Raw genomic sequence first — 57,671 nt, forward strand, 5'->3', positions numbered from 1 at the left:
ACACCGGGAGCGCCGGACTGATGGGGCACGCTCGGGGCGGTCTGCTGGGGACCGGAGAGAGCGGCGGGCGCCGGGGCGCCGGGTGCGGCGGGCGCCGGGGCGCCGGGTGCGGCGGGCGCCGGGGCGCCGGGTGCCTGGGCGCCGGGTGCCTGGGCGGCCGGCGGTGCAGCGGACTGGGCTGCCGGGAACCCTGCGGGGCCCTGCGGGGCCGGAACACCGGCGCCTTGAGCCGCGGCCCGCTCGGCAGCCGCCTTACCGGCCCCGAAACCGGGCTTGGCGGGGACCGACCCGGCCGGGACCGCTCCGGAGGACGCGGCAGCGTTCGCGGGGGTCGGTCCGGCGGAGCCCGGAGAGCCGAAGGCCGTGTTGGCAGCAATGCCGTTGCCGGCGGCCGGCCCCGGAGTGGGGGGGGGGGGGGGGGGGGGGGGGGGGGGGGGGGGGGGGGGGGGGGGGGGGGGGCGGGCGGGCGGGGGGCGGGGGGCGGGGGGGCGGGCGGGGGGGCGGGGGCGGGGGGGGGGGGGGTCGGCGCGGGGGCCCCCGGTGCGCCTACGGCGGTGTGGCCAGAAGCGGGTGGGCGGGGGGCCGCCCCCGGTGGGGCGCCGCGGCCGCCCGCGGCTCCGGGGGTGGTGGTGTTGCCGGACACGCCGACGGGTCCCTGGGTGCCGAAGCCTGGTGGGACCGAGCCGGGGGCGGCCGCCTCTGCCGGACCCTGCGCGGCGAAACCAGGCGTCGACCGGGCCGCGGGCGGGAACGGCGAGGCGGAGCCCGGTGTGCTCCCGGGGTGCGCGCCGGAAGCGCCGGTGTGGTCGCCCGTGCGCGGGGCCGGCGCGCGGAAGGTGACGGTGCCCTCGTCAGGGATGAGGCCCGCAGGACCGGACGCGCCGGACGGCGTTCCGGCCGCACCGGCTCCCCCGTTGCCGTCCGCTCCCCCGCTGCCCGCCGTCGGCCGGCGGAAGACGAAGGTGCCGCCGGAGACCACGTCCCCGCTGCCGTCCTCCGGATCGGCGGGCGGGATCGTCGCCGTGCCGTCCGTGCTCGTCGACCGGCCCTCGGGCTGGGCCGGGGCCGGCGACGGGACCCTCGGGTCGGGAGCCTGCGGGCCGCCGCCCCAGGAGACGCGGCGGTCCTGGTCGCCGCCGAAGCCGGACTGGTGGGCGCGGTCGGCGCCCCACACGGAGGCCGGCTCGGAACGGCCGTCGTACGGGTCCGCCGGCGCCGGGTCCTCGTCGAAGAAGTGCGGGCCGGTCTCCTCCACGGAGGCCGGGGGCGCGCCGGACGGGGGCGTGAGCGGGCGGCCGTCGGACGGCGCCGGTCGGCTGGTGCCCGGTACCCAGGCGGAACCGTTCCAGTACCGGACGTATCCAGGGATGGACGGGTCCGGGTAATACCCTTCGCGGGGCCTGTCGTCGCCGGGTGCCGGGGTTGGGGCGCTCATGTCCGTCGTCCCGTATCTGCTCGGGGGTGGGATGGGAGCCTCCACATCTATCAGACCGGCGCAACCCCCACCGCCAGTCCCGTCGGACCCGCCCCTTTCCGGGCAACCTCGTGCACGCTCTTCACACGTTCGGAACTGTCAGCCCCCCCCGAGCCGCACTGCGCCCCGGCGCCCCCTGCGGAAAACGTCGCGAAAAAGTTCTCAGAATCCGCGTAATGGTTCCGGCCCGGCCCCCTCTCCACTCGTACGGGCCCACCGCGGGCCCGTACGAGATCCGTATCGAGAGGAGAACCGACATGCAGCACACCGTGGTGGAGCGCGAGCTGGAGCTCAAGCTCATCCTGTCGCCGGAGCGCAGCATCCCGGTCCCGGCCCGGCTCGGCTACCGCAGCGACGACCCCTTCGCCGTCCACGTCGCCTTTCACATCAACTCCGAGCACCCGGTCAACTGGACGTTCGCCCGCGAGCTGCTGGTGGAGGGCGTGTTCCGGCCGTGCGGGCACGGGGACGTGCGGGTGTGGCCGACGAAGGCGGACGGACGCAGCCTCGTGCTGATGGCGCTGAGTTCACCGGGCGGCGACGCCCTCCTGGAGGCGCCCGCGGCCCAGGTGTCGGCCTGGCTGGAGCGGACGCTGCGGGCGGTGCCCCCGGGGACCGAGGGCGAGCAACTGGGCCTCGACGACGCCCTGGCCGACCTGCTCGCCCCCACCCCCGCGGACGACCTGTGGCTGCGCGACCCGTGGCCCGGCGACGAGTCGAAGGACGGAGGTGAGTGAGCACCCGTCCCCCGGGAGGCTCAGAACAGCTTGCCCGGGTTGAGGATGTCCAGCGGGTCGAAGGCCGCCTTGACCGCCCGCTGCATCTCCACGCCCACCGGGCCGAGTTCGCGCGCGAGCCACTCCTTCTTCAGCACGCCCACGCCGTGCTCGCCGGTGATGGTGCCGCCGAGTTCCAGGCCGAGGCCCATGATCTCGTCGAAGGACTCGCGGGCGCGGCGGCACTCGTCGGGGTCCTGCGCGTCGAAGCAGACGGTGGGGTGGGTGTTGCCGTCGCCGGCGTGGGCGACGACCCCGATCGTCAACCGGTGCTTGTCCGCGATGCGTTCGACGCCTTCGAGCATCTCGGCGAGCCGGGAGCGGGGCACGCACACGTCGTCGATCATCGTGGTGCCCTTGACGGCCTCCAGGGCGACGAGCGACGACCGCCGGGCCTGGAGCAGCAGTTCGGACTCGGCGAAGTCGTCGGCGGGGACCACCTGGGTGGCGCCGGCCGCCTCGCACAGCGCGCCCACGGCGGCGAGGTCGGCGGCCGGGTCGGGGGTGTCGAAGGCGGCCAGGAGGAGGGCTTCGGTGGTGTCCGGCAGGCCCATGTGGGCGAGTTCGTTGACGGCGCGGACCGTCGTACGGTCCATCAGTTCGAGGAGGGACGGGACGTGCCCTCCCGCCATGATCCGGCACACCGCGTCGCAGGCGGCGGCGCCGGACGCGAACTCGGCCGCCAGCACCAGCTGCTGCGGCGGCTGCGGCTTCAGCGCCAGGATCGCCCGCACGACGATCCCCAGCGAGCCCTCGGAGCCGACGAACAGCCGGGTCAGGTCGTACCCGGCGACGCCCTTCGCCGTGCGGCGGCCGGTGGACATCAGCCGGCCGTCGGCCAGGACGACGTCCAGGCCGAGGACGTACTCGGCCGTCACCCCGTACTTCACACAGCACAGGCCGCCCGAGGCGGTGCCGATGTTCCCGCCGATCGTGCACATCTCCCAGCTGGAGGGGTCGGGCGGGTAGTACAGGCCGTGTTCGCCGACCGCGCGGGAGAGCGTCGCGTTGACGACGCCCGGTTCGACGACGGCGATCCGGTCGACCGGGTTGATCTCGAGGATGCGGTCCATCTTCGTCAGGGAGAGGACGATGCAGCCGTCGGAGGCGTTGGCGCCGCCGGACAGGCCGGTGCGGGCGCCCTGCGGGACGACCGGGACGCGCAGCTCGCTCGCCGTGCGCATGACGTGCTGGACCTCCTCGACCGTGCGCGGCAGCACGACGACGGCCGGGGCGCCGGCGGGGCAGAAGCTCGCCATGTCGTTGGCGTAGGAGACCGTGACGTCCGGGTCGGTGAGGACGGCCTCGGCGGGCAGGCCGGTCAGCAGCCGGTCGAGGAGGTCGCCCGTCACCACGGACGCGTCGTTGTGTCGTGCTTCCGAACGGCTCATGATCACAGGTTCGCACCCGGGGCCATCGGTGTGAACCCCGTCCGCCGGGCGCTTCGGCTGACGTCATACGGTCGTCGTACTGACGCACAGTGAACGCCATGGAGAAGGTCTCTTGGTTCCGTCGGCGGCGACTGCTCGTCGGCTCGCTCGTGGGGTGTCTCGTGCTGGGCGGCGGGGTGCTGATGCCCTGGCCGGGCGGGGAGCCGGCCGTGCGGCGGGCGCCCGCGCCGGCGCCGGGGGCGCAGGCGGGGACGGCGGTCCGGGCGGGGACGGCGGCCGGGCTGTCCGACCTGGCGGCGCTGATCGAGCAGCGGGAGAGCCGGGTGCGGACGCATCCGAAGGACGCCCGGTCCTGGGCGGTGCTCGGCACGGCCTACGTCGAACAGGGCCGGCGCACCGCCGACGCGGCGCTCCTCTATCCCAGGGCCGAGCAGGCGCTGCGGACCTCGCTGACCGCGCGGCCCCGGGGCAACGCCGAGGCCCTGGAGGGTCTGGCCGCGCTGGCCAACGCACGCCGCGACTTCCCCACGGCCCTGGCCTGGGGCGAGGCCGCGCGCAAGGCGGCGCCGACGCGCTGGACGACGTATGCGCAGCTCATCGACGCCTACACCGGGCTCGGCGACTACAAGAAGGCCCGCACGGCGCTCGACAAGCTGACGGCGCTGCACTCCGGTCCCGCGGTGCGGGCGCGGGCGGCGGGCGTCTACTGGGACCGGGGCTGGCGGGAGGACGCGCAGGCCGCGCTGGCCGACGCGGCGGCCGGTGCCTCCGCGCCCGCCGAGCAGGCGGCCTGGCTGGAGCGGGCCGGGCAGCTCGCCTGGGAGCGCGGCGAGCGGGAGGACGCGCTGCGGCACTTCGAGGAGGCGGTCCGGATCGACCCCGACCAGCGGGCCGCGCAGGCCGGGCAGGGGCGGGCGCTGGCGGCGCTGGGGCGGACGTCGGAGGCGCTGAGCGCGTACCGGGCGGCGCTCGCCCGGCAGCCGCTGCCGGGTTACGCGCTGGAGCTGGGCGAGCTGTACGAGTCGCTGGGGCTCACGCAGGCGGCGCACGTGCAGTACGACCTGCTGCGGGCGCGGGTCCGGCAGGAGACGGCGGGCGGGGCCGACGGGGCGCTGGTGCTGGGCCGGTTCGAGGCGGACCACGGCGATCCGGCGTCGGCGGTACGGCGGCTGCGGGCCGAGTGGCGGCGACAGCCGGGGATCGCGGTCGCGGACGCGCTGGGCTGGGCGCTGCACCGGGCCGACGACGACAAGGAGGCCCTGAAGTTCGGCATGATCGCCACCGACCGGATGCACGGGGGCGCGGTGCGCAGCGCGCCGTACATGTACCACCGGGCCATGATCGAGCGGAGGCTGGGGCAGGACGGGCCGGCCCGCAGACACCTTCAGGAGGCGTTGCAGATCAACCCGTACTTCTCCCCGCTGCTCGTTCCGGTGGCCCGGGTCGCCCTGGCAGATTTGGGCGCCGAACCGGCCCCGGCGAAACCGCCCCGGTGACCCCTTGACGAGCTGCCTGCAGGGGCCGCCGCCCCGCCCTACAGGTTGCCCCGCTTGGCCTGCTCTCGTTCGATCGCCTCGAACAGGGCCTTGAAGTTGCCCTTGCCGAAGCCCATCGAGCCGTGCCGTTCGATGATCTCGAAGAAGACGGTCGGCCTGTCCTGGACCGGCTTGGTGAAGATCTGCAGCAGATAGCCGTCCTCGTCGCGGTCGACGAGGATCTTCAGCTCGCGCAGGGTCCCGACGGGGACGCGGGTGTCGCCGGCCCACTCGCCGAGGGTGTCGTAGTAGGAGTCCGGGGTGTCGAGGAACTGGACGCCGGCCGCGCGCATCGTCCGTACCGTCTGCACGATGTCGCCGGTGTTGAGCGCGATGTGCTGGACGCCCGCGCCGCCGTAGAACTCCAGGTACTCGTCGATCTGGGACTTCTTCTTCGCGATCGCCGGCTCGTTGATGGGGAACTTGACCTTGAGGGTGCCGTCGGCGACGACCTTCGACATCAGCGCGCTGTACTCGGTGGCGATGTCGTCGCCCACGAACTCCTTCATGTTCGTGAAGCCCATGACCTTGTTGTAGAAGCCGACCCAGTCGTTCATCCGGCCGAGTTCGACGTTGCCGACGCAGTGGTCGATGGCCTGGAAGGTGCGCTGGGCGGGCGGTGCGACGATCGGGTCGGCGGCGACGAAGCCGGGGAGGTAGGGGCCGTCGTAGCCGGAGCGGTCGACGAGGGTGTGGCGGGTCTCGCCGTAGGTGGCGATCGCGGCCAGCACGACCGTGCCGTGCTCGTCCTTCAGCTCGTACGGCTCGGCGATCGAGCGGGCGCCGTGCTCGACGGCGTAGGCGTACGCGGCGCGGGCGTCCGGGACCTCGATGGCGAGGTCGACGACGCCGTCGCCGTGCTCGGCGACATGCCGGTCGAGGAAGTGGCCCCAGGTGGTGGCGGGCTTGATGACGGAGGTCAGGACGAAGCGGGCCGAGCCGTTCGTGAGCACGTACGAGGCGGTCTCGCGGCTGCCCGTCTCCGGTCCGGAGTAGGCGACCAGCGTCATGCCGAAGGCGGTGGAGTAGTAGTGCGCCGCCTGCTTGGCGTTGCCCACGGCGAAGACGACCGCGTCCATTCCCTTGACCGGGAAGGGATCGGCCTGCCGGGCGGTGTCGGGAGTGTGGTGTGTGGTCTGCGTCATACCGAAAGCGTCGCGCCGGGCGGCAAGGTGCGCAACAGTTCGCATCATCGCTGGACAATGTGTTCAGTCGGACGCCCGTATCCGCGGGTGTTGTGTACAGGCTGACCATCGTGGAGGCGGGCGGGCATGGGGATCGATCAGCTGGACGGCCGGATCATCGTGCTGCTGGCCCGGGAGCCGCGGCTGGGGGTGCTGGAGATGTCCCGGCGGCTGGGGGTGGCCCGCGGGACGGTGCAGGCGCGGCTCGACCGGCTTCAGTCGAATGGAGTCATCCGGGGATTCGGCCCGGAGGTCGATCCGGCGGCCCTCGGCTACCCGGTCACCGCCTTCGCCACGCTGCAGATCCGGCAGGGGCAAGGGGCCGACGTGCGGGCGCACTTGGCAGGCGTCCCGGAGGTGCTGGAGCTGCACACCACCACCGGCAGCGGGGACATGCTGTGCCGGCTGGTGGCCCGTTCCAACGCCGATCTCCAGCGGGTGATCGACCTGGTCGTCGGTTTTGATGGCATTGTCCGGGCCGCCACCGCGATCGTCATGGAGAACCCCGTTCCGCTGCGGGTCATCCCGCTGGTGGAGCAGGCGGCAGGCCTGCGGACAGGGAGATGACCTGGCCGGCATGGGGTGGTGAGGGCGTGTGAGCTTCTGGGAGTACCTGGTCAACCGTCACCAGCAGCTGCTCACCGACGCCTGCCAACACGCCGGCGTCGTCTTCCAGTGCATGGTGGTGGCGACCCTGCTGGGTGTGCTGATCGGGGTCCTCGCCCACCGCAGTGAATGGGGCGGCAACCTCGCCACCACCGCCACCTCCACCATCCTCACCATCCCGTCGCTCGCCATGATCGGTCTGCTGATCCCGATGGTGGGGCTGGGCGTGCCGCCGACGGTGATCGCGCTGACGCTGTACGGGCTGCTGCCGATCGTGCGCAACGCCATCGTCGGGCTGCGCGGGGTCGATCCGTCCCTGGTGGACGCGGCCAAGGGCATCGGGATGTCCCGGCTGACGCGGCTGGCGCGGGTCGAGCTGCCGCTGGCCTGGCCGCCGATCCTGACCGGGATCCGGGTCTCCACGCAGATGCTGATGGGCATCGCCGCCATCGCCGCGTATGCCTCCGGGCCCGGTCTCGGCAACGAGATCTTCCGTGGCATCGCCTCGCTGGGCAGCAAGAACGCGCTCAACCAGGTGCTCGCGGGCACGCTCGGGATCATCGTCCTGGCCCTGCTGTTCGACGCCGCGTACGTCCTGATCGGACGGCTGACGATTCCCAGGGGGATCCGTGTCTGACTCGCCCGACGGCTCCCGCCCCGCCTCCCCCGCTTCCTCGTCGGCCTCTTCTCACGCCTCCCCTCGCACCTCCTCTCACGCCTCCTCTCACGGGGCGTCGATCGAGCTGGAGAACCTCACCAAGCGCTACAGCGGCAATCCGAACCCCGCCGTCGACAACGTCACCATGGAGATCAAGGCGGGCGAGACCGTCGTCTTCGTGGGGCCGTCCGGCTGCGGGAAGTCGACGACGCTGAAGATGATCAACCGGCTGATCGAGCCGAGCGGCGGACGGATCCGGATCGACGGCGAGGACGTCACCGACATCGACCCGGTGAAGCTGCGCCGCAAGGTGGGGTACGCGATCCAGTCGTCCGGGCTCTTCCCGCACATGACGGTCGCGCAGAACATCTCGCTCGTGCCGCGGATGATCGGCTGGCCGAAGGCGCGGATCCGGGGCCGGGTGGAGGAGATGCTCGACCTGGTCGGCCTCGACCCCGGCGAGTTCCACGGCCGCTACCCGCGCCAGCTGTCCGGAGGGCAGCAGCAACGGGTGGGCGTGGCAAGGGCGTTGGCGGCCGACCCGCCGGTGCTGCTGATGGACGAGCCGTTCGGCGCCGTCGACCCGATCACCCGCGACCACCTCCAGGACGAGCTGATCCGGCTCCAGCACGAGCTGCACAAGACGATCGTGTTCGTCACCCACGACTTCGACGAGGCGATCAAGCTCGGCGACCGGATCGCGGTGCTGCGCGAGCGCTCGCACATCGCCCAGTTCGACACCCCGGAGGCGATCCTCACCAACCCGGCGGACGACTTCGTGTCCGGGTTCGTCGGGGCGGGGGCGGCCCTGAAGCGGCTCGACCTCAGCCGCGTCCGGGACGTGGAGATCACCGGCTACCCGACGGTGACCGTCGACGACCCGCTCCAGACCATTTTCAACAAGCTCCGGGTCAACGGCACGAACGAGATCCTGCTGCTGGACAGGCGGGGCCGGCCCTACAAGTGGCTGCGCCGCGGGGACCTGATGCGGGCCAGGGGCTCACTGGCCCGGGCGGGCACCCTGGTCCACGACACGGTGACCCGGGACGCCACCCTGCGCGACGCGCTGGAGGCGGTGCTGACCGGCAGCACCGGGCGGGTCGCGGTCACCGGGCGGCGCGGCGAGTACACCGGGGTCGTCGACATGGAGACACTGATGAACTCCGTCCACGAACTGCTGGAGGCCGACCGACTGGAGGCCCTGGAGGCACAGCACGACCTGGAGGAGGCCCGGGCCGCGCAGACGCACGCGGAACAGGAGGGCCCGGGCAGGGAGGCGGAGGCGTGAGCGCCCCCGAGCTCGACGACCGGCCGGAGGAACCGACGGAGGACCAGGCGCAGGACCAGGCGCAGGAACAAGCGGAGGCGGAGGCGCAGGCGGAGGCGCAGGCGGAGGGGCAGGCGGAGGCGGAGGCGGAGGCGCAGGCGGAGGGGCAGGCGCAGGCGCAGGCGGAGTCACCGTCCCCGCCGCCCGCTCCCCCGCGGCGACACCTCACCTGGCAGAAGCTGACCTTCCTACCCGCCTTCCTGGTCGCCCTGCTGCTGGCGACCTGGCTGTGGTTCCAGCAGGCGGACCTGGACCCGATCTCCAAGAACGCGCTGTCGAACGGGCAGGTGTCCAAGGCCCTGTGGCAGCACGTCCAACTCACGGTGATCTCCACCTTCTTCGTGCTGATCATCGCGATCCCGCTGGGCGTCCTGCTCACCCGGCGGCGGCTGCGCAAGGCGACCCCCGTCGCGCTGGCCCTCGCCAACATGGGGCAGGCGACCCCCGCGATCGGCCTGCTGGCGCTGCTGGTGATCTGGCTGGGCATCGGCCGCAGGGCCGCCCTGATCGGCATCATCGCCTACGCCATCCTGCCCGTGCTCTCCAACACCGTGGCGGGGCTGAAGGCGAACGACCCGACGCTGTTGGAGGCGGCCCGCGGGATCGGCATGTCCCCCACCGGGGTGCTGTCCCGGGTGGAGCTGCCGCTGGCGGTCCCGCTCATCCTGGCCGGCGTCCGCACGGCGCTCGTGCTGAACGTCGGCACGGCGACCCTGGCGACCTTCGGCGGGGGCGGCGGCCTGGGCGTCCTGATCACGGCCGGCATCACCAACCAGCGCATGCCGGTGCTGGTGCTGGGCTCCATCCTCACCGTGGCGCTGGCGCTGCTGGTCGACTGGCTGGCCTCGCTGGCCGAGGTGATGCTGCGGCCACGCGGTCTGGAGGTGGGCACGTGAGACGCCTGTGCCAGAGAGCCGCCCGAACACTGGCGCCGGTCCTTGCGCTGGCGGTGCTCTCCGGGTGCGGGCTGAGCAGCGGCTCGCCGATGGTCGACGACGTCTCGCCCGGGTCGATCGGACAGGGCGCGCCGCTGGACGGCGCCCATCTCACGGTGACGTCCAAGTCGTTCACCGAGAACCTCATCCTCGGCGCGATGATCGGCATCGCCTTCCAGGCGGCCGGCGCGGACGTACTGGACCGCACCGGCATCCAGGGCTCGATCGGCAGCCGTGAGGCGGTCCGCAAGGGCGACGCCGACGCCATGTACGAGTACACGGGCACCGCGTGGATCACGTACATGGGCAACATCGAGCCCATCACCGACCCGCAGGCGCAGTGGCGGGCGGTCCATGACGCCGACCTGGGGAACGGGCTGACCTGGCTGCCGCCGTCCCGGCTGGACAACACCTACGCGCTGGCCATGAACCAGGCAAATCACAAGAAGTACGGCACGAACACGCTGTCGGACGTGGCCGCGCTGTCGAAGTCGGAGCCGAGTGCCGTGACGCTGTGCGTGGAGGGCGAGTTCGCCAACCGGGCGGACGGGCTGCCGGGCATGGAGAAGGCGTACGGCATGAACATCGCGGCGTCCCGGATCACCCAGATGGACACCGGGATCATCTACACGCAGGCGGCGAAGGGGAGTTGCGCCTACGGGGAGGTGTACACGACCGACGGCCGCATCAGGTCGATGAACCTGGTGGTGATGGACGACGACAAGGACTTCTTCCCCAACTACAACGCGGCCCCCGTGATCAACTCCAAGGCGCTGAAGAAGTGGCCGGCGATCGCGGGCCTGCTGAACCCGATCACGAGGAAACTCGACAACACGGTGGCGCAGGAGCTGAACGCCAAGGTGGACGTCGACGGGGAGGATCCGCACCAGGTCGCCCTGGACTGGATGAAGGACCAGGGATTCGTGAAGTGACCAGGGGTTCGTGAAGTGACCAGGGGTTCAGTTGATCAGGGGGGTCAGTTGATCAGGGGGGGGTCAGTTGATCAGGGGGGTCAGCAGCTCGGTACCGAGCCCTTCCCGTTCTCCAGGGCGACCAGCGCGCCCACCGCGCCCTTGAGGGTGGTGACCGGGATCAGCCGCAGACCCTTGGGCAGCTCGGCCTTCGCGTCGCCGCACTCGTCCTTCGGCACGAGGAACACGGTCGCCCCGTCGCGCCGGGCGGCCTGCGTCTTCAGGGCGACGCCACCGACCGCGCCGACCTTGCCGTCGGCGTCGATGGTCCCCGTCCCGGCGATCGTGCGGCCGCCCGTGAGGTCGCCGCCGCTGCCGTCGCCGTCGAGCTTGTCGACGATGCCGAGCGAGAACAGCAGCCCCGCGCTCGGGCCGCCCACGTCGGCCAGCTTCAGCGTGACCTTGAGGCCGTCGCCGGTGCGGTGCAGGTACGACAGCGCGGCCTCGGTCGCGGCGTCCTGGGACTGCCGCATCTGCTCGGTGTTGTGCCGCTCGATCTCCTTGGTGCTCTCCCCGCTGGGGTAGACCGAGTCGCGCGGCATGATCGCCTGGTCGGTACGGAACCAGCCGTCGATCACATCGGAGAGCGTGACGTCCGTGTCGGGGCTGGTCGCCTCGATCGTCGTCATCCGCAGTTGCCCCTTCGTCTCCCGGGTGGGCGCGCCGGAGATCGTGATGACCGGGTCGCCCTTGTTCTCACCGAGGACGTTCGCCGTCATGCCCGGCTGCGCCACCGAGAACGGCAACGGCGCGAACGCCGCCGTGGCGAACAGCGCCACGAGCGGCAGAGCACAGACGACGAGGGCCTGGGGACGTGAGAGACGAGAGAGCACGAGGTCAATGTAACGGTCACCCCCAGCCCCCCACCCCCCAGCCTGCGGGCAGTCGTGCCGCTGGGGCGATGGGGGTCCCCCCGCTCGAGCGAAACCGAGAGGGGGGAGGGTGGGCGCAGGCGGCACCCGGCAAGCGCCGGCCGGCGCGGCGTCAGGAGCCGCAGGGCTCAGCGCAACGCCTCCGCCACCTCCCGCGCAGCGTCCATCACCCGCGGCCCCACCCGCTCCGGCACCGCGTCCGCCAGCATCACCACACCCACGCTGCCCTCGACCCCCGTCACTCCGAGCAACGGCGCCGCGGCCCCGCTCGCCCCCGCCTCCAGCTCGCCGTGCGTCAGGGTGTACCCCGGTTCGTCCGGTCGCCGCTGGCGCGCGGCCAGGATCGCCCGGCCCGCGGCGCCCCGGTCCAGCGGATGCCGGAACCCGGCCCGGTAGGCCACGTGGTAGTCCGTCCAGGTCGGCTCGACGACGGCGACGGCGAGCGCCTCCGTCCCGTCCACCAGTGTCAGATGCGCGGTCGCCCCTATGTCCTCGGCCAGCGACCGCAGCGCGGGCAACGCGGCCTCCCGCACCAGCGGATGCACCTGGCGGCCGAGCCTCAGCACGCCGAGTCCGACGCGGGCTCGCCCGCCCAGGTCACGCCGTACGAGTGCGTGCTGCTCCAGGGTGGCGAGCAACCGGTACACAACGGTCCGGTTCACGCCCAGTTTGTTGGAAAGCTCGGTGACGGTCAGCCCGTGGTCGGTATCGGCCAGCAGCTTGAGAACCTTCAGTCCTCGATCGAGCGTCTGGGAGGTCTCCGCGGTCACGACGCCCACTCCTTAAGTGGTGAGGTCGGCAGGCCCCCGTCGCGGCGAAAATGCGTCACCGAGTCCCGTCAGTGACGCGCTTGAGAGGCCGCCGATCGACAGATGGGCCCGGCGTGTCCGGGCCCAGTCGCTTCACGGCTGCGCTCCGCGGCGGCGCTGCCACGGGGCGTGTGCGTAGCGGGACAGTAGCGAAGCAGGTTCGCTGAGCGGAAGGCTCCGTCCAGAATCCGGTCATTGGCCGGTATGGACTACCTCCATTTATCCCGATACGTACGGAGCGTGACGACACACCGCGCGCCCCTCCAAACTCGCGGAGAACGCAAGCCGCGCGGAGAACGCAGGACTCACAGAGCACGCAAGATCTCACAGAGCACGCAAGATCTCACAGAGCACGCAAGACCTCACAGGGCACGGAGGTCACTTCATCCGCGTGGCCCACTCCTGCACCTTGGCGATCCGCTGCCGCAGCTGCCCCGCCGTCGCCTCCGCGCTCGGTGGCCCGCCGCACACGCGCCGCAGCTCGGTGTGGATCACACCGTGCGGCTTGCCGCTCTGATGGACGTACGCGCCGACCATCGTGTTGAGCTGCTTGCGCAGCTCCATCATCTCCTTGTGCGAGACGACCGGCCGCCGCTCGGCGGGCAGTTCGAGCAGGTCGGCCTCGGTGTCCGGCTTCTTCCTGCTGTGCGCGATCTGCTTGGCCTGCCGCTTCTGGAGCAGCAGCTGCACCTGGTCGGGTTCGAGGAGCCCCGGAATGCCGAGGTAGTCCTGCTCCTCCTCGCTTCCCGGGTGGGCCTGCATGCCGAACTCGGCGCCGTTGTACATCACCCGGTCGAAGACGGCCTCGGACTCCAGCGCCTCGAAGGCGAACTGCTCCTGTTCTCCGGTGTCCTCGTCCTGCTCCTTGTTCGCCTCGTCCATCTCCTTCTCGGACTCGGCGTACGGATCCTCCTCGCCCTCCTTCTTGGGCTTGTCGAGGGCGTGGTCGCGCTCGACCTCCATCTCGTTGGCGAAGGTGAGGAGGTCGGGCACGGTCGGCAGGAACACGGACGCGGTCTCGCCGCGCCGCCGGGACCGCACGAAACGTCCGACGGCCTGGGCGAAGAAAAGGGGCGTGGAGATGGTGGTGGCGTACACCCCCACCGCCAGCCGCGGCACGTCGACGCCTTCCGACACCATCCGCACCGCGACCATCCACCGGTCGTTGCTCGCGCTGAACTCGTCGATGCGGTTGGACGCACCGCTGTCGTCGGACAGGACGACAGTCGCCTTCGTGCCCGTGATCTCCCGGATCAGCTTGGCGTAGGCGCGGGCGGCGTCCTGGTCGGAGGCGATGACGAGCGCACCGGCGTCCGGGATGGCCTTCCTGACCTCGGTGAGCCGCTGGTCGGCGGCGCGCAGCACGCTCGGCATCCACTCGCCGCGCGGATCGAGCGCCGTACGCCAGGCCTGACTGATCGCGTCCTTGGTCATCGGCTCGCCGAGCCGCGCGGCGATCTCGTCGCCGGCTTTCGTCCGCCAGCGCATGTTGCCGCTGTAGGAGAGGAAGATGACCGGCCGCACGACGTTGTCGGCGAGCGCCGACCCATAACCGTAGGTGTAGTCGGCGGCGGACCGCCGGATCCCGTCGTTCCCCTCCTCGTACGTCACGAAGGGGATGGGGTTGGTGTCGGACCGGAACGGCGTGCCGGTGAGCGCGAGGCGACGGGTGGCCGGCTCGAACGCCTCCAGACACGCCTCACCCCACGACTTGGAGTCACCGGCGTGGTGGATCTCGTCGAGGATGACGAGGGTCTTGCGCTGTTCGGACCGGTTCCGGTGGAGCATCGGCCGTACGCCGACGCCCGCGTAGGTCACGGCGACCCCGTGGTAATCCCTGCTGAGCGGGCCGGCGCTGTACTCCGGGTCCAGCCGGATGCCTATCCTCGCGGCCGCTTCCGCCCACTGCTTCTTCAGGTGCTCGGTCGGCGCGACCACCGTCACCTGCTGCACGACGTGATGGTGCAGCAGCCAGGAGGCGAGGGTCAGCGCGAACGTCGTCTTGCCGGCGCCGGGGGTGGCAACGGCGAGGAAGTCGCGCGGCTGCTCCTGGATGTACTTCTCCATCGCCCCCTGCTGCCAGGCACGCAGCTTGCTGGCGGTGCCCCATGGCGCACGACCGGGAAAGGCGGGCGACAGGTGGTGGGAGTGGGAGGAGGACGCGGAGGTGGCGGCGGTGGTAGTCACGGTCTCCGGGTTCGTGGGTCGGGCTGCTGAGCCGTGCGGGAAGAAGGACTCGGCTACGTATGACAACCGGGCCACCCTACCGGCGGCCCGGCGGTGTCCAGGTGCGAACGAGGCCGGGTCGGCGGTGGGTGGGATTCACGTCACAGCGCCCGCAGCCGCCGCGCGATGACCGCGACCTCGGACTCCGCACCGGACGCCACGTCGATGACCAGGTCGTACGCCGCATCCTGGTCGCAGTCGGCGAGATCCACGCCGTGCAGCGCGAGGAAGGTCACGGCCGCCAGCCACGCGGCACGCTTGTTGCCGTCGATGAGGGGGTGGTTGGCGGCGATCGCGTGCAGGAGGGCGGCGGCCTGCTCGTGGACGTCGTCGTAGGCAGCCGTGCCGAACATCCGGGCGCGGGGCCGGTGCACGGCGGATGCGAGCAGACCGGGCGCCCGCGCCTCGGGGGCCCGCCCGCCGAACGCGATCCGCGCGATGTCCGTCACCTCGGCGACGGTGAGGTGACGAGTCGGGTGAGTGGGGTCAGTGGGGTGGTGGCTCATTCCCCAAGCCTCCGCAACAGGTCGGCGTGGGCTCCGGCGAGCCGCTCGGCCGCGCCCCGCACCCGCGCCTCCTCCGCACGCAGCCCCGCCCGTACGGCGTCCAGCGCGATGTCCTCCGGCCTACGACCGGTGGCGTCCGCGAGGTCGTCCAGGGCGTGGCTGAGATCCGGGGGGAGGGTGAGGGGCTGCATAGGCAGGGAGGTTAGGAGAAGGACGGTTCAACGGCCACGGGATTTCCGGGTTTCGGGGATCAGGGGTCCCGGGGTTCTGGGTCCCGGGGTTTACCGTCGTCGCTCGCGCAGCCGGGTGGTCACCCATGCCCCGAACAGCGCCACGGCCGCCATCGGCAGGAAGACTGCGACGAAGGCGGCCGGATGCGAGGCTCCACCGACGGTCGCGTCGGTCGCCGCATGGGCCACGGTCCCGCTCCCGCCGCCGAGCGCCGCGAACGCCGCACCCCCCGCAGCCAGCAACAGCGCATTGGACAGACCATCGGCGATCTGCAGCCCGGCGGAGTTGGCCCCCGCCTCCTCGGGGGCCGAGAGCTGGAGCAGCAGCACACTGGTGGAGGAGATGACGAGCCCCATCCCGAAACACCCGAACGCCCAGGCGACGGCCACGGTCCAGGCGGGCACGGAGTGGACCAGCACACTGGGCGCGGCAGCGATCGCGCCGGCCGCCAGCACCATCCCGAGCGCCATCAACCGCTCCCGATACGGCTCCACCCGCGACCGCGACTGCACCCACGACCCCAGCGCCCAAGTAGCGCCCCCGGCGGCGAGCGAGAACCCGGCAAGGGTGGGACTCAGCCCCCGTTCGGTCACCAGCATCAACGGCACGAAGGACTCGGCGGCGATGAACGAGCCGGCGGCGAGCCCGCGCAGCAGCATCACGGACGGCAGCCCCCGGGCCGCCCGCCACGTCCCGCGCGGCAACAGCCCGAGCACGGCGGGCACGAGCAACGCGACTCCGACCGCCCCCGGCAACAACGAGACCGGACGCAGATCCTGAGCGGCGTACTGAAGCAGCCCGGCCCCGAGGGAGATGGCGAGAGCCAGCCGGATCCGCCGCCGATCGAAGGAAGCCGCGGGGACGCCCTCCACGGGCCCACCTGCCCGCCGCCGTATCTGCGGCAGGGCGAGCCCGAGCGGGAGGACGACAAGGATCGGTATCCCGAGGAAGACCCACCGCCACCCGAACTGCTCGGTCACCGTGCCCGCGGCCAGCGGTCCCACGACGGACGGCACGACCCAGCAGGCGGCGAACGCGGCCATGATCGCCGGCCGCAGCCGCTCCGGATAGGCCCGCCCCACGACGACGTACAGAGCGACGATGACCAGCCCGCCCCCGAGCCCCTGCACGGCCCGCCCGAGGATGAACACCCACATGTTCCCGGCGCTCCCGGACAGCACCAACCCCGCCGCGAAAGCCGTGATCCCACTGCTCAACGCCCCGAGCGGCCCCCGCCGGTCCGACCACTGCCCCGCGAACACCATCCCGAACAGGCTGGTGGTGAAGTACCCGGAGAACGCGAACGCGTACAACGACACCCCGTCGAGCTCCCGCGCGGCCACGGGCATGGCGGTCCCCACAGCGGTCGCCTCAAAGGCGATGAGCAGCACGACGGAGACGATCCCGACGCTGAGGGCCCGATAGGAACGCCCGAGAACGCTCTCCTCGACAGGGTCGTATGCGACTGCGACACGGGTGTCGCGAGGTTCCAGGGCGGTCATGGTCGCCAGCGTAAGGTCCACGACCGACGTTGACCCCTGTCGGAAGACGGGACACGACCGGGCCATTGGTCCTACGCCCACGCCCCCGTCTCCCCCGTTTCATGAACGGCGTATGGCAGTCCCGTTGCAGCCCCAGCGATCCCCTTGAGCCCCTCTCCACCCCGCCCGTACGGTCTGCATACCGAGTTCGGAACGGAGTTCGAAACCTCCACCCCGACCTGGCCGTGTGCCCGAGTGGCTTAGGGACTCGCCTGCAAAGCGAGTTACGCGGGTTCGATTCCCGCCACGGCCTCTGACCGGCCCGACCAGACGAAACGAAAGGGCGGCACCCTCGACGGGTGCCGCCCTTTTGCGCGTCCGTCTCAGCACGCCCCACGCGTGAGAAGGTCGACCATGCGGGTATCCATCGACACCCGTCCCGGCGGGACCGCGTGTCAGGCGCACAGGCCGCCGCCCGCCTCGTCCTCGAACACCCCCGGCCAGTACCGTCGGCCGTCGTCCGTGGGGATGCCGGGGGCCGGGGTCGGGTCGCAGGCGACCGGGTCGACCGCGGCCAGGGTGCGTGACATCGCCTCGGCCAGCTGGTCGTAGGCCTCGGTCAGGTCGTGCACCGCGTCCAGGGCCCGCTCGCGCCGTATCAGCCAGAGGGTGAACGCCAGGGTCGAGATGTCCGCGTTGAGCGGGCGCAGGCCGAGGTCCGGCTCGCTCCAGCTCAGCACCGCGCCCGTGACGCCGTCGACGACCAGACTGGTGTCCTCCAGGAGACGGCCCAGGCGGATCAGGCGGTCGGCGTTCGCCGGGAGGTGTGCCCCGGTGCGGCCGCTGTCGTCCTCCGCGCCGTACTCGGCGAGGGTCTGCAGCGGCATGTCCGTCTCCAGCGAGAACCAGACGACCTCCTCCGGCAGGCCCACCTCGCGCAGGAAGCGGCGGGTCGGGGCGTGCGTGAGCGCCTTCGGGAAGTCGACGTCCTCGAAGCGGACGATCTCGCCGGAGCCGAACTCCTCGTCCAGCAGGCGGACCGGCAGGTCCAGGGCCAGGCCGGACCTGGTGCCCGGGCCGGCCACCAGCGCGAGCGGGCGGATCACCGCGGCCAGCTTCCAGAAGAGGCCCGGCTCCTCGCTCGTGCCGCCCGTCCGCTGCGCGCCCGCCTCGAACACCGCCAGCAGCTGGCGGGACGCCTCCGCCACCGCCTTCGGGCCGAGCCGGCCCGCGTAGGAGGCGAACTGGCCGCGCAGGGCCGCCAGTTCGTCCACCGCCGTCGCGCAGCGCACCAGCTTCTCCAGGGAGGGTGCCAGCGGGCGGGTGTCCATCAGGTCGAGGCGGTCGTGCAGGAAGTACGTGGTGGAGATCTCGCCTGTCATCCCGTCGAGCAGGACCGACTCCCTCTCCCGGCCGTCGGCTCCCAGGATTCCGCCTATCACCAGCCGGTCGCGCAGCTGTGCCGCGAGGCGGCCGCCGGGGTCGTCCGTGGAGTCCGCGACCGTGCGCAGCCCGTCCGTGCGCAGCGCCTCGAACGTCAGCAGGCCGCCGTCGCCCGGGACGCCCGGCAGGCCGGGGCCGGTGAGCCAGCGGCGCGTCGGTGCGTGCGTGACGTACGGGTCGAGCTGGTCCTCGGTGAAGGTGATCGTCGTTGTGGCGGTGGTGGTCCTGGTCGTGCCCATCGGGTCCCCCGTGCGGAAAGTTGCGTGCGCCGTCCCACTGCTCCGCAGCCTACGCGGCACCACTGACAACGGCCCTGACCAGCGACAGCACCCAACTCACCCGCCACCGGCCCGCACTGTCGGACGTCAGAGCACCCTCGCGCGTTCCCGTCCCGCCACGATCGCCCCGACCGTCCGCTCCTACGTGAGGTACACGCCGCCGAGGACCACGACCACCGCCGCCAGTACGAACAGCAGGATCCAGCCGAGCAGCTTGCCCACGCTCGGCGGTGGCTCGTACTGGCGGGGCTCCGGCTCGGGCTCGCTCATCGGTCCGTCACCACCGCAGCCTGGGGCCTTATCGGCAGCCGGTTGACCGGGCGGCCGGTGGCCGCGCGGACGGCGGAGGCGATCGCCGCGGGCGAGGTCACCACCGGGACCGCGCTGGCCGCCTTCGCCCCGAAGGGGGCGACCACATCGCGTTCCTCGACCAGTTTGACGATCCGGATGTCCGGCGCGTCCAGGGCCGTGGGCAGCGCGTAGCCGGTGAGGTCGGGGTGGCGGATCAGGCCGCGCGGGGTGCGCAGGTTCTCGGTGAGCGCGATGCCGACGCCCTGCGTCACGCCCGCCTCGATACGGGCGGCGAGCTGCGCCGGGTTCAGGATTCGGCCGACGTCCTGGGCGATCGCGAGTTCCACGACCCGGACCGAGCCGAGCTCGATGTCGACGTCCACGACCGCGCGGATCGCGCAGAACGCGAGGCCGACGAAGGCGTCGCCCTGGCCCGCCGCGTCCAGCGGCTCGGTCGGGTGCGGCCGGCACTGGGCCGTCGCCCACAGCTCCTTGCCGTGCAGTTCCTCCGTGACGGTCGTCGACAGGACGCCGTCGTACGAGGTGATCTTGCCGTCGGTGATCTGGAGCAGTTCCGTGGACATGCCGAACTTGTGCGCCAGGGGCTGCAGGAGCTGGGTGCGGACCATCTTCGCCGCGCGTTCCACCGCGCCGCCGGACACCCAGGTGTGGCGGCCCCGGCAGCCCGCGCCCGCGGGGGGCTGGTCGGTGTCCACGGGGGCCACGTGCACCTCGTCGATGCCGAGCGTCTCCTGGACGATCTGGCGGGCCAGCGTCGTGAAGCCCTGGCCGGTCTCCACCGCCGCGCACAGGACCGTCGCGACGCCGTCCTGGACCTTCACGGTCGCCGTGGAGACCTCGTCGGCGCCCTCCGCGCCCAGCATGTGCACCATGCCCAGGCCGTAGCCCACGCCCCGGCGCACCGCGCCCGGTTCGCCCGCGCCCTCGGGGCCGCCGGGCAGCAGCCACTCCTCCTCGGGCGTGTCCTTGGGGAGCTCCGGGAGGGGGAACTCCTGGACGGCCTGGAGGAGTTCGGCGACGGGGGCCGGGCAGGTCACCGTCTGGCCGGTCGGCAGGACGTCCCCGGTCGCCATGACGTTGCGCAGCCGCAGCTCCGCCGGGTCCACGCCGAGCTTCTTCGCCAGCTTGTCCATCTGCGCCTCGTAGGCGGCGCACACCTGCATCGCGCCCTCGCCGCGCACATGGCCCGACGGCGGGTTGTTCGTGCGGACCGCCCAGCCCTCGATGAAGGCGTTCGGGACGACGTAGGGGCCGCAGGCGAAGGAGACGGCGGCGGCCAGGGCCTCGGCGGAGGTGTCGGCGTACGCGCCCGCGTCCAGCAGGATCTGCGCCTCGACCTTCACCAGCCGGCCCTCGGCGTCGGCGTGGTGGCGGTAGCGCAGCAGCGTCGGGTGGCGGTGGACGTGGCCGAGGAAGGACTCCTCGCGGGTGGCCGTCAGCTTCACCGGGCAGCCGGTCTTCAGGGCCAGCAGGCCGAGGGGGAGCTGGAAGCCCTGGTCCTCGCGGTCGGCCGTCGCGCCGGGCACCCCGGTGACGACGATCTTCACCCGTTCGGGTTCGAGTCCGTAGCAGGCGGCGGCCGTGTCCCGGTCGTTGTGCGGGTCGGTGGAGGCCAGGTACAGCTCCACGCCGCCGTCGGGACGGGGCACGGCGAGGCCGGCCTCGGCGCCGACCGGGGCGGGGTCGGCGCGGCCGATGCGGTACTGGCCCTCGACGACGACCTCGCCGGCCGCGCCCGGGTCGCCGTGGTGCAGCGGGATGTGCCGGATCAGGTTGCCGTCGGGGTGCAGGGGCTCCGCCTCGAAGGCCAGCTCCGGGTCGATCACCGGGTCGAGTACTTCGTACTCGACGATGACGGCGGCGGCGGCCATCCGCGCGGTGTCCGGGTGGTCGGCGGCGACGGCCGCGATGGGCTCGCCGTGGTGGCGCACGACCTCGGAGGCGAACACGGGACGGTCGGCCCTGCCGCGGCCGTGCACCGGGCTGCCCGGCACGTCCTCGTGGGTGACGACGGCCCGTACGCCGGCCATCTCACGCGCGTGGGACGTGTCGATGGACACGATGCGCGCGTGCGGGTGCGGGGAGCGCAGCACGGCCGCCCACAGCAGGCCCTCGGCCCACAGGTCGGCCGCGTACGGGAAGGTGCCCTCGGTCTTCGCGCGCGCGTCGGCGGGCTGCAGGGACGCGCCGAGCCCGTGCGGGATCGGCTCGGGGGCGGGGGCCGCCTCCACGGCGGTCGTCGCGGTGGCTGCTTCGTTGCTCACGCCTGGCCTCCGTCCTGGCCCTGTCCGTACGCCGGGTCATGGGGGTGGGGCTGTGCCGGGTTCTCGAACGCCGACGCGTGGACGCCGCCCGCGCCGGGTCCCGCCTGGTGGGGGATGCGGGCCTCGTCCCCGTCCGTCCCCGCCTCGGCGGCGGCGTGCGCCTCGCGTTCGGCGACGACGTCCTGCACGGCCTGGAGGACGCCCCGGTAGCCGGAGCAGCGGCACAGGTTGCCGCACAGGGCCTGGCGGGCCTCCAGTTCCGACGGCGCCGGGTTGCCCTCCAGCAGGTCGTGCACGGTCATCGCCATGCCGGGCACGCAGAAGCCGCACTGCACGGCCCCGCACTTGGCGAGCGCCCGCTGCACGTCCGAGGGCTGTCCGTCCTCGGCCAGGCCCTCGACGGTACGGACCTCGCTGCCGGCGGCGGTCACGGCCGGCACCAGACAGGAGGCGACGAGCCGCCCGTCCACCTGCACGTTGCAGGCCCCGCACTCGCCCTGCGAGCAGCCGTCCTTGGCGCCCGCGAGGCCGAGGCGCTCACGCAGCACGTAGAGCAGCGACTCTCCGATCCAGGCGTCGGTGACGGGGCGCTCGGAGCCGTTGACGCGCAGCACATAGGCGGCGAGGGGGTGTTCCTCGTGGAACGGCGCCGGGGCGTCCTCGGGCGCCTCCACGGCCTCCGCGGCCTCACCGGACTCGGCGGACTCGGCGGGTTGCGGGGAGGCGACGTCCGGGGCCGCGTCCCGCTCCTCGGTCTCCGCGGCCGGTTCCGTCTGCGCGTCGGGATCCGAGGGGGCGTCGTCGTCGGCGAGGGCGGCCTCGCGGGACTCCGCAGGCTCGTGGGCAGGCTCGTGAGCGGCCTCGTGGGCGTGCTCCGGGTCCCCGTCGGCCTCCGCGGTCCGCTCGGCCTCCGCGGCCTGTCGAGCGGCCTCCAGGGGGCCGTTGGGGGGCACGGTGTACGCCTCGGCCGAGACCTCCGGGGCGAACGCGCCGCCGGGGTGCGTGTGCTGCCCGGTGTGCCCGTGTTCGTGCTGGTGCTCGCCGTGCGATTCGCGCTGGTGCTCGCCCTGCGAAGGGTCACCGTGCGAAGGGTCACCGTGCGAAGGGTCACCGTGCGAAGGGTCACCGTGCGAAGGCTCGGCGCGCGAAGGCTCGGTGTGCGACTGCTGGTGGCCGCCCGGCTCGTGGTGCGAGGGCGCGTGCTCCGGCGCGTGTCCGAAGGCGGGCGCCTCCGTCGCCGCCTGCCGTACGGCCGGGTCGGCCCCGTCCAGGGGCTGTCCCCAGGCCTGGCCCGCGGCGCCCGTCGGGTCGGCCGGGCCCGTCGCCCAGGGCGCGGGCGCGCCGCCTGGCAGGGTGGACGGGGGTGTCCCGCCCCACTGCTCGACCAGAGCCGACGCGGTGAACTCGCCCGACTCGTCGGGCAGTTCGCCGCCCGCGACGGGGATCGACCATTGGCCGGTGACGTCGTGGCCGGGGGCGGGCGCGGACTGCGCTGCGCCCTGGCCGCCTGCCGAGGTGTCCTCGAAGGTCCACTGGCCGGTCGCGCCCGGGTGGTACGAGAACCGGTCGTCGCCGACCGTCTGCGGGGTGCCCTGGGGGGCGGCCCAGTCCGCGCCGCCGGCCGGGGCCGCCCAGGCGGTGTCGTCCGGCTCGGGTGCCACCGCTATCTGCGGCGGCACGTAGCCGTGGCCCGGCGCGGCGAGCGGGCTGTTGCCGCGGCCGGCCAGGAGGGCGTCGATGCCGCCCTCGGGGAGCTTCACGAAGGCGGTCGCGCCGTCGTCGTAGTCCCCCTGGGGCAGCGGGTCCCAGCGGCCGCCGCCCTGCGGCGCGCCCTGGCCCTGCCCGGTCTCCTGTCCGTGCCCTTGGCCGTGGCCCTGTCCGTGTCCCTGTCCGTGTCCGTGCTGGTCGTCGGTCACGACAGTGCCCTCCCCAGTGCTCGTCGGGCCAGCGCGGCGACGGTGCGCCGCAGGTGCAGTACTGCGGGCGGAAGTTCCGGTACGGAGCCGTCCACGCCGGGCACCGGGTCGGGGATGCAGGCGGCGGCGACGTACTCCCCGAAGGCGTTCAGCGCCTCGGGGACGATCGTGCGGTTGTTGTCCCAGTCGATGAGCCGGGCGACCCACTGCTCGGCCTCCAGGGGCCGCAGCGGCATCGGCGCTATGGCGCCCACGGCACACCTGACGCCACGCCGGGCGGGGTCGAGGACCAGCGCCACGGAGGCGACCGCGCGGCCCGGGCCGGTGCGGCCGGTGGCCTTCAGGAAGACCTGCGGGGCGTGCAGCAGCGGCACGCGCACGTAGCCGATGAGTTCGCCGCCGCGCAGCATCTCCATGCCGGCCAGCAGGTGCGACACCGGGATCTCCCGGCGGGCTCCGCCCGAGCCCGCGATGATCAGGGTCGCTTCCAGCGCGGCCAGCACGGGCAGCGCGTCGCCCGTGGGGGCGGCCGAGGCGATGTTGCCGCCCAGGGTGCCCGCGTTGCGGATCTGCGGCGGGCCCGCGGCGCGCGCGGCGGCGGCGAGCGCCGGGATGAGGGCGGCGAAGTCGGGGCGGCCCATGCGCGCGTGCGTGAGTCCGGCGCCGAGCAGCGCGTGGCCGTCCTGGTACTGCCACCCACGGATCTCGCTGATCCGGCCGAGGCCGACGAGCCCGGCGGGCCGCAGTTGCCCGGAGTTGACGGCGGCCATCAGGTCGGTGCCGCCGGCCACCGGCACGGCCGCGGGCATGGCCGCCAGCGCCGCCACGGCCTCGTCCAGCGTTGTGGGCAGCGTGACGGCCTGCGCCGCCTGCGGTGCGTGCGTGCTCAAAACCGGCTGCCCCTTCCCGCTGCCCCACCTGGTCCCACCTGTGTTGCCGTACGGTACGTGCTGACAGGGCGGACGTGGCAACTCTGGCACATCTTCGCAACACCCGAACGCGGGGGTCCGCTAGGAGGCATTCGCCCACCTCACTGCACAGATGGTCCGTTTTCGTACGGCATCACCGGTGCGTGCGAATTGCCACTCTTCGGTGACCCTGCCGGGGTTTTTCCGTGACGCCCGCGATCACCGCTTCGAAGCCCACCCCTTCGAGGCTTCGGGCCTCACCGGTTCGGGGGCGGTCCGTCGATCGGGCGGCCGAGCACGCCGGGCCGCCGCTGCCACGGCCGGGGCCCGGACGGCGGACGGTAGCCGACGCCCAGGGCGTCGAGTCGCCCGTAGTGGGCCTGCATCCGCCGCTCGAAGCCGGCGAAGTCCCGTTCCGCCGGGGCGGGCAGGGCACTCCAGGCGACCTCGGCGAACGCGGCGAGACGGGGGAAGGCCTGGTAGTCCACGCGCGCGTGGTCCTCCATGACCTCCGTCCACAGGTTGGCCTGGGTGCCGAGCACGTGCGCGGCCTCCTGGGGCGTCAACTCCGCGGGTACGGGTTCGAACCGATAGACGTCCTCCAGGGTGCGCGCATAGCCGATCGGCACCGGCTCGTCCGGGCCGCCGTCCTGCCGGTGGTCCAGGTACACGTGCTGCTCGGGGCACATGACGACGTCGTGTCCCGCGCGCGCGGCGGCGATCCCGCCCGCGTACCCGCGCCAGGACGACACGGCCGCGCCCGCCGCGAGCCCGCCCTCCAGGATCTCGTCCCAGCCGATGAGGCGACGCCCGCGCGCGGAGAGCCACTTGTCGAAGTGGCCGATGAACCAGGACTGCAGTTCGTCCTCGTCCGCGAGTGCGAGTTCCTCGATGCGCGCCTGCGCGGTGGGCGACTGCCGCCACTGGTCCTTGAGGCATTCGTCACCCCCGATGTGCACGAACTCCGAGGGGAAGAGATCGAGGACTTCCTCGAAGACGCCCTCGTAGAAGCGCAGGGTGTTGTCAGTGGGGGCGAGTACGTTCGGGTTGATCCCCCAGGTGTCCCAGACGGAGAGGGCGGTGGTGTCCGTGGCGTCGGTGTTGCCGAGTTCCGGATACGCGGCGATGGCGGCCTGCGAGTGTCCGGGCACGTCGATTTCGGGGACGACGCTGATATGCCGCTCGGCGGCGTACGCGACGATCTCCCGGATGTCGTCCTGCGTGTAGAAGCCGCCATGCGGTCTCTCGTCCCACAGAGGTGAGGCGCGATGGCCGAATTTCGTGCGGGTTCGCCAGGAACCGACCTCGGTCAGCCGGGGGTGCCTCTTGATCTCGACGCGCCAGCCCTGATCGTCCGTCAGATGGAAGTGGAAGACGTTGAGTTTGTGCGCTGCCATCAGGTCCAGGTAGCGCAGGACGCCTTCCTTGGGCATGAAGTGCCGGGCGACGTCCAGCATGAGGCCGCGCCAGCGGAAACGGGGGGCGTCCTCGATCGTGACGTGCGGCACGGTCCAGGTGCGGTCCCGGCCGAGCGGGGCTTTGCGGTACGCGTCGGCACCCATCAGTTGCCGCAGGGTCTGGGCGCCCCAGAACACCCCTGCCGCGCTGCCGCCCTCGATGAGGACGCCGCTCCGGTCGCTGACAAGGCGGTACTCCTCGGGGCCGAGCCCGGGGTCCAGTTGGAGCCCGATGCCGTCGCCGTCGGTGTCGTCGAGTTCCCGTCCCTCGTGCAGCGGCAGGCCGGTGGCCTGCCAGAGGACGGTGCGCAGCCAGTGGCCGACGCCCTCGGTCGCGGTACCGGCGTAGATCCGGGAGTGCGCCGTCAGCCGCACCTCGTCGGAGCCGGCGGCGACCCGGCGGGGCACCGGAATCAGTGAGGTCATGGTCAGTCCTTTACCGCTCCGCCCAGCCCCGAGACCAGTCGTCGCTGTACGAGTACGAAGATGAAGGAAAACACGCTCCAGCGCCTGGGGAACGGCTTTCACGAACCCTCTCAGCATCCAGATCGCGAAGGGCGGCGAGAAGGCGATGTGGGGCAGGATCAGCGACCCCAGGGTGTTCAACTGACCGAAGTCCCCCATGAGGAAGAACAACGGGATCGTCAGCGCCTCCACGGGCACCATCCGGGCCACCAGGAACATGATCAGCAAAGTGGTCCGGAAGCGGAACCGGAATCGGGTCACGGCGGTCGCGGCGAGAAACGCGATCACTCCGGAGGCGATCACCACCGTGCCCGCCACGACAACACCGTTGAGGAAGCAGCGGCCGAATTCCTGCTGTCCGAACACCCGCCGGACGGAATCCGGAGAGGGCGCGAGCGTCCATGGCCGCGGCTCGCTCGACTCGATCTCCCCGGCCGGTTCGAAGGCGCTCAGCACCATCCATCGAAGTGCTCTCCTGCCTGGGACCGGGAGCGTTCACCGACGGCCGACTCACCCGGCACGGAGGCATTTCCCATCGGGCTCGTACGGCGCGAGGTGGCTGTTTCGCTCTGCACAGCACGTCGGAGGTCAGGGGCTGGAGCAGCGCTCCAGGAGGTCTTCCGCCATCGGCGCCAGCCCGGCCTCCGCCACCACCCTCGCCTGCGCCATCTCGCCCCCTCATGCTCCCGGCCAGGACACCGTGTGCCGTCCCGAAGGACCATACGTACGACAGCAACACACACGTCCCCCGATCCCACAGCCACCACCCCGACCAGCGACCAGAGGCACACGCGTTCGCATCACCTCCACGCAACGACAAAGGCCCGGAACACGGAAAACGCCAAAGGCCCCCGAAGCGCGTCAGAACGCGCCCCGGGGGCCTCGGAGGACCGGCGGGCTACTTCTTGTCGCCGCCCTTGCCCTTGTCGTCGCCGCCCATGCCCATGGACTCGAAGATCTCCTTGCACATCGGGCACACCGGGTACTTCTTCGGGTCGCGGCCAGGCACCCAGACCTTGCCGCACAGGGCCACGACGGGCGTCCCGTCGAGGGCGCTCGCCATGATCTTGTCCTTCTGGACGTAGTGGGCGAAGCGCTCGTGGTCCCCGTCACCGTGCGACACCTGCGGCGTCGGCTCTACGAGGGTCCCCGTCCCAGTGCCTCGCTGGGGCTGGGTCTCAGGCTCAAGAGTGCTCATGACCACCAAGGGTACTGAAGCTCACAGCCGTCAGTTGAGCGAAGGGTCGTCCGGATACGTCGCCACCATCGCCAGCTCGCTGCGCTGGCGGCGCAGCACCTCGCGCCAGAGTCTCTCGGGGGCGGGCGAGGAGACGTCGCCCGGCTCGGACTCCACGACGTACCAGGCGCCCTCCACCAGCTCGTCCTCCAGCTGGCCGGGGCCCCAGCCGGCGTAGCCGGCGAAGATCCGCAGGGAGCCGAGGGCCGAGGCGAGGAGTTCCGGCGGGGCCTCCAGGTCGACGAGGCCGATCGCGCCGTGCACCCGGCGCCAGCCCAGCGGGGCGCCGTCGACGGCCGTGCCGCCCGGGATGACGGCGACCCCGAGGGCGGAGTCGAGGGACACCGGGCCGCCCTGGAAGACGACGCCGGGTTCGCCGGTGAGGTCCGCCCAGCCCTCCAGGATGTCGCTCACCCCGACCGGCGTGGGCCGGTTGAGGACGACACCGAGGGAGCCCTCCTCGTCGTGGTCGAGAAGGAGCACCACCGCACGGTCGAAGTTCGGGTCCGCCAGGGCGGGCGTTGCCACGAGCAGCCGCCCTGTGAGCGAGGACACCTCGGTCATGCCAGACATGATCCCGCATCTTCCCGTGAAGTGGGGAGGCAATGCGGGCAAGGGCGGGCGGGGCAGGTCGGGCGCACGGGCGCGGTCCGGGCGCACGGACGGCGGGGCGGGACGGCGGTGACCCCTTGTGCCCGGTGGGGAACGGTTCGTGTTGTGACACGGCTATGACGTTCCTGGGCGGTCCTTGGGCTTACGGGACAGGGGTCGACGGCGATTACTCTGTTTCATCTGGCCCTGCCCCCGATCCCGGGCCGAACCAAGGCCCTTGCCCCCAATCCACCATCCATGGAACGCGAGATACATGACCGTCAACGGCTCTGACGACGTACTGCTTGTCCACGGCGGAACCCCGCTCGAGGGCGAGATCCGTGTCCGCGGTGCGAAGAACCTCGTACCCAAGGCCATGGTCGCCGCCCTGCTGGGCAGTGAGCCGAGTCGGCTGCGCAACGTTCCGGACATCCGTGACGTGCGGGTCGTACGCGGCCTGCTGCAACTGCACGGGGTGACGGTCCGTCCGGGCGAGGAGCCGGGCGAACTGGTGCTCGACCCGACCTACGTCGAGAGCGCCAACGTCGCCGACATCGACGCCCACGCGGGCTCCAGCCGGATCCCGATCCTGTTCTGCGGGCCGCTGCTGCACCGCCTCGGGCACGCGTTCATCCCGGGCCTCGGCGGCTGCGACATAGGCGGCCGGCCGATCGACTTCCACTTCGACGTGCTGCGGCAGTTCGGCGCGAAGATCGAGAAGCGGGCGGACGGGCAGTACCTGGAGGCCCCGCAGCGGCTGCGCGGCACGAAGATCCGGCTGCCGTACCCGTCCGTCGGCGCGACCGAGCAGGTGCTGCTGACGGCCGTCCTGGCGGAGGGCGTCACCGAGCTCTCGAACGCGGCCGTGGAGCCGGAGATCGAGGACCTCATCTGCGTACTGCAGAAGATGGGCGCCATCATCGCGATGGACACCGACCGCACCATCCGCATCACCGGTGTGGACAAGCTCGGCGGCTACAACCACGCGGCCCTCTCGGACCGCCTGGAGGCCGCCTCCTGGGCGAGCGCGGCGCTGGCGACCGAGGGCGACATCTACGTCCGCGGCGCCCAGCAGCGCTCGATGATGACGTTCCTGAACACCTACCGCAAGGTGGGCGGCGCCTTCGAGATCGACGACGAGGGCATCCGGTTCTGGCACCCGGGCGGCCAGCTGAAGTCCATCGCGCTGGAGACGGACGTCCACCCCGGTTTCCAGACCGACTGGCAGCAGCCGCTGGTCGTCGCCCTGACGCAGGCCACGGGCCTGTCCATCGTCCACGAGACGGTCTACGAGTCCCGGCTGGGCTTCACCTCGGCGCTCAACCAGATGGGCGCGCACATCCAGCTGTACCGGGAGTGCCTCGGCGGCTCCGACTGCCGCTTCGGGCAGCGCAACTTCCTGCACTCGGCGGTCGTCTCGGGCCCGACCAAGCTCCAGGGCGCCGACCTGGTCATCCCCGACCTCCGCGGCGGCTTCTCGTACCTGATCGCCGCCCTCGCGGCCCAGGGCACCTCCCGCGTCCACGGCATCGACCTCATCAACCGCGGCTACGAGAACTTCATGGAGAAGCTCGTGGAACTCGGCGCGAAGGTCGAACTCCCGGGCAAGGCACTGGGCTGAGGCCTCGGCCGGGGCCGGCGAAATCCGGCCCGGCCGGCGCTTGAGGCCATTTCTAGGCGCAACCACGAGGGGGCGGCACCCGGAATCCCGGGTGCCGCCCCCTCGTATGGCCTACGGCGCTCTCAGCGGAGCGTCACTTGCCCTTGGCCGCTTCCTTGAGCTTCGAGCCCGCGGAGACCTTCACGCTGTAGCCGGCCGGGATCTGGATCGGGTCGCCGGTCTGCGGGTTGCGCGCGGTGCGAGCGGCACGGTGGGTGCGCTCGAAGGTCAGGAAGCCGGGGATGGTGACCTTCTCGTCGCCCTTGGAGACGATGTCGCCGACGACCTCGGCGAACGCGGCCAGCACTGCGTCGGCGTCCTTGCGGGTCACCTCGGCGCGGTCGGCCAGCGCGGCCACCAGCTCACTGCGGTTCATGTTGTTACTCCCGTGTTCTTCTTGCCGTTGAGGCGTGCCACGCGGCGGAGCCGCATGTGGGGCACAGCGAAGTCGTTGTGCTCGCGCCCAGAGACGCATCCTGCCCCTACCTGCGGCGGGAAAGCCAATCCGGCACCCGCACTCAGGCGTGAGACAACCCATGTGTGTCACACGAAGGGGGCCAGGGCCTGTCCGGCCGATCATGCCGCAGACGCGGGGTGCAGCACGCACATCTGCGGCGGAGGGACGCCGTCGCTTTCCTGCGACTTGATCCGCCGGACAGGCCCTGGCTCGGCGCAACCCTAGAGGGCGGGTCGCGGCGCGAGGTTCCGCGACGCGCCGTTGCGGGGCCGTCGTGGCGAGCCTCACAGCCGCACCGGCCCCGCACCTTACGCACCGGAGCCTACGAGGCCGACGCGCCGACCGCCTTCGCGGCGTCCCGCACCGCACCCGCCACCGCGCCGGCGACCTTGTCGTTGAAGACGCTCGGGATGATGTAGTTCGCGTTCAGCTCGTCGTCGCTCACGACGTCGGCCAGGGCCTTCGCGGCCGCGAGCATCATGTCGGTGTTGACCGTGCGGGACTGCGCGTCCAGCAGGCCGCGGAAGACGCCCGGGAAGACCAGCACGTTGTTGATCTGGTTGGGGAAGTCGGAGCGGCCGGTGGCCACGACGGCGGCCGTCTGGCGGGCGATCGCCGGGTCCACCTCGGGGTCCGGGTTCGCGAGCGCGAACACGATGGCGTCCTCGGCCATCGCGGCCACGTCGGCCCCGTCGAGGACGTTCGGGGCGGAGACGCCGATGAAGACGTCCGCGCCGCGCACGGCCTCCTTCAGGGTGCCGGTGAGGCCCTCGGGGTTGGTGTTGTCGGCGATCCAGCGCAGCGCCGAGTCGGGGGCCGCGTCGACGAGGTCCTCGCGGTCCGCGTGGACGACGCCGTGGATGTCGGCGACGACCGCGTTCTTCACGCCGGCCGCGAGCAGCAGCTTGAGGATGGCCGTGCCGGCCGCGCCGGCGCCGGACATGACGACCCGGACGTCCCCGATGCCCTTGTCCACGACACGCAGGGCGTTCGTGAGGGAGGCGAGGACGACGATCGCGGTGCCGTGCTGGTCGTCGTGGAAGACGGGGATGTCGAGGGCCTCGCGCAGGCGGGCCTCGATCTCGAAGCAGCGCGGGGCGGAGATGTCCTCGAGGTTGATGCCGGCGAAGCCCGGGGCGATCGCCTTGACGATCGCGACGATCTCGTCGGTGTCCTGGGTGTCCAGGCACAGCGGCCAGGCGTCGATGTCGGCGAAGCGCTTGAAGAGGGCCGCCTTGCCCTCCATGACCGGCATGGCGGCCATCGGGCCGATGTTGCCGAGGCCGAGGACGGCGGAGCCGTCCGTCACGACCGCAACGGTGTTGCGCTTGATGGTCAGACGGCGGGCGTCCTCGGGGTTCTCGGCGATCGCCATGCAGACGCGGGCCACACCCGGCGTGTAGATCATCGAGAGGTCGTCACGGTTGCGGATGGGGTGCTTGGACTGCATCTCGATCTTGCCGCCGAGGTGCATCAGGAACGTACGGTCGGAGACCTTGCCGAGGGTGACGCCCTCGATGCCGCGCAGCTGCTCGACGATCTCGTCGGCGTGGGCGGTGGAGGTGGCGGCGATGGTGACGTCGATGCGGAGCTTCTCGTGCCCGGAAGCGGTGACGTCGAGGCCGGTCACCGAGCCTCCGTGGGACTCGACGGCCCCGGTGAGCTGGGAGACCGCGGTACCGCTCGCGGGCACCTCCAGCCGGACCGTCATCGAGTAGGAGACGCTGGGCGCCGTTGCCATGGCCGACTTCCTCTGCACTGCTGGGTCGCGGGTTTGCCGTCCGATCGTCGCACCTACCGACGAGTACGTGAAAGCCGCCCTGGATTGCGATCGTTTTGTTCTCAATAAAAGAGGCCCACATCACACGCGGTGATGTGGGCCTCTCCTGCGTTCATGACACCGACCCGCCATGCTCGCCTCGCGGCAAGTGGTCGCTCGTAGCGACGAAGGTTGGGCCCGGGGGCTTGGATCGAGCCGGTGTCACACCCAGGCTAACAAACGGATCCCCGATCGCCATTCCCGTCCGGGGAGTTCACAGGAAACCGTCGGCTGTTCAGTCCCGCAGGAGGTCCGGCACGCCGACCGCGTCCGGCTCGTCGCGGTCCCCGGAGACGACCGTGAGCTGCTGCGTGGCCCGGGTGAGCGCCACGTACAGCACGCGCAGGCCCGCCGGGCTCTCGTCCGCGATCTCCGCCGGTGAGACGACGACCGTGGCGTCGTACTCCAGGCCCTTGGCCTCCAGGCTGCCGAGGGCCACCACGCGGTCGCCGAGCCCGGCGAGCCAGCGTCTGGCCTCCTCGCGGCGGTTCATGGCGACGACGACGCCGACGGTGCCGTCGACCCGGTCCAGGAGCCGCTCGGCCTCGGCGCGGACGGTCGACGCCAGGGTGTCGGTGACGGCCGTGAAGCGCGGTACGACCCCCGTCGACCTGACCGCCGACGGGGACTCGGCACCCGGCATGGCCAGCGCCAGCACCTTCGCGGCCAGCTCGGCGATCTCGGCCGGGTTGCGGTAGTTCACGGTGAGCTGGAAGCGGCGGCGGGGGCGGGTGCCGAGGGCCTCGTCGCGGGCCTCGGCGGCCTCGTCGGGGTCGGACCAGGAGGACTGGGCCGGGTCGCCGACGACCGTCCAGGTGGCGTGCCGGCCGCGGCGGCCGACCATGCGCCACTGCATCGGCGTGAGGTCCTGCGCCTCGTCGACGATGACGTGGGCGTACTCGACGCGCTCCTGCGCGAGCCGCTCGGCGCGCTCGCGCTGCGACTCCTCGCGTACCGGCATCAGCTCCTCCAGGCCGGTGAGCTGGTCCAGCGGGTCGAGTTCGCGGCGCTTCCTCGGGCGCACCGGGGCGCCGAGGATCGACTGGAGCTCGTCGAGCATGGCGATGTCGTGCACGGAGCGGCCGTCCCGCTTGAGGGAGCGGGCGACCCTGCGGACCTCGCCGGGGTTGAGGATGCGGCGGGCCCAGCGGCCGAGCCGCCGTTCGTCGGCCATGGCCGCCAGGACGGCCTGCGGGGTCAGCTCGGGCCACCAGGCGTCGAGGAAGGCGATGAAGGCGTCCTCGGTGGTCACGTCCTCGTCGAAGGAGGAGCGCAGCTCGGCGGCGAGCTCGGGGTCGGTGTGCCGGCCGGCCGCGCCGGAGCGCTCCCACAGGGCGTCCAGGAGCAGCTTGCGGGCGCGGGGGCGCAGCAGGTTCACGGGGGCGGTGCCGCTGAGGGCGCTCTGCCGGATCCGGTCCAGGTCGGCGGCCTCCAGCTCCAGCCGGCGGCCGAAGGCGACGACCCGCAGACGGGTGGGGGTGACGCCGGCTCCGGAGGGGCCGGCCGGGGGCTCGTCGAAGCTGAGCTGCCCCGCGCCCTGGCCGCCACTGCCACTGCCGGCGTTGGCGTTGGCGCCGGTCTCCAGTGCGCCGCGGGCCGCCTTCCGCAGCACCTTCAGCATGCGGTACGAGCCCTTGGCGCGGGCCACCGCCGGGGAGTCGTACAGGGTCGCCTCGGCGCCGTCGACGAGGGAGCCGATGGCGCGGATGGCGACCTGGCCCTCCTCGCCGAGGGAGGGCAGCACGCCCTCGGTGTACGCCACCAGCAGCGGGGTGGGCGAGACGATGAGGATGCCGCCCGCGTACCGGCGCCGGTCCTGGTAGAGGAGGTAGGCCGCCCGGTGCAGGGCGACGGCCGTCTTCCCGGTCCCCGGGCCGCCCTCGACGTAGGTGACGGAGGCGGCGGGGGCGCGGATGACGAGGTCCTGCTCGGCCTGGATGGAGGCGACGATGTCCCGCATGGTGTGGCTGCGGGCCTGCCCGAGGGCGGCCATCAGGGCGCCGTCGCCGATGACGGCGAGCTCGTCGCCGTCCAGGGACGCCTTCAGCTCGGGACGCATCAGGTCGTCCTCGACGCCAAGGACCCGGCGCCCCTTGGAGCGGATCACGCGACGCCGTACGACGCGCCCCGGGTCGACCGGGGTGGACCGGTAGAAGGGGGCCGCCGCCGGCGCCCGCCAGTCGATGACCAGCGGGGCGTACTCGGAGTCGAGGACGCCGATCCGGCCGATGTGGAGCGTCTCGGCGATGTCGGCGGTGTTGTCGGGCCTGACGGCGCCCTCCGCGGGCTCCACGGCGGTGTAGGCGCCGTCGGGGCCCTTCTTGCCGTCCTTGCCGAGGAGGAGGTCGATCCGCCCGAACAGGAAGTCCTCGAACTCGTTGTTGAGCCGGTTGAGGTGGACACCCGCGCGGAACACCTGCGCGTCCCGCTCGGCGAGGGCGCCGGGCGTGCCGACCTGACCGCGCTGGGCCGCGTCGTTCATGAGGAACTCAGCCTCGTCGATCTTCTCCTCGAGGCGGCGGTACACCCGGTCGAGGTGTTCCTGTTCCACGCTGATCTCTCGGTCCCGCACCGAATCCGGTGCGGCTTCCTGGACCGATACGACCGCGGTTTCCTGCTGTGCCTGAGCGGCCACCGGGCCCCCTTCTGACGTGCTGGGCAGCCGTCAACCGTACGCGAAGGGGGCCGGTGAAGCTACGCGTCGACCTGGACGAGCTTCTTGCCGTCGAAGGTCATGACCTCGAAGTGGTCGATCTCGTTCGGGGCGAAGGCCGCGCCGCCGACGACGTAGAGCGGGTTCTTCGCCTGTTCGGTCTTGGCGCCCGGCAGGCCGTAGCCCCACTCCGGGACCGACCAGGAGGAGACCGTCTCGCGCTCGCCGTTCTTGCCGACGGCGATGAGCGAGCACTTCTCCGGGCCCGTCACGTTCTTCAGCTCGACGCCGATCTCCGTGCCCCACGCCTTCTCGCCCATGGCGACGGTCGCGGAGACCTTGGAGGCGGGGTCGGTCGACGACACCCGGTCGGAGAGCGTGTCGAACGTCGACTTGGCGGCGTTGGCGGACTTGGGTGCGCTCGCCTCGGTCCCCTTGGTCCCGCTGTCGCCGCCGGTCGCCGCCAGCACCGTGAGCGGGCCGCCGATGATCAGCGCGGCCGCGGCCGCCACGAGGAAGAAGGAGCGGCGGCGCTTCAGCGCCCGGCGCTCGGACACCTCGTCGACCAGCCGTTCCGCGAGGCGCGGGCTGGGGCGGGCGGACAGGGAGTCGCCGATCGCGGGTGTGCCGGTGCCCGGCAGGTCCGCGAGGGCGGCCAGCATGGGTTCCATGCCGGCGAGCTCGTCCAGTTGCTGAGCGCACCACTCGCAGCCCGCGAGGTGCATCTCGAAGGCGGTCGCCTCGGCGTCGTCGAGGATGCCGAGGGCGTAGGCGCCGACGGTCTCGTGTTCGCTCGGGCTCGGAGATCCCACTGATCCCTGCATGGGGCCAGACATACCCGAACCACCTGCTCCGAATCCCCCGTAACCACTCATCACGCCGTCACCCCCCGCTCCTCAAGAGCCAGCTTCATCGACCGCAGGGCATAGAAGACCCGTGAGCGCACGGTGCCGCTGGGTATGCCCAGCGTCTCGGCCGCCTCGTTGACGGTACGCCCCTTGAAATACGTCTCGACGAGCACCTCCCGGTGAGCCGGGGTCAGGTCGTCGAGCGCGTCGGACAGCGTCATCAGCCACAGCGCCTTGTCGATCTCGTCCTCCGCAGGAATGACCTCCAGCGGCGACGGGTCGACCTCCTGCGGCCGGGCCTGCCGGCTGCGGTGGCCGTCGATGACGATGCGGCGTGCGACCGTCACCAGCCAGGGGCGTACCGATCCGGTCGCTCGATTGAGCTGACCGGCGTTCTTCCAGGCACGGATGAGCGTCTCTTGTACGACGTCCTCGGCACGCTGCCGGTCTCCGGCAACCAGGCGCAGGACATACGCAAGCAGGGGTCCGGCATGCTCCCGATACAGAGCACGCATCAGCTCCTCGTCAGGTTCCGAGGGCTGGGACATGCGATGTCGGGCCCTCGATCCACGTTCATTGGCCACGGCCGCATCCTTGCGCACGCCCACCTCCGGTGTCCGGGGGTTCCCCCAGTCGGTCGCTCGACGACGGGTACGGAAGCGGGGTGTTGAGTGTTCAAACCGCGGGGAGACTTTTCTTCCGGGTGTCATGACGAGGGGGACATGGCGGCACATTCCCACCCCGTTTTCTTTACATTTTCGCCACACCGACAAGATCGGGCCGACTGCCCGGGGCGCGACGCGGGTAAACGACGTGTAATCGAAATCACTTCATCGGTTGGGCCGACCCGACTCCACGAAAGCCGCATACCAGACAGGGCAGTTGGCGAGCGGTGGGAGAAGCGACGGCGCGTCAGGTCCGCGCGAGGGCCGCCGCGCGCCGACGATGCCGGGCGACCCGCTCCCGGTTCCCGCAGACCTCACTGGAACACCAGCGGCGCCGGCGGCCCCGGGACGTGTCGACGTACACGATCGGGCAGTTGTCCCCCGCGCACTGCCGCAGCGCCGCCCGGGCGGCGGGATCGGTCAGCAGCTCCACCGCGTCCCGGGCCACGGCGGCGAGCAGCGCGGCGCACTCCGGCGGACCGTCCAACGCCCGCACGAGCGCGCCGTCTTCGCCGCGCACGGCACGGGGGGTCGGAGGCGCGGCCCGGGCGACCTCGTTGACGCGGGCGAGGGCGAGGTCGTACGACCCGGCGTCGCCCCGGGCGAGCCAGCCGTGCACCAACTGGCCGACGGTGCGGCGCAGTTCCCGGAAGGCCGGCGGCCAGGACGCGTCGGCGTGGCCGAGCGGGGTCCCCGGCGGGACGAGCCCGCAGCCGCGGATCCACGCATCCAGCGGCGCGACGGCGTCGAGCCGTTCGAGGGGGTGCGCGGTCGCGAGCAGGTCGAGACAGATCCGTCCGGCATCGAACCGCAGCTCGTCCATGCGCGTGTCACCGCCAGCCGAGAGGCACTCCTGAGGAAACCGTTCTTCTTCACAGTGCCAGTGCCGGGTGCGGTGCACCAGCCCGTTGGGGGTCCCCCCTCTGGGGGAGTTTGAGGACGAGGCCCTTTCGGGGCCGAAGCGGAGGCCCGGGGGCGGCAGCCCCCGGGGACGGCCACACCGACCCCGGGTGCGGGACAATGTGCCTACGTGTCCGCGTACTTCGCGTCCGCTGCCGGGTCCAGCGCCAGCCGGTACCCCCGCTTCACCACCGTCTGGATCAGCTTCGGCGCCCCGAGGGCCGTCCGCAGACGGGCCATCGCCGTCTCGACGGCATGCTCGTCACGCCCCGCCCCCGGCAGCGCCCGCAGCAGGTCCGACCGCGGCACGACCCACCCCGGCCGCCGCGACAGCGCCCGCAGCAGCGACATCCCGGCCGGCGGCACCGGCTTCAAAGACCCGTCCACCAGCACTGCGTGTCCCCGGATCTCCACCCGGTGCCCGGCGATCGGCAGCGCCCGGGCCCGCCCCGGCAGCTCCTGGCACAGCAACTGCACCAGCGGCCCGAGCCGGAACCGCTCAGGGGAGACGGTGTCCACGCCCCGCGCCTGCAGCGGCAACGCGGTGACCGGCCCGACGCAGGCGGGCAGCACATCGTGGTGGAGGGCGGCGAGCAGCTCGGCCAGCAGCCCGCGCTCCTCGGCCCGCGACAGCAGGGACGCGGCCGCCGGCGCGCTGGTGAAGGTGATGGCGTCCAGTCCACGCGAGACGGCGGCGTCGAGGAGCCGGTCGAGCGGCGAGACGTCCTCCGGCGGCATCCACCGGTAGACGGGCACCCCCACCACCTCCGCGCCCGCGGCCCGCAGCGACTCCACGAACCCCGGCAGCGGCTCGCCGTGCAGCTGAACGGCGACCCGGCGCCCGTCGACGCCCTCCTCCAGCAGCCGGTCGAGCACCTCGGCCATGGACTCGCTCGACGGCGACCACTCCTCCGTCAGCCCCGCGGCCCGGATGGCGCCCTTGACCTTGGGCCCGCGGGCCAGCAGCTCGACGCCGCCGAGCCGGGCGAGCAGCTGCTCGCCGAGCCCCCAGCCGTCGGCGGCCTCGACCCAGCCGCGGAAGCCGATGGCGGTGGTGGCCACCACGACGTCCGGCGCCTGGTCGATGAGGTCCTTGGTGGCGGCGAGCAGCTCGCCGTCGTCGGCGAGCGGCACGATCCGCAACGCGGGCGCGTGCAGCACCGCCGCCCCGCGCCGCTGGAGCAGCGCGCCGAGCTCCTCGGCCCGGCGCGCGGCCGTCACGCCCACGGTGAAGCCCGCGAGGGGCCCGTGTTCGACGCCGCCCTGGGGGCCGGAGGCCGGTTGTTGCTGTTCCTCGTACATAGCCCTCGTCCCGCACTCAAGTCGCGTGTACACCTACACGCCGACGAGCCTGTCAACGGTGCGTGACAGGCTCGGTTCGGCTACATGTCGCCAGTGTTACGTCACACCTCGGCGTAGCTGAGCTGCGGCTTCGCCTCGGATGCCGAGCTTGATGCCGTCACCCGGCCCGCCGAACGGCGAAGGTATACGGCCCAGGTGACCACGAAGCACACCGCGTAGAAGGCGAGGAAGGCGACGAAGGCGCCGGTTCCGGAGCCGTAGGAGAGGAAGGACTGCCGGAAGGCCATGTTGATGCCGACCCCGCCGAGCGCGCCGACCGCCCCGATGAGCCCCATGGAGGCGCCGGACAGCCGCCGCCCGTAGGCAGCCGCCTCTTCCCCTTCGAGCCCCTTGGCGACGGCCTTCGCCTGGAAGATGCCCGGGATCATCTTGTACGTCGATCCGTTGCCGAGCCCGGTGAGGACGAACAGCACCACGAAGACGGCGACGAAGAGCGGCAGCGACTTCTGCATGCTGGCGAAGACCAGGACGGCGGTGGCGGCGGCCATGCCGACGTAGTTGTACAGGGTGATGCGGGCGCCGCCGTAGCGGTCGGCGAGCCAGCCGCCGACGGGGCGGATGAGGGAGCCGAGCAGCGGGCCGATGAAGGTGAGGTAGGCCGCCTGGAGGGGCGTCCGGCCGAACTGGTTGGTCAGCACCTGCCCGAAGGCGAACGAGTACCCGATGAACGACCCGAACGTCCCGACGTAGAGGAAGGACATGATCCAGGTGTGGGCGTCCTTCGCGGAGTCGATCGCGGCGCCGGTGTCGTTCTTCACAGACGCGAGGTTGTCCATGTACAGCGCGGCGAGGATCGCGGCGAGAAGGATCAGCGGGATGTAGATCCCGAGCAGTACGCGCGGCCCGCCGCTCGCGCCGATGACGGCGAGGGCGATCAGCTGGATGACCGGCACGCCGATGTTGCCGCCGCCCGCGTTGAGGCCGAGCGCCCACCCCTTCTTACGCAGCGGGAAGAAGGCGTTGATGTTGGTCATCGAGGAGGCGAAGTTGCCGCCGCCGATGCCCGCCAGCAGGCCGACCAGCAAAAACGTGGTGAAGGAGGTCCCGGGCTTCATCACCGCGAACGCGGCGATCGTGGGGATCAGGAGCAGACCGGCGGAGATGATCGTCCAGTTCCGGCCGCCGAAGATCGCGACGGCGAAGGTGTACGGCACCCGCACGACCGCCCCGACCAGCGTCACCATCGACGTCAGCAGGAACTTGTCGGCCGGGGTGAGGCCGTACTTCGGGCCCATGAAGAGCACCAGCACGGACCACATCGTCCAGATCGAGAAGCCGATGTGCTCGGAGAGGACGGAGAAGAGCAGGTTACGGCGGGCGATCTTCTCGCCCTTGTCGTTCCAGAAGGTCTCGTTCTCCGGGTCCCACTCCTCGATCCAGCGACTCCCCTTCTTCACGGGGGACGGGGGTGCGGGGGCTGTACTCGGGGCTGTCATGACGCCTCCACGGTGCTCCGGGACTCGGGCGGTTCGGGGGGATGAGCGGTGATGAGTCCCGAAGGTAGGGAGGGCGCGTTTCCGGGCTGTGGCTGTGGGTGACCGGAAAGGAACGTTGCTCTCACCTTGCGCGGGGGCCCGGTGAGAGGTTTTGGGGAGGGCTCAGCGCGGCGGCTGCTGCCCGTAGGAGCCCGGGCCCTGAGGCGGATACGGGGCCGGGGGCTGCTGCGGATACTGCTGGGCCTGCGGCTGGGGGTACGGCTGAGGATGCGGCTGCGGGTACTGCTGGGGATACGGCTGCTGCCCGCCGTACGGTCCCGGCTGCTGGTGGGGCTGGGCGTGCGGCTGGGGTTGGGCGTGGGGCTGGGGCTGCTGCGGGGGCTGCTGCTGTCCGTAGCCGCCGGCGGGCGTCGGGGCGGCGGTGCCGTACGGGCCGCCGTACTGAGCGCCGTAAGGGCCCGGTGCCGATGCCGGGAGGCCGCCGCCGTACGGGCTCTGGCCGTATGCGGCCATCGCGCCCGGCGGGAGGTAGCGCACCCGCCCGGTCTCGTCGGTCACCGGCGCGAAACCGGCGGCCCGCAGCCGGGCGGCGAACTTGGCGTTGCGGTGCCGGGTGACGACGAAGCCGATGCCGAAGACGCCCATGAGGACGACCCAGGTGACGGCGGCGGCGATGAAGTCGGTGTTCGTGCCGCCGAGCCGGACACCGAGGATCGCGCAGCCCGCGGTGACGCCCAGCGCGCCGTACCCCATGCGCTTCTCGGCGTGTCTGCCGGTGAGGTCGAAGTTGATGCGCGCCTTCAGCAGCTCGAAGGCGTCCGGCACGACGGGCGGCACGGAGACGCCGTCGGAGGCGTTCGGGTACTGCGCCCAGTTCTGCGCGGCACGCGCGCGTGCCTGCGGGGCGGGGTCGGGGACGATCAGCATCTTCAGCGCGCTGCCCCGCGAGCCGCCCTGCCGGACGTCCGCGTACTCGTAGCCGAACTGCTGCGCCACGAAGGCGAGCCGGGCCAGCTTCTTCACGGAGGCCATGGGGCTGGTGAGCTCGACGGGCTCGCCTCCCGCCATCAACCGCAGCATGTTCTGCACCTGCCGCTTGCTCACCGGCGCTCATCTCCCCCTCAGCCGGACAACTGTTCACTTGCGCAACGCCCAGGCAGTCTTCCACACCCCCTCGACCCCGGAAATCGTCGGCCGACACGCTTTGACCTGCCCTTTACGACCCCACGCGCGCCGGCGAACTCCCCGACGGGGACGGCGCGCCTCAGGCGCGGCGCGCTCCCCCTCGACCGTCCGGCCACAGCCGGGGCCTGCGGCGGGCCGCCAGGTCCTCGACCCAGCCGAAGCAGACGACGCAGGCCGCGGTGAGGAGCCAGATGAACGGCAGTTGCGGCCACGGGCTCTCCAGAACCCAGGGGGTGTTGGCCTCCAGCCACGGGATGCCCCACAGGCGGTCCCACAGGGCCTCCACGATGCCGATGCACAGGTTGTGCCACAGGTAGATCGTCACGGCACGCGAGTTGAGCAGGGTGATCAGCCGGTCCCAGCGGCGCAGCCGGGCCGGCCACTCGGTCCAGGACGGACTGATGTGCAGAAGCAGCAGGACCGCCGCGAACGACCACAGGGACTGGGCGAACGGCATGTCGTCGAGGTCGTGGCCCTCCCTCAGGTGGTGCCCCAGGGCGTACCAGAGACCGACCCCGCCGACGGCCGGCGCCAGCGACGGGACGACGTAGCGGGGCAGCCGGCGCAGGATGCCCTCCTGGTGCGCCATGCCCAGCAGCCAGCACGCGCCGAACGCGCCGAAGTCGCTGAGGTTGGCCTCCAGCCGCCAACTGGGCGCCGACAGCGCCCCGAACTCCAGGGCGGCGGACAGCGCGACCGGCGCGAGGATCGTCGGCCAGGGCAGCCGGCGCAGGGCGCGCAGCAGAAGCGGGGAGAGCAGCACGAACCAGAGGTAGGCGCGGATGTACCAGAGGGGTACGGCCATGTCGACGGCCCAGTCGTCGCCGATCAGCCCCTGCACACCGGGCAGGCCGTCGCCGTACGGCGGGTCGCTCAGCGGCAGGATCCAGTAGCCGAGGTGCAGCCACCACCAGCCGGGGTGCCCCTCGTCGTCCGGACTCCAGCCCGCCACCACCATGCCCGTCACGCCGACCGCGCCCAGCAGCCACAGCGGGGGCAGCAGTCGGCGCAGCCGGCCCCGTACGACTTCCAGCGCGGGGCGTCTGGCCAGCGAGCGGGCCATGAGATTGCCGGCGAGGGCGAACATCACGCCCATGGAGGGGAAGACGATGGGCAGCCAGGCCCAGCCCATCAGGTGGTAGAAGACGACACGGAAGAGGGCGATGCCCCGGAGAAGATCGAAGTAGCGGTCACGACCGCCACCCGGCTTCTTCCCGCTCTTGGACTCGTTCTGTGTCTCGCTCTTCGTCTCGTACTCGGCTGCCGTGCCGGTCGTGCTTTCGATCTCGGTTTCGGGCATGGGCTGGGTGTCCGTGGGTTGGGTGTCCGTGGGTTGGGTGTCCGTGGGTTGGGTGTCCGTGGGTTGGGTGTTCATCGGGCCGTTCCTCCGTCCATGGCCGGCGTCGGGGCGCCCGGGGGTGCGGCCACCTGGCCCTTGCGGCGCAGTTTCTGCCAGCGCAGCCGGCCGCCGGTGAGGGCGGTGATCCAGGACTGCAGCAGGACGATGTACATCAGCTGGCGGTAGAGGAGTTGCTGGAGCGGGAGGGAGATGAGGGGGGTGAGGCGTTCGCGGTCCAGGATGAAGGCGTAGGCCGCGCAGCCCGCCTGGACGGCGAGGACGCCGAACCAGGCCGCGATGGTCTTGCCGGTCGGCCCGAAGAGCAGGCCGTAGACGAGGAAGAGGTCGATGAGCGGGGCGAGGAGCGGGGCGACGACCATGAAGAGCGAGACGAGAGGGAGGCCGACGCGGCCGAAGCGCCCGGAGGGGCCCCGCTCGACCAGCGCCCGGCGGTGCTTCCAGATCGCCTGCATGGTGCCGTAGCACCAGCGGTAGCGCTGGGACCACAGTTGCTGGACGGACTCGGGCGCCTCGGTCCAGGCACGCGCCTTCTCCGCGTACACGACATGCCAGCCGTCCCGGTGGATGGCCATGGTGATGTCGGTGTCCTCGGCGAGGGTGTCGTCGCTCATGCCGCCGACCCGGTCCAGCGCGCTGCGGCGGAACGCGCCGACGGCCCCCGGGATGGTGGGCATGCAGCGCAGGACGTCGTACATGCGGCGGTCGAGGTTGAAGCCCATCACGTACTCGATGTGCTGCCAGGCGCCGATGAGGGTGTCCTTGTTGCCGACCTTGGCGTTGCCGGCGACGGCGCCGACCTTCGGGTCCGCGAACGGCTGGACGAGTTCGCGGACCGTGGAGGGCTCGAAGACGGTGTCGCCGTCCATCATCACGATCAGGTCGTGCCGGGCGCCCGCAATGCCCCGGTTGAGCGCGGCGGGCTTGCCCGCGTTGAGCTGGCGGACGACACGGACGCCGGGCAGGTTCAGGTCCTCGACGATGCGGGCGGTGCCGTCGCTTGAGCCGTCGTCGATGACGAGGATCTCGATCGGGTGCTCGCTCTTCATCAGCGAACGCACCGTGTTCTCGATGCACTTGGCCTCGTTGTAGGCCGGGACGAGCACCGACGCGGGTTCGGTGACGGGCGCGTCGGAGCCCCAGACGAAGCCCTTGCGGCGGGTGCGGCGGGTGTGGATCGCGGACAGCAGCAGCATCAGGCCGAAGCGGGCGAAGACGAGGACGCCGATGACGGCGAGGCCGACGACCAGGACGCCGGTGATGTCGTCGGAGGCCTCGACCAGGAAGACCCAGGCCTTGCCCTTCCACAGATCGAGCCCGGTGACCGGGGTGTGCGCGCTGGGGGCGCGCAGGGCCTCGGTGAGGTTCTCGAACGTGTAGCGCTTCGCCTGGAGTTCGGGGAGGTAGGCGTCGAGGGCCTGGACCGTCTGGTGACGGTCGCCGCCGGAGTCGTGCATGAGGACGACCGCGCCCTTGCCGTGCTGCGGCGTGGCGTTGCGGATGATCTGCCGCACGCCCGGCCGCTGCCAGTCCTCGCTGTCGGCGGTGGTGAAGACGGTGAGGTAGCCGCGGGTGCCGACGTACTCGGTGACCGGCCAGGACGCGTCGTCGAGGGCGTCCGCGGTGGAGGAGTAGGGCGGCCGGAAGAGGGACGTCCGGATGCCCGCCGCGCCCGCCAGGGCCAACTGGTTCTGGGTGAGCTCCCAGTCGATGCGCTTCTTCGACTGGTAGGACAGGTCGGGGTGGTTGAAGGTGTGCAGCCCGATCTCGTGCCCCTCGTCCACCATCCGCCGGACCAGGTCCGGATAGCGGGAGGCCATGGTGCCGGTGATGAAGAAGACGGCGTGCGCGTGGTGCTTCTTCAGGACGTCGAGGACCTCGGGGGTCCACTTGGGGTCGGGGCCGTCGTCGAAGGTGAGCACGATCTTGTGGTCGGGCACGTCCAGGCTGGTCTGGCGGCCGCTGCGGGTGTCGACGACCGGGCCGCCGTCGAGGATCTTCTCCGGCACCTTGTCGGCGGCGGCCTCGGGGTGGATGCGGTAGTCGGCGAGGATCTCGCTGTGCACGTAGCCGCGCAGCATCAGCATCGCCATCATCGCGAGCAGCACGAGCAGGGGCAGCAGGTGGCGCAGCCGCAGCGGCACCAGACGCTTGCGTTGGGGCGGCGCCGCCCCGTGCGCGGCCCCGCCGCCGCCGTGTCCCACGGCCCGCCCGCGCCGCGCCCCCGACCGCCGGCCGGCCCGCCGCCCACCACCCGCCGAGGACGAGTCGGACCCGGGGGCGGGGACGGGGGCTGCCTGACCGCCCGACGAATGCGCGGACTGCCCGACGACGGCCCGTCGGGTCGAGCGCCGGCTGGTACGTGGTGCCATGAGAGCTGCATCTCCGAAAACGGCTCGCCACGCGCCTTGCGCGACGAGGGTGGGCGGTGAGGAGTTGTTCGTGCGGGGAGTCGGCGGTGGTCGGGGAGTCGGCGGTAGTCAGGGAGTCGGCGGCGGTCAGGGAGTCGGCGGTGGTCGGGGAGTCGGCGGTGGTCAGGGAGTCGGCAGTGGTCAGGGAGTCGGCAGTGGTCAGGGAGTCGGTCGCGGTTCGGGGAGTTGACGGTTCGGGCGACGCGTCGCCGACGCCGACAGGAAGTTGCTGGTGCGGGACGTGGCTGTTGCGGGCGGGGAGTGGGGCGTGCGAGCAGGCAGTGGCTGTTGGGCGTTGCTGGCGGGTTGGGCTGCGGGAGCCGGGCGGTGCGATCGCACCCCCGTGGGTCGGCTGGAGGGGGTGCCCCCTACGGGTCAGGCGACGGGAATCCCGGCGCGAAGGAGCGGGCTGTAGATCAACTCACCAAATCGGGCGGACGACTTCTGGTCCCGAGGGCCAGGTGGAGAGGCCGCACAGCGAGGGCCGAGCGGCCGAGCCGGGATCATCCCGTCGAGGTCAGGCGACGGAAGCACTGCGAGGGGCGCCGGTTACGGGGGCCTGTCGGCCACGGCGGTCGAAGAGCTCCGTCACGCCGGTGACCGAGGCCCCCTCCGGCGACTGGACCCGGCCCGGGCCGGCTGCCCGCGCCCCGGCCTGCCTGCCCCAACCTCGGTCGCGTGCCCCCAGCCCGGCTGCGTGGCCCCGGCCCGGTCGCACGCCCCCGGCCCGGTCGCGTGACCCCGGCCCTGGCGCGTTCCCCCGGCCCTGGCACATGCCCCCGGCCCTGGCGCATGCCCCCGGCCCTGGCGAGCGAGATCCGGCCCCCGCGTCCAACGGCCCACCCTCGGCCCCTGGGCCCTTTCGCCGATGCCCCCACAAGCCCCATTCGACCGGCGCCCAGAAACTCCGCCGAACGACGCCCCACGGCCCTATGCCCCAAGCCCACGGCCCGTTGGCCCACCGCCTTCGCGGGCCCCCGGCCGAGCACGCCTTCGCGGACCCCTGCCCGAAGTCCTCGCGGGAGCCTTGACCAGCGCCCTCGCGGAGTCGTGGCCGTGGTCGCCGCCCCGGCCCTCGTGCGCCTGCGGCCGGCGCCCCTCGCGGGCACCCTGGCCGGCCGCGCGTACCCGCCGGCCGTTTCTCGACGCAACCCTCGCTCCTCAGACCGCCGAGGTCGACGCCGGCGCCGTTGGTGCCGGGGTCGGGTCCGGGGGGCCGTTGGCGACTGTGGTGGTGGTTCCTCCGGCCGGGGAGGGGGAGGCGGCGGGCGAGGGAGGTGGGGCGGGTGAGGATGCCGGGGGCGGTGGCGGGGAGGAGGCAGGTGGGGCGACCACCGGGCTGCTCGGGCCGGGCGTCGCGGATGCCGTGGCCGTGGGACCCGCGCCGGGCCGGGCCGTCCCGCTGGCCGAGGGCCGGGCCGCCGGCGACGCCCCGCCCGGTGAAGCCGCCGGGCTCGCCGACGCGCCCGGCACCGCGCTCGCCCCCGGCTTGCCCGGCACCGCGCCGGACGGGAGGGCGGTGTTGGCCGCGCCGCCCGGGAGCACGGTGCCCGGCACCCCGGGTCGCTCGCTCACGGAGTCGTCCGGCGCCGACGGGCTGTCGACCTTGCCGGCCGCCGGCTTGTCGTCGTCGGCGACGCCCGGCACCGGTACCGGCAGCCAGGGTGCGCCCGCGTTGCCCGACAGCAGCGTGGCCACGATGACGACGGCGTACGCCCCGCACGCGGTCCCCACGAGGATGCCGATGCGGCGGAACGTCCGGCTGCGTCGGCCCGACTCGTCGACGAACACCGGGACGTCGCAGGCGCCGGCCTCGGGACCGTCGGCCCGCCCCTTCTTGAGGGGGTCGAGCTGCACCGTCACCTCGGCCGGATCGTGCCCCTTGCCGTCCGCCCCGCCGGGCTCCTCTCCCCAGGGATCCCGGAGATCGCTCGACCGTTCATTTTCGGAAAGACTGTTCGAAGTTTCCGGGCCTGACAACAGACCGCTTTCAGACGGTACATCCATCACTGACCGGCATCCGCCGCTTTCTCCCGCCATGGACGTCAGGGATTGACCCCCCACCCCGGGAAAGCTCTGGGATCCTGCCCCCGGGACCAGTACGTCCCGGGTCGGCTTCGCCGCCTCCGGCCACTCCGGTTGGGCGTCTTCTCGCCAATTCTTCACGTGCGCACTTCCCCCCACGGAACTGTTCTGGGTGCGCTTACGACCCCGAGCGCACGTCGACGGAACCAGGCCCCCACCCGGCTCCTGCGCCCCTTTTACCCCATTGCGCTCAGGTCGACGAATCTAGCGCAGGCTTGGGCCCTGTGTTCTCGATGTGTCATTTATGGTCAGAAGTCATGTTCATGCCTATGGCCGGATTTCACCCCTTGACGGCTCCCCGGAGGCGCGTTCTCGCAGCCCCGCCCCGACTCCCGGCCCACCGAAGGGCATCGACGGTCGGAGCGACCAGCCCCTTTCATCACACCAACGACACAGAGGGACAAAGGGACGCGGTCGACGGCGGAATCGAGCGAGGCCTCAGGCATGGCCGGAAAATTCACTCCAACGGGACGGCGGATTGCCTGCTTTATCCGCGATGCGGCGACCCCCTCCCCCACGCCCCATTGACGCGATCACATCAGCCACATACCTTCCCCCGTCGAAGCGCTTCGACGTCACGCATCGAATCGATTCGACGAACCGGTCGACGAACGAAGTCGATGAACGAGGTCGACGACGAACGAGGTCGACGTACCGAGTCGTCGAACGTCGCGTGACGGCTGTTCTGCCCCCAGCACCATCCGACTCCCCGGAGGCACAGGATGTTGACGGCACGAAGGCGTGTGGTGGCGAGTGCGGCGGCGGTCCTCACCGGATCCCTGCTCCTGGCCTCCTGCGGTGGCTCGGACGGCGGCGGCTCCTCCGACGCGGGGACCCTGCGGCTGTGGCACTACGAGGGCCCCAACAGCGCGATGGGCGTGGCCTGGACGGAGGCGATCAAGGAGTTCGAGGCCACGCATCCGGGTGTGAAGGTGAAGTTCGAGGAGAAGAGCTTCGAGCAGATCCAGAAGACCGCCCCGATGGTCCTCAACTCCTCCGACGCGCCCGACCTCATGGAGTACAACAAGGGCAACGCGACGGCGGGCCTGCTCTCCAGGCAGGGGCTCCTCACCGACCTGTCCGCCGAGGCGACGAAACGCGGCTGGGACAAGCTGCTCAGCCCGGGCGTGCGCACCACCAGCCAGTACGACGCCGACGGCGTGATGGGCTCCGGCAAGTGGTACGGCGTGACCGACTACGCCGAGTACACGATGGTCTACTTCAACAAGGACCTGTTCGCGAAGTACAAGATCGCCGAGCCGAAGACGTTCGACGACCTGGTCGCCGCGATGAAGACCTTCACCGAGAACGACATCACCCCGCTCGCCAACTCCGGCGCCGAGTACCTCGCCCAGCAGTACGTCTACCAGCTGGCCCTGTCCAAGGCGGACCGCTCCTGGGTCGACTCCTACGAGCTGTACAAGGGTGAGAAGGCCGACTTCCACGACGCGGCCTGGACCTACGCCGCCGAGACGTTCGCCGACTGGGTGAAGAAGGGGTACGTCGGCAAGAGCTCCACGAGCGCCAAGGCCGAGGATGCCGGCGTCTCCTTCCTCCAGGGCAAGGCGCCGATCCTGTTCTCCGGCAGCTGGTGGTACGGCCGCTTCCAGGACGAGGCGACCTTCGACTGGGGCACCACCCTGTGGCCCGGCTCGACCCTCACCCCGGGCTCCGGCGGCAACCTCTGGGTCGTCCCCAAGAGCGCGAAGAACAAGGAGCTCGCCTACGACTTCATCGACATCACCCTGTCGAAGAAGATCCAGAACCTGCTGGGCAACAAGGGCGGCGTCCCCGTCGCGGCGGACCCGGCCGCCATCACCGACCCGAAGGCCAAGGAGCTGATCACCCACTTCAACACCGTCAGCGGCCGCGACGGCCTGGCCTTCTACCCGGACTGGCCGGTCCCCGGCTTCTACGACGTCCTGGTCTCCGAGACCCAGAAGCTGATCACCGGCAGCGAGAAACCCGACGACTACCTCAGCAGTCTCCAGAAGGCCTATGACAAGGGCGCACCGAAGCGATGAGGGCACGCGCCCCTGGAGCCCCGCGCGACTCCTACGCCCTCTTCCTCCTCCCCGGCGCCCTGGCCTTCCTCACCGTGATCGTCGTCCCGTTCCTGATGAACACGGGCGTGAGCTTCACCGACTGGCAGGGCGTGGGCAGCCCGTCGTGGTCCGGGCTCGCCAACTACCGGGAGCTGGTCGACGACACGGAGTTCTGGGAGTCGTTCCGGCACAGCCTCTTCATGGTCGTCGCGATGGCGGCGATCCCCACGGCCGTCGGACTGGTCCTGGCCGCCGCGCTGTTCGACTATGTCGGCAAGCACTTCGGCTCCCGGATCGCCGCCGTCCTGCGGGCCTGCTTCTACCTGCCCCAGGTGCTGCCGATCGCGGTCGCGGGCATCGTCTGGAGCTGGATCCTGGCTCCCGACAACGGCTCCCTCAACGAGCTTCTCGAAGCGGTCGGCCTCGGCGGGTGGCGGCAGGACTGGCTCGGCGACCCCGACGTCGCGCTGTACAGCGTCATGGGTGTGATGGTGTGGGTGCAGCTGGGCTTCCCGCTGGTCGTCTTCATGGCGGGCCTGCAACGCGTCGACCCCCAGCTGCACGAGGCCGCCGAGCTGGACGGCGCCGGCTGGTGGCGCCGCTTCCGGCACATCACACTGCCGCAGATCCGCCCCGAGCTGTACGTCGTGCTGACCTGGTGCACGATCGCCGCGCTGAAGGTGTTCGGCGCGGTGTACGTCCTGACGAAGGGCGGCCCCGGCGGCGCGACCGACGTCCCCTCGTACTTCTCCTTCACCACGTTCTTCGAGAAGACCCAGGTCGGCTACGGCGCCGCGATCTCCACGGTGCTGACCGTGATCATCCTGGCCCTGTCCCTGATCGGCCTGAGACTGCAGACCCGCGCGGAGGACGCCGAGGAAGGGGCGCGCACATGAGGAGGATCCTGCGCCGCTACCCGGTCCTGATCGCCCTCTGTCTGGCCGCCCTCTTCATGGTCGTCCCGTTTCTGATCGTGGCGGTGAACGCGGTCAAGTCCCCGGCGGAGTACTCCCGCAACGGCCCGCTGAGCCTGCCCGAGGGCCTCTATCTGGATGGACTCAAGGACTTCTGGGAGCGGGTGGACTACACCCAGAAGCTGATCAACTCGGTCGTCATCAGCGGCTCGGTGGCGGTGCTCGCGGTCGTCCTGTCCATCCTGACCGCGTACGCGATCGGCATCGGCCGGATCAGGGGCCGCACCTGGGTGCTGGCCTTCTTCGTCCTGGCGAACATGCTCCCGCAGGAGGCGCTGGTCTACCCGCTCTACTACCTGAGCAAGCAGGCCGGCCTGTACGACACCCGGCTCAGCGTGATCATCGTCTTCACGGTGATCCAGTCGGCCTTCGGCACGTATCTCCTCTCCTCCGTCCTCGGCCGGTTCCCGCGCGAGATCATCGAAGCCGCCCGCATCGACGGCGCGACCAAGTGGCAGGTGCTGTGGCGGATCGTCGTCCCGGTCAGCCGCCCCACCCTCGGCGTACTCCTCGTCTTCTTCTTCATCTGGACCTGGAACGAGTTCCTGCTGCCGCTGGTCATGCTCGTCTCCAACGACAACCAGACCGTGTCGGTGGCCCTCGGCGTCCTCCAGGGCCAGCGGCTGATGGACGCCACGATGACCAACGCGGCCGCCCTCCTCGGGGTGCTCCCGGCCCTCGTCTTCTTCCTCGTCTTCCAGCGGACGCTCACCCGCGGCATCGCCGTGGGCGCCGTGAAGTAGCGAGGACCGAGCAGTAAGGACCCCCGCCCATGAAGTTCTCCGACGGATACTGGCTGCTGCGCGAGGGCGTCACCGCCGCCCACCCCACCGAGGTCCTGGACGTCACCGCCTCGGACGGCGCCCTGGAGATCCATGCGCCGACCCGGCCCATCCGCAGCCGCGGCGACCTGATGACGGGACCGGTCATGACGATCAGAGCCCACACCCCGATGCCCGACGTCATCGGACTCACCCTCACCCACTTCACCGGCGAGCGCCCCCGCGAGCCCTCCTTCGACCTCACCTGCGCCGACCCCACCCCCCAGCTCGCCCATGACGACGACCACGCGATGCTGACGTCCGGCGCGCTGTCCGTGAAGGTCGCCCGCTCCGGCCCCTGGCACGTGGAGTTCCTCGCGCACGGCCGCACGCTCACCTCCAGCGGCCCCAAGGGCATGGGCATCATGCGGGACGCCGGCACCGGCGGCCACTACCTGCGCGAACAGCTCAACCTGGGCGTGGGGACCACCGTCTACGGCCTCGGTGAACGCTTCGGCCCGCTGGTGAAGAACGGCCAGACCGTCGACATCTGGAACGCCGACGGCGGCACCGCCACCGAACAGGCCTACAAGAACGTGCCGTTCTACCTCACGGACGCGGGCTACGGCGTCTTCGTCGACCACCCGGGCAAGGTCTCCTTCGAGATCGGCTCGGAGACGGTGTCCAAGGTCCAGTTCAGCGCCGAGACACAGGAGTTGACGTACTACGTCATCCACGGCCCCACCCCGAAGGACATCCTGCGCAAGTACACCGCCCTCACCGGCCGCCCCGCCCTCCCGCCCACCTGGTCCTTCGGCCTGTGGCTGTCCACGTCGTTCACCACCTCCTACGACGAGGAGACCGTGACGTCGTTCATCGAGGGCATGCGGGAACGCGAACTCCCCCTCTCCGTCTTCCACTTCGACTGCTTCTGGATGCGGGAGTTCAACTGGTGCGACTTCCGCTGGGACCCCCGTGTCTTCCCCGACCCGGAGGGCATGCTGGCCCGGCTGAAGGCGAAGGGCCTGCACGTCAGCGTGTGGATCAACCCGTACATCGCGCAGCGCTCACCGCTGTTCGCGGAGGGCAGGGAGCTGGGGCATCTGCTGCGCAGGCCCGACGGGAGCGTCTGGCAGTGGGACCTGTGGCAGCCCGGCATGGCCCTCGTCGACTTCACCAGCCCCGCCGCCCGCGACTGGTACGCGGCCAAGCTGGAGGCGCTGCTCGCGCAGGGCGTCGACTGCTTCAAGACGGACTTCGGCGAACGCGTCCCGGTCGACGTGGCCTGGGCGGACGGCTCCGACCCGGAGCGGATGCACAACTACTACACCTACCTCTACAACCGCACCGTGTTCGACGTCCTGCGCAAACACCGCGGCGAGGGCGAGGCGGTCGTCTTCGCCCGCTCGGCGACCACCGGCAGCCAGCAGTTCCCCGTCCACTGGGGCGGCGACTGCGAGGCGACCTACGAGTCGATGGCGGAGTCGCTGCGCGGCGGACTGTCCCTGGGCCTGTCGGGCTTCGGCTTCTGGAGCCACGACATCGGCGGCTTCGAGGGCACCCCCACCCCGTCCCTCTTCAAACGCTGGCTGGCCTTCGGCCTGCTGTCCTCCCACAGCAGACTGCACGGCAGCTCCTCCTACCGGGTGCCCTGGCTGTTCGACGAGGAGGCGGTGGACGTCCTGCGCCACTTCACCCGCCTGAAGCTGCGCCTCATGCCGTATCTGTACGAGGCCGCGCGCGTCGCCCACGAGGAGGGCGTGCCGGTGATGCGGGCGATGGTCCTGGAGTTCCCCGACGACCCCGGGTGCGCGCACCTGGAACGGCAGTACATGCTCGGCCCCGACCTGCTGGTCGCGCCGGTGTTCAGCGACGAGGGAGAGGTGACGTACTACGTCCCCGACGGCACGTGGACGCACTACCTCACCGGCCAGACGGTGACCGGGCCGCGCTGGATCCGGGAACGGCACGGGTTCCTCGGCCTGCCGCTGCTGGTGCGGCCCGGCGCGGTGCTCCCGGTGGGCGCCCACGCCGACCGGCCGGACTACCCGCACGCCGACGGTGTCACCCTGCGCACCTACGGCCTGGAGCGCGGCGCCCAGGTGACGGTACGGGTCGGGGACGTGACCTTCACCGTCGTCCGGGAGGGCGACACGCTCCGGGCGTCCGCGAGCGACCCCTCGGCGCCGTGGGCGCTGGCCGCCGGCGACCGGGTCGCGCGGGCGGAGGCGGGCACCGGGTTCCTGACACTGGAGAGCGTGGAGGCGGGCTGATGGTGAAGATCACCGATGTGGCACGGCACGCCGGGGTCTCCCCCAGCACCGTGTCGTACGCGCTGAGCGGCAAACGCCCGATCTCCGCGGAGACCCGCAAGCGGGTCGAGGAGGCCGCCCGTGAGCTGGGCTACCGCCCGCACGCGGGCGCCCGCGCCCTGGCCAGCAGCCGCTCCAACGTGCTCGCGCTGGTCGTCCCCCTGCGGACCGGCATCCACGTCCCGGTCGTCATGCAGTTCGCGGTGTCGGTGGTGACAGCCGCCCGACGGCACGACCACGACGTGCTGCTGCTGACCCAGGAGGAGGGCGAGGAAGGTCTGCGCAGGGTCGCGGACACGGCGCTGGTCGACGCGCTGATCCTGATGGACGTCCAACTCCACGACCCGCGGCTGCCGTTGCTGCGCTCCCTCGACCGGCCGTCCGTGATGATCGGTTTCCCGCTCGAGGCCGACGGGCTGACCTGCATCGACCTCGACTTCCGGGCGGCGGGCGAGCGGTGCGTGGAGCATCTGGCGCAGCTCGGGCACCGGGTGGTGGGGCTCGTCGGCTCACCACCGGAGGTGTACGTGCGCGGGACGGCGTTCGCCCAGCGCGTGGTCCAGGGTTTCACCGCGGCCGCAGACCGCGCCGGCCTGGCCTCCGCGGTCCACCCCTGCGAGGCGACCCCGGCCGCGGCCCGCCACGTCGCGGAGCAGCTCCTGCGCGAACAGCCGGCGCTGACGGGCGTCGTCGTCCACAACGAGGCGATCCTGGAACCCCTGATCGACGCGTTCGAGCACCTCGGCCTGCGCATCCCCGGCGACCTGTCGGTGACGGCGATCTGCCCCGACGAACTCGCCTCCGCCCTCCGGGTCCCCGTCACGTCGATCGCCCTGCCGTCCGCGGAGATCGGCGAACAGGCGGTGAACCTCCTGATGCGAAAGCTGGACAACGAGCCGGTCCCCCAGGCAACCCTCCTCCCACCCCACCTCACCCCCCGCGCGAGCACGGCCCCCCGCACGATCGGATGAGGCGCCGACGTCGTCGTACACAGCAGAAGACCCCGCTCCTCGAAAGGCGCGGGGTCTTCTGTTCACATGGGATGAGTGGAGATGGCGGGAATCGAACCCGCGTCCAACGGTGCAGAATCAGGGCTTCTCCGTGTGCAGTTCGCTGTGATTTTCTCGGCCCCGGTGATCACGCGAACAAGTCGCCGACGGGCCCAGTCACTGTTTGATTTCCCATCCGACCCCGTGACCGGGCCAGATGGTTTAGTTCCCTAGATTATGCCAGGATCCGGGCCGGGAACACTCCCGGGCTGACACCCTTTAGGGTCCTACATCACTGCTTATTAGGCAGCGAGGGCGTAGGACTGGGAATCGCTCTTGGTATTGGCGATTATTTTTTGCGACATATGGTTTACGAGATCATTGCCGCTTCCTCGACACGCTTCCCCTGCTTCAACAGCCGCTGTCGAAACCGATCATCCCCATGTTGATTTTTCAAGCCCTCCGAAGAGGTGTCGCACCCGCTGTGGGGTGCTTGTGCCATCGTACGTGAACAACGCACGCCGATGCCACCGTATTCCCCGCCGCTACGCGTGCCGCTGCTTCCGCTTCGCCGCCGCGATCGCCCGGTCCGTCTCCCGGCGGTCCTGCTGCTCGCGCAGGGTCTGACGCTTGTCGTACTCCTTCTTGCCGCGCGCCAGCGCGATCTCGGCCTTCGCCCGGCCGTCCTTGAAGTACAGGGCGAGGGGCACGATCGTGTGGCCCGTCTCCTCCGACTTCACCGCCAGCTTGTCGATCTCCTCGCGATGCAGCAGCAGCTTGCGCTTGCGGCGCGCGGAGTGGTTGGTCCAGCTGCCCTGGCTGTACTCGGGGATGTGGGCGGCGTGCAGCCACGCCTCGTTCCCCTCGATCTGGACGAAGCCGTCGGTCAGCGAGGCCCGGCCCTGGCGCAGCGACTTCACCTCGGTGCCGGTGAGGACGAGCCCGGCCTCGTAGACGTCGATGATCGCGTAGTCGTGCCGGGCCTTCTTGTTCTGCGCGACGATCTTCCGCTTGCCGTCCTTGACCTTGCCGGACGCGGCCGCCCCGCCCTGCTTCGGCTGGGACTCCTTCGGTACGTACATTCCCTTGCTCATAGTCCCGCCATTTTCGCACCTCGCAGGGGGAAGAGGGAAAGTCGATTACGAAGCGTCCCCGAGACCGCTCAGCACGCTCTCCGCGCGCTTCAGCGCCCCGGTGTCCGCTTCCAGGTCAGGGGTGATGCCGTGGCCGTCGACGCTGTGGCCGGCGGGGGTGCGGTAGTGGCCGACGGTGAGCTCGGCGACGGAGCCGTCGGGCAGCCGGTTCGGCATCTGGACCGAGCCCTTGCCGAAGGTGCGGGAGCCCACGACGACCGCGCGGCCACGGTCCTGGAGGGCGCCGGTGAGCAGCTCGGCCGCGCTCATCGTGCCGCCGTCGACGACCGCGACCAGGGGTCTGGCGGTGTCGCCGCCGGCCTCGGCGTGCAGCGCGCGCTGCTCGCCGTCGACGTCGTAGGTGGCGACGAGGCCGCCGTCGAGGAACGCGGAGGCGGCGGTGACGGCCTCGGTGACCAGGCCGCCGGAGTTGCCGCGCAGATCCAGGACGATCCCGGCGTCGGCCGGCGCCCGGCGGACGGCGGTGCGCACGCTGTCGCCGACGCCCTTGGTGAACGCGGCGACGGTGATGACGGTGATGTCGTCGGCGAGCCGGTGCACGCTGACGGAGTCCGTGGACAGCAGGGCCCGGCGCAGGGTCTCGCTCCACGCGCGCGTGCCGCGCTGCAGACCGAGCCGGACGGTGGTGCCGGCGGACGCGTCCTTGGCGTCGCCGCGCAGTAAGGAGACGACGTCGGTGACCGGGAGCCCGTCCACGGGCCGCCCGTCGACACTGCTCAGCCGGTCGCCCGCGCGGAGTCCGGCTTCGGCGGCGGGTGAGCCGGACTGCACCCTGGTGACCTCGATGCGGCCGTCCCGCTCGCGCCGCGCCTCCAGGCCGACGCCGGTGTACCGGCCGTCGAGGGACTCCTCGAACTCCTCGTACTCGTCCTCGGAGTAGACGGCCGCCCAACGGTCCCCGCTGCGGCTGACGGCACGCTCGGCGGCCTCCATCGGGGACTTGCCGTCGGCTGCGGCCTCCTCGGCGGCCCGCGTCACGTCCTCGGAGTGTCCGGCGGGGGCGGTGGAGGGGGTCACACTGCCCGCGGCGCCCGCGCTCCTGCGTCCGCCGCCCGGTTCCTGCGGCAGCGAGCCGGTCGCCGCACCGGCGACGAGGACGCTCGCGAACACCAATGTCAGGGCGGCCCCGCGGCCGAAACGGCGGGGCTGACAGAACAGGTCTCGGCCTGACATGGCGGTGAGTCTAGGGGAACGCGAAGGGCCGCACGGTCGGTTGACCGTGCGGCCCGCGGGGCGTGCGTCACACCTTCAGGTACTTGCGCAGAGCGAAGAAAGCCGCCAAAGCGGGCATCAGCAGGCTGGTGGCGAGGATGAGCGGCAGCTTCGTCAACACGGCGTCCCAGCCGATGAAGTTGATCAGGTTCAGCTTCTGGGAGAGGGCCAGGCCGTTGTCGATGATGAAGTACCGGGCGATCACCAGGAATCCGCAGGCGACCGTGCCGCCGATGAGTCCGGCGACCGCGGCCTCGGCGATGAACGGCGCCTGGATGTAGAACCCGGAGGCGCCGACGAGCCGCATGATGCCCGTCTCGCGCCGCCGGCTGAAGGCCGAGACGCGCACGGTGTTGACGATCAGCATCAGCGCGACCACCAGCATCAGCGCCATCACCGCCCGCGCCGCCCAGTTCATGCCGTTGAGCAGCCCGAAGAGGTTGTCCAGGATGCCCTTCTGGTCCTGCACCGACTGCACGCCGTCGCGCCCGTCGAAGGCGGTCGCGATGACCTGGTACTTCTCCGGGTCCTTCAGCTTGATGCGGTACGACTCCTGCATCTGGTCCGGCGTGAGGGAGCTGGCCAGCGGGGAGTCGCCGAACTGCTCCTTGTAGTGCTTGTAGGCCTCGTCCTGCGACTCGTACGTCACCTTCTCGACGACGCCCATCTTGTCCAGGTCGGACTTGATCTGCTTCTTCTGGTCCGCGGTGACCGCGCCCTTGGCGCAGTTCGGGTCCGACTCGGCGTCGCTCTTGTTGCAGAGGAAGATCGAGACGTTGACCTTGTCGTACCAGTAGCCCTTCATCGTGCTGACCTGGTCGCTCATCAGGAGCGACCCGCCGAAGAGCGCCAGGGACAGGGCGACGGAGACGACGACGGCGAAGGTCATCGTCAGGTTGCGGCGGAGACCCACACCGATCTCCGACAGTACGAACTGGGCGCGCATGGCGAGTTGTTCAGGCCTTTCCGGGGACGTCCGCGAGGGCGGGGGCGATGACGGGGCGGGTCAGTGCTGGTAGCCGTAGACGCCGCGCGCCTGGTCGCGGACGAGGCGGCCCTGCTCCAGCTCGATGACGCGCTTGCGCATCTGGTCCACGATGTTCTGGTCGTGCGTGGCCATCAGCACGGTCGTGCCCGTCCGGTTGATCCGGTCGAGCAGCTTCATGATGCCGACGGAGGTCTGCGGGTCGAGGTTGCCGGTGGGCTCGTCGGCGATCAGCAGCTTGGGGCGGTTCACGAAGGCACGCGCGATGGCGACGCGCTGCTGCTCACCACCGGAGAGCTCACCGGGCATCCGGTCCTCCTTGCCGCCCAGCCCGACGAGGTCGAGCACCTGCGGCACGGACTTGCGGATCTCGCCCTTCGACTTGCCGATGACCTCCTGCGCGAAGGCGACGTTCTCCGCCACCGTCTTGTTGGGCAGCAGCCGGAAGTCCTGGAACACCGTCCCCAGCTGGCGGCGCATCTGCGGCACCTTCCAGTTGGAGAGACGCGCGAGATCCTTGCCCAGGACGTGCACCTGGCCGTGGCTGG

At 71.5% G+C, this 57,671-nt stretch carries 46 protein-coding genes, 1 tRNA gene, 1 other RNA gene and 1 pseudogene (1 of these 49 running past the window's edge); 15 read left to right on the plus strand and 34 right to left on the minus strand.

The genetic code is table 11. The features are described from left to right. Positions 1–857: 857 nt before the first annotated feature. Together ACIBTS_RS25410 and ACIBTS_RS25415 are read left to right on the plus strand one after the other, a co-directional pair. Complete coding sequence (locus ACIBTS_RS25410) at positions 858–1,385, plus strand: hypothetical protein (RefSeq protein WP_399322378.1); 528 nt, start codon at positions 858–860, stop codon at positions 1,383–1,385. 346 nt (positions 1,386–1,731) lie between these two features. After that, positions 1,732–2,211, plus strand: a complete 480-nt coding sequence (locus tag ACIBTS_RS25415) for an SsgA family sporulation/cell division regulator (protein ID WP_399322379.1) — start codon at positions 1,732–1,734, stop codon at positions 2,209–2,211. Between the two features lie 20 nt (positions 2,212–2,231). Here ACIBTS_RS25415 and ACIBTS_RS25420 read toward each other — a convergent pair whose 3' ends face one another. Next, positions 2,232–3,647 (minus strand): FAD-binding oxidoreductase, encoded by a 1,416-nt coding sequence (locus ACIBTS_RS25420; protein ID WP_399322380.1) that lies wholly within the window; start codon positions 3,645–3,647, stop codon positions 2,232–2,234. 92 nt (positions 3,648–3,739) lie between these two features. On the opposite strand from ACIBTS_RS25420, the gene ACIBTS_RS25425 reads away from it, so the two are divergent. Beyond that, positions 3,740–5,137, plus strand: coding sequence for a tetratricopeptide repeat protein (locus tag ACIBTS_RS25425; protein ID WP_399322381.1), 1,398 nt, complete (start codon positions 3,740–3,742; stop codon positions 5,135–5,137). Between the two features lie 38 nt (positions 5,138–5,175). On the opposite strand, the gene hppD is transcribed toward ACIBTS_RS25425, so the two are convergent. Next, the gene (hppD, locus tag ACIBTS_RS25430; RefSeq protein ID WP_399322382.1) at positions 5,176–6,321 is read right to left on the minus strand and encodes a 4-hydroxyphenylpyruvate dioxygenase; all 1,146 of its coding nucleotides are present in this window, start codon (positions 6,319–6,321) and stop codon (positions 5,176–5,178) included. Positions 6,322–6,447: 126 nt separating this feature from the next. Between hppD and ACIBTS_RS25435 the strand changes: the two genes are divergently transcribed. The 5 genes from ACIBTS_RS25435 (at position 6,448) to ACIBTS_RS25455 (ending at position 10,818) form a co-directional block, all read left to right on the plus strand. Beyond that, a complete protein-coding gene (locus ACIBTS_RS25435; RefSeq protein WP_319672455.1) occupies positions 6,448–6,927 on the plus strand; it encodes an Lrp/AsnC family transcriptional regulator in 480 nt (159 codons plus the stop codon). A 28-nt stretch (positions 6,928–6,955) separates the two neighbouring features. Further along, positions 6,956–7,603 carry an ABC transporter permease gene (locus ACIBTS_RS25440; RefSeq protein ID WP_399322384.1) on the plus strand — a complete coding sequence of 216 codons (648 nt, stop codon included), beginning with the start codon at positions 6,956–6,958 and terminating at the stop codon, positions 7,601–7,603. A gap of 100 nt (positions 7,604–7,703) precedes the next feature. Then, positions 7,704–8,912 (plus strand): betaine/proline/choline family ABC transporter ATP-binding protein, encoded by a 1,209-nt coding sequence (locus ACIBTS_RS25445; protein WP_399322472.1) that lies wholly within the window; start codon positions 7,704–7,706, stop codon positions 8,910–8,912. Beyond that, on the plus strand, positions 8,909–9,847 hold the full coding sequence (locus tag ACIBTS_RS25450) for an ABC transporter permease (RefSeq protein WP_399322385.1): 939 nt from the start codon (positions 8,909–8,911) through the stop codon (positions 9,845–9,847). The genes ACIBTS_RS25445 and ACIBTS_RS25450 overlap by 4 nt, the downstream gene beginning before the upstream one ends. An 89-nt stretch (positions 9,848–9,936) precedes the next feature. Continuing rightward, complete coding sequence (locus tag ACIBTS_RS25455; protein ID WP_399322473.1) at positions 9,937–10,818, plus strand: glycine betaine ABC transporter substrate-binding protein; 882 nt, start codon at positions 9,937–9,939, stop codon at positions 10,816–10,818. Between the two features lie 80 nt (positions 10,819–10,898). On the opposite strand, the gene ACIBTS_RS25460 is transcribed toward ACIBTS_RS25455, so the two are convergent. From ACIBTS_RS25460 to ACIBTS_RS25485, 6 genes are all read right to left on the minus strand, one after another. Next, the gene (locus ACIBTS_RS25460) at positions 10,899–11,690 is read right to left on the minus strand and encodes a PDZ domain-containing protein (RefSeq protein ID WP_079661941.1); all 792 of its coding nucleotides are present in this window, start codon (positions 11,688–11,690) and stop codon (positions 10,899–10,901) included. Positions 11,691–11,857: 167 nt separating this feature from the next. Continuing rightward, entirely contained in the window at positions 11,858–12,499 is a 642-nt protein-coding gene (locus ACIBTS_RS25465) for an IclR family transcriptional regulator (RefSeq protein WP_079661940.1), read from the minus strand. Between the two features lie 417 nt (positions 12,500–12,916). Then, a complete protein-coding gene (locus tag ACIBTS_RS25470) occupies positions 12,917–14,725 on the minus strand; it encodes a DEAD/DEAH box helicase (RefSeq protein ID WP_399322387.1) in 1,809 nt (602 codons plus the stop codon). Between the two features lie 140 nt (positions 14,726–14,865). Further along, positions 14,866–15,270, minus strand: a complete 405-nt coding sequence (locus ACIBTS_RS25475) for a type II toxin-antitoxin system death-on-curing family toxin (protein ID WP_399322389.1) — start codon at positions 15,268–15,270, stop codon at positions 14,866–14,868. Continuing rightward, positions 15,267–15,461 (minus strand): hypothetical protein, encoded by a 195-nt coding sequence (locus ACIBTS_RS25480; protein WP_399322390.1) that lies wholly within the window; start codon positions 15,459–15,461, stop codon positions 15,267–15,269. Before ACIBTS_RS25480 ends, ACIBTS_RS25475 begins: the two co-directional genes overlap by 4 nt. 90 nt (positions 15,462–15,551) lie before the next feature. After that, positions 15,552–17,003, minus strand: coding sequence for an MFS transporter (locus ACIBTS_RS25485; protein WP_399322392.1), 1,452 nt, complete (start codon positions 17,001–17,003; stop codon positions 15,552–15,554). 220 nt (positions 17,004–17,223) lie between these two features. Here ACIBTS_RS25485 and ACIBTS_RS25490 point away from each other — a divergent pair. Then, positions 17,224–17,295, plus strand: a tRNA-Cys gene (locus ACIBTS_RS25490). Positions 17,296–17,437: 142 nt separating this feature from the next. Here the strand turns inward: ACIBTS_RS25490 and ACIBTS_RS25495 are convergent. The 9 genes and pseudogenes from ACIBTS_RS25495 to ACIBTS_RS25535 form a co-directional block, all read right to left on the minus strand. Continuing rightward, complete coding sequence (locus ACIBTS_RS25495; RefSeq protein ID WP_399322394.1) at positions 17,438–18,664, minus strand: SUKH-4 family immunity protein; 1,227 nt, start codon at positions 18,662–18,664, stop codon at positions 17,438–17,440. A gap of 180 nt (positions 18,665–18,844) precedes the next feature. After that, a complete protein-coding gene (locus tag ACIBTS_RS25500) occupies positions 18,845–18,973 on the minus strand; it encodes a hypothetical protein (RefSeq protein WP_269460184.1) in 129 nt (42 codons plus the stop codon). Further along, complete coding sequence (locus ACIBTS_RS25505) at positions 18,970–21,279, minus strand: xanthine dehydrogenase family protein molybdopterin-binding subunit (RefSeq protein WP_399322396.1); 2,310 nt, start codon at positions 21,277–21,279, stop codon at positions 18,970–18,972. The genes ACIBTS_RS25500 and ACIBTS_RS25505 overlap by 4 nt, the downstream gene beginning before the upstream one ends. Then, positions 21,276–23,195 carry a 2Fe-2S iron-sulfur cluster-binding protein gene (locus ACIBTS_RS25510; RefSeq protein WP_399322398.1) on the minus strand — a complete coding sequence of 640 codons (1,920 nt, stop codon included), beginning with the start codon at positions 23,193–23,195 and terminating at the stop codon, positions 21,276–21,278. Before ACIBTS_RS25510 ends, ACIBTS_RS25505 begins: the two co-directional genes overlap by 4 nt. Further along, positions 23,192–24,085 carry a xanthine dehydrogenase family protein subunit M gene (locus ACIBTS_RS25515; protein ID WP_079661930.1) on the minus strand — a complete coding sequence of 298 codons (894 nt, stop codon included), beginning with the start codon at positions 24,083–24,085 and terminating at the stop codon, positions 23,192–23,194. The genes ACIBTS_RS25510 and ACIBTS_RS25515 overlap by 4 nt, the downstream gene beginning before the upstream one ends. Positions 24,086–24,360: 275 nt before the next feature. Further along, positions 24,361–25,986, minus strand: a complete 1,626-nt coding sequence (locus ACIBTS_RS25520) for a beta-N-acetylhexosaminidase (protein ID WP_399322474.1) — start codon at positions 25,984–25,986, stop codon at positions 24,361–24,363. A 75-nt stretch (positions 25,987–26,061) separates the two neighbouring features. After that, positions 26,062–26,493 (minus strand): annotated as a pseudogene (locus tag ACIBTS_RS25525) (carbohydrate ABC transporter permease); the annotation flags it as partial. 430 nt (positions 26,494–26,923) lie between these two features. Next, positions 26,924–27,223, minus strand: coding sequence for a DUF3039 domain-containing protein (locus ACIBTS_RS25530; protein WP_180291590.1), 300 nt, complete (start codon positions 27,221–27,223; stop codon positions 26,924–26,926). Positions 27,224–27,253: 30 nt separating this feature from the next. Continuing rightward, positions 27,254–27,826 carry a YqgE/AlgH family protein gene (locus tag ACIBTS_RS25535; protein WP_099936761.1) on the minus strand — a complete coding sequence of 191 codons (573 nt, stop codon included), beginning with the start codon at positions 27,824–27,826 and terminating at the stop codon, positions 27,254–27,256. 301 nt (positions 27,827–28,127) lie between these two features. Between ACIBTS_RS25535 and murA the strand changes: the two genes are divergently transcribed. After that, positions 28,128–29,474 carry a UDP-N-acetylglucosamine 1-carboxyvinyltransferase gene (murA, locus tag ACIBTS_RS25540; protein WP_319672465.1) on the plus strand — a complete coding sequence of 449 codons (1,347 nt, stop codon included), beginning with the start codon at positions 28,128–28,130 and terminating at the stop codon, positions 29,472–29,474. A 133-nt stretch (positions 29,475–29,607) separates the two neighbouring features. Here the strand turns inward: murA and ACIBTS_RS25545 are convergent, their stop codons facing one another. The 12 genes from ACIBTS_RS25545 to ACIBTS_RS25600 all read right to left on the minus strand — a co-directional run bounded on the left by ACIBTS_RS25545 (position 29,608) and on the right by ACIBTS_RS25600 (position 46,463). Then, positions 29,608–29,889, minus strand: coding sequence for an HU family DNA-binding protein (locus ACIBTS_RS25545; RefSeq protein WP_004000874.1), 282 nt, complete (start codon positions 29,887–29,889; stop codon positions 29,608–29,610). A gap of 403 nt (positions 29,890–30,292) precedes the next feature. Continuing rightward, positions 30,293–31,711, minus strand: coding sequence for an NAD-dependent malic enzyme (locus tag ACIBTS_RS25550; protein WP_399322400.1), 1,419 nt, complete (start codon positions 31,709–31,711; stop codon positions 30,293–30,295). A 313-nt stretch (positions 31,712–32,024) separates the two neighbouring features. Beyond that, positions 32,025–34,424, minus strand: coding sequence for a HelD family protein (locus ACIBTS_RS25555; RefSeq protein ID WP_399322401.1), 2,400 nt, complete (start codon positions 34,422–34,424; stop codon positions 32,025–32,027). A 59-nt stretch (positions 34,425–34,483) separates the two neighbouring features. Further along, positions 34,484–35,266, minus strand: coding sequence for an anti-sigma factor family protein (locus ACIBTS_RS25560; protein ID WP_399322403.1), 783 nt, complete (start codon positions 35,264–35,266; stop codon positions 34,484–34,486). 50 nt (positions 35,267–35,316) lie between these two features. Continuing rightward, entirely contained in the window at positions 35,317–35,838 is a 522-nt protein-coding gene (locus ACIBTS_RS25565; protein WP_010039908.1) for a sigma-70 family RNA polymerase sigma factor, read from the minus strand. Positions 35,839–36,202: 364 nt separating this feature from the next. After that, a complete protein-coding gene (locus ACIBTS_RS25570) occupies positions 36,203–36,778 on the minus strand; it encodes an ABATE domain-containing protein (protein WP_319672469.1) in 576 nt (191 codons plus the stop codon). A 203-nt stretch (positions 36,779–36,981) separates the two neighbouring features. Next, positions 36,982–38,157, minus strand: coding sequence for a uroporphyrinogen-III synthase (locus tag ACIBTS_RS25575; RefSeq protein ID WP_399322405.1), 1,176 nt, complete (start codon positions 38,155–38,157; stop codon positions 36,982–36,984). Positions 38,158–38,258: 101 nt separating this feature from the next. Then, a complete protein-coding gene (locus ACIBTS_RS25580) occupies positions 38,259–39,653 on the minus strand; it encodes a nitrate/nitrite transporter (protein WP_399322407.1) in 1,395 nt (464 codons plus the stop codon). Positions 39,654–39,815: 162 nt separating this feature from the next. Further along, on the minus strand, positions 39,816–40,757 hold the full coding sequence (locus tag ACIBTS_RS25585) for a hypothetical protein (RefSeq protein ID WP_399322409.1): 942 nt from the start codon (positions 40,755–40,757) through the stop codon (positions 39,816–39,818). 160 nt (positions 40,758–40,917) lie between these two features. After that, entirely contained in the window at positions 40,918–42,213 is a 1,296-nt protein-coding gene (locus tag ACIBTS_RS25590; RefSeq protein ID WP_399322410.1) for an acyltransferase, read from the minus strand. After that, positions 42,210–44,282, minus strand: a complete 2,073-nt coding sequence (locus ACIBTS_RS25595) for a bifunctional polysaccharide deacetylase/glycosyltransferase family 2 protein (protein WP_399322475.1) — start codon at positions 44,280–44,282, stop codon at positions 42,210–42,212. Before ACIBTS_RS25595 ends, ACIBTS_RS25590 begins: the two co-directional genes overlap by 4 nt. Before the next feature lie 1,485 nt (positions 44,283–45,767). Continuing rightward, positions 45,768–46,463, minus strand: coding sequence for a hypothetical protein (locus ACIBTS_RS25600; protein ID WP_399322411.1), 696 nt, complete (start codon positions 46,461–46,463; stop codon positions 45,768–45,770). A gap of 950 nt (positions 46,464–47,413) precedes the next feature. On the opposite strand from ACIBTS_RS25600, the gene ACIBTS_RS25605 reads away from it, so the two are divergent. From ACIBTS_RS25605 to ACIBTS_RS25625, 5 genes are read left to right on the plus strand one after another with little or no spacing between them, the layout of a single operon-like run. Beyond that, positions 47,414–48,715 (plus strand): extracellular solute-binding protein, encoded by a 1,302-nt coding sequence (locus ACIBTS_RS25605; protein WP_399322412.1) that lies wholly within the window; start codon positions 47,414–47,416, stop codon positions 48,713–48,715. Next, positions 48,712–49,632, plus strand: a complete 921-nt coding sequence (locus ACIBTS_RS25610) for a carbohydrate ABC transporter permease (protein WP_399322414.1) — start codon at positions 48,712–48,714, stop codon at positions 49,630–49,632. The genes ACIBTS_RS25605 and ACIBTS_RS25610 overlap by 4 nt, the downstream gene beginning before the upstream one ends. After that, positions 49,629–50,453 (plus strand): carbohydrate ABC transporter permease, encoded by an 825-nt coding sequence (locus tag ACIBTS_RS25615; protein ID WP_399322416.1) that lies wholly within the window; start codon positions 49,629–49,631, stop codon positions 50,451–50,453. The genes ACIBTS_RS25610 and ACIBTS_RS25615 overlap by 4 nt, the downstream gene beginning before the upstream one ends. Positions 50,454–50,482: 29 nt before the next feature. Further along, positions 50,483–52,744 (plus strand): alpha-xylosidase, encoded by a 2,262-nt coding sequence (gene yicI, locus ACIBTS_RS25620; RefSeq protein WP_399322417.1) that lies wholly within the window; start codon positions 50,483–50,485, stop codon positions 52,742–52,744. Continuing rightward, complete coding sequence (locus tag ACIBTS_RS25625; RefSeq protein ID WP_399322419.1) at positions 52,744–53,754, plus strand: LacI family DNA-binding transcriptional regulator; 1,011 nt, start codon at positions 52,744–52,746, stop codon at positions 53,752–53,754. The genes yicI and ACIBTS_RS25625 overlap by 1 nt, the downstream gene beginning before the upstream one ends. A gap of 73 nt (positions 53,755–53,827) precedes the next feature. Here ACIBTS_RS25625 and ssrA read toward each other — a convergent pair. The 5 genes from ssrA to ftsE form a co-directional block, all read right to left on the minus strand. Next, positions 53,828–54,214, minus strand: a transfer-messenger RNA (tmRNA) gene (gene ssrA / locus ACIBTS_RS25630). A 103-nt stretch (positions 54,215–54,317) separates the two neighbouring features. Next, positions 54,318–54,866: an SsrA-binding protein SmpB gene (smpB, locus tag ACIBTS_RS25635; RefSeq protein WP_319676215.1), complete on the minus strand. Its 549-nt coding sequence runs from the start codon at positions 54,864–54,866 to the stop codon at positions 54,318–54,320. A gap of 45 nt (positions 54,867–54,911) precedes the next feature. Then, positions 54,912–56,099 (minus strand): S41 family peptidase, encoded by a 1,188-nt coding sequence (locus ACIBTS_RS25640; protein ID WP_399322421.1) that lies wholly within the window; start codon positions 56,097–56,099, stop codon positions 54,912–54,914. 67 nt (positions 56,100–56,166) lie between these two features. Further along, positions 56,167–57,084, minus strand: a complete 918-nt coding sequence (gene ftsX / locus ACIBTS_RS25645; protein WP_399322422.1) for a permease-like cell division protein FtsX — start codon at positions 57,082–57,084, stop codon at positions 56,167–56,169. A gap of 60 nt (positions 57,085–57,144) precedes the next feature. After that, positions 57,145–57,671 carry the 3' portion of a cell division ATP-binding protein FtsE gene (ftsE, locus tag ACIBTS_RS25650; protein ID WP_020132390.1) on the minus strand. 163 nt of this gene lie beyond the right edge of the window, so the window shows 527 of its 690 coding nt (coding positions 164–690); its start codon lies off the right edge, out of view; it ends in the stop codon at positions 57,145–57,147.

This window comes from Streptomyces sp. NPDC050121, from assembly GCF_044460385.1.
Classification (GTDB): Bacteria; Actinomycetota; Actinomycetes; order Streptomycetales; family Streptomycetaceae; genus Streptomyces; species Streptomyces soliscabiei.

What these genes read in the sequence shown, in the direction of transcription:
- ACIBTS_RS25410 (WP_399322378.1), top strand. Translation starts at nt 858, where the DNA reads ATGAGGCCCGCAGGACCGGACGCGCCGGACGGCGTTCCGGCCGCACCG.
- ACIBTS_RS25415 (WP_399322379.1), top strand. Translation starts at nt 1,732, where the DNA reads ATGCAGCACACCGTGGTGGAGCGCGAGCTGGAGCTCAAGCTCATCCTG.
- ACIBTS_RS25425 (WP_399322381.1), top strand. Translation starts at nt 3,740, where the DNA reads ATGGAGAAGGTCTCTTGGTTCCGTCGGCGGCGACTGCTCGTCGGCTCG.
- hppD (WP_399322382.1), bottom strand. Translation starts at nt 6,321, where the DNA reads ATGACGCAGACCACACACCACACTCCCGACACCGCCCGGCAGGCCGAT.
- ACIBTS_RS25435 (WP_319672455.1), top strand. Translation starts at nt 6,448, where the DNA reads ATGGGGATCGATCAGCTGGACGGCCGGATCATCGTGCTGCTGGCCCGG.
- ACIBTS_RS25455 (WP_399322473.1), top strand. Translation starts at nt 9,937, where the DNA reads ATGGTCGACGACGTCTCGCCCGGGTCGATCGGACAGGGCGCGCCGCTG.
- ACIBTS_RS25475 (WP_399322389.1), bottom strand. Translation starts at nt 15,270, where the DNA reads ATGAGCCACCACCCCACTGACCCCACTCACCCGACTCGTCACCTCACC.
- ACIBTS_RS25480 (WP_399322390.1), bottom strand. Translation starts at nt 15,461, where the DNA reads ATGCAGCCCCTCACCCTCCCCCCGGATCTCAGCCACGCCCTGGACGAC.
- ACIBTS_RS25485 (WP_399322392.1), bottom strand. Translation starts at nt 17,003, where the DNA reads ATGACCGCCCTGGAACCTCGCGACACCCGTGTCGCAGTCGCATACGAC.
- ACIBTS_RS25495 (WP_399322394.1), bottom strand. Translation starts at nt 18,664, where the DNA reads ATGGGCACGACCAGGACCACCACCGCCACAACGACGATCACCTTCACC.
- ACIBTS_RS25500 (WP_269460184.1), bottom strand. Translation starts at nt 18,973, where the DNA reads ATGAGCGAGCCCGAGCCGGAGCCCCGCCAGTACGAGCCACCGCCGAGC.
- ACIBTS_RS25520 (WP_399322474.1), bottom strand. Translation starts at nt 25,986, where the DNA reads ATGACCTCACTGATTCCGGTGCCCCGCCGGGTCGCCGCCGGCTCCGAC.
- ACIBTS_RS25530 (WP_180291590.1), bottom strand. Translation starts at nt 27,223, where the DNA reads ATGAGCACTCTTGAGCCTGAGACCCAGCCCCAGCGAGGCACTGGGACG.
- ACIBTS_RS25535 (WP_099936761.1), bottom strand. Translation starts at nt 27,826, where the DNA reads ATGACCGAGGTGTCCTCGCTCACAGGGCGGCTGCTCGTGGCAACGCCC.
- murA (WP_319672465.1), top strand. Translation starts at nt 28,128, where the DNA reads ATGACCGTCAACGGCTCTGACGACGTACTGCTTGTCCACGGCGGAACC.
- ACIBTS_RS25545 (WP_004000874.1), bottom strand. Translation starts at nt 29,889, where the DNA reads ATGAACCGCAGTGAGCTGGTGGCCGCGCTGGCCGACCGCGCCGAGGTG.
- ACIBTS_RS25550 (WP_399322400.1), bottom strand. Translation starts at nt 31,711, where the DNA reads ATGGCAACGGCGCCCAGCGTCTCCTACTCGATGACGGTCCGGCTGGAG.
- ACIBTS_RS25560 (WP_399322403.1), bottom strand. Translation starts at nt 35,266, where the DNA reads ATGCAGGGATCAGTGGGATCTCCGAGCCCGAGCGAACACGAGACCGTC.
- ACIBTS_RS25565 (WP_010039908.1), bottom strand. Translation starts at nt 35,838, where the DNA reads ATGTCCCAGCCCTCGGAACCTGACGAGGAGCTGATGCGTGCTCTGTAT.
- ACIBTS_RS25570 (WP_319672469.1), bottom strand. Translation starts at nt 36,778, where the DNA reads ATGGACGAGCTGCGGTTCGATGCCGGACGGATCTGTCTCGACCTGCTC.
- ACIBTS_RS25575 (WP_399322405.1), bottom strand. Translation starts at nt 38,157, where the DNA reads ATGTACGAGGAACAGCAACAACCGGCCTCCGGCCCCCAGGGCGGCGTC.
- ACIBTS_RS25580 (WP_399322407.1), bottom strand. Translation starts at nt 39,653, where the DNA reads ATGACAGCCCCGAGTACAGCCCCCGCACCCCCGTCCCCCGTGAAGAAG.
- ACIBTS_RS25590 (WP_399322410.1), bottom strand. Translation starts at nt 42,213, where the DNA reads ATGAACACCCAACCCACGGACACCCAACCCACGGACACCCAACCCACG.
- ACIBTS_RS25595 (WP_399322475.1), bottom strand. Translation starts at nt 44,282, where the DNA reads ATGCTGATGCTGCGCGGCTACGTGCACAGCGAGATCCTCGCCGACTAC.
- ACIBTS_RS25605 (WP_399322412.1), top strand. Translation starts at nt 47,414, where the DNA reads ATGTTGACGGCACGAAGGCGTGTGGTGGCGAGTGCGGCGGCGGTCCTC.
- ACIBTS_RS25610 (WP_399322414.1), top strand. Translation starts at nt 48,712, where the DNA reads ATGAGGGCACGCGCCCCTGGAGCCCCGCGCGACTCCTACGCCCTCTTC.
- ACIBTS_RS25615 (WP_399322416.1), top strand. Translation starts at nt 49,629, where the DNA reads ATGAGGAGGATCCTGCGCCGCTACCCGGTCCTGATCGCCCTCTGTCTG.
- yicI (WP_399322417.1), top strand. Translation starts at nt 50,483, where the DNA reads ATGAAGTTCTCCGACGGATACTGGCTGCTGCGCGAGGGCGTCACCGCC.
- ACIBTS_RS25625 (WP_399322419.1), top strand. Translation starts at nt 52,744, where the DNA reads ATGGTGAAGATCACCGATGTGGCACGGCACGCCGGGGTCTCCCCCAGC.
- smpB (WP_319676215.1), bottom strand. Translation starts at nt 54,866, where the DNA reads ATGAGCAAGGGAATGTACGTACCGAAGGAGTCCCAGCCGAAGCAGGGC.
- ACIBTS_RS25640 (WP_399322421.1), bottom strand. Translation starts at nt 56,099, where the DNA reads ATGTCAGGCCGAGACCTGTTCTGTCAGCCCCGCCGTTTCGGCCGCGGG.
- ftsX (WP_399322422.1), bottom strand. Translation starts at nt 57,084, where the DNA reads ATGCGCGCCCAGTTCGTACTGTCGGAGATCGGTGTGGGTCTCCGCCGC.